The following is a 57671-nucleotide window of genomic DNA, read 5'->3' as shown; positions in this document are numbered from 1 at the left end:
CGGGCCGAAACGGCTCCATCACAAATGCAGCGGCGCGGCTCGGATAACAAAAATCCGCCAATTTTGTTTGGTTTCTGGAGGGTGTTGAGAGTTGGATTTGGCCGTTGATTGGCTGCAAGTCGCTCACGTTCAAGAAGCGAAGGCACAGGGACCAGGCTCCCATTTGTGACATGGTGGAATTCGGCGTCCGAAAGCACTGAGTGCATTCGGCGAGCGGTGCCCTACGGGCCGTTCGATGCCGAACGCCGGCAGGAGTCATGACGGGATCCCGGTTCGATGACGGTCTTTTCCAAAGCCGAGACACCAAGAGAAATGGCTGGGGGCCGAAACGGGAGGGATACATGAGTACCCTTGCAGCACAGGTCCGATACGATGACGAAACAGAGCGTGGAGAGGCCCGATGGCCCGATTTCCGCATTACCTTCTCTGAAACTACTGGATGGCGGATAGCCGTTCTCTCCTGGCAGGCCAGCAGGTGGCTCAAGGAGAGCTTGACCACCAGGCGGTTCGCCAAGGCCGGCGACATGATTCAGACGGACATCACCGGCGTAAACTACCTCCTGCACAAAGCCCGTTGCGACGGTCTGAAAACCGAATATGTCGGCAAGCTTCAGACCGTCGAATTCTGACGCGACGCGGCCCGGGTCGGGCCGCGCAATCCTGCTCCGTACCTTGGTCCGGAGCAGGCTGCCCCATCAGCGGTTGTCTTAATCTTGCCAAAACACGCAAAAATTGTTCATGATTAGACGTTCCTGTGACCGCTTCGCTCAAACGATCCCAACATTGTCACGAGACTTCCTCACCGCCGTCGCAAGGCCGGCGTGAACAACTCGCATTGTTGGAATGTTGCGGATCGAAGATGGCGGCGCACCTAACCACAGTGGAACGAGGGGCTTATGCAGCACGCCCGGATCGTCCCTGTGAGCCTGCCACGGCAACCAGCCGGATGCCTCCTCCGCGGACGGACATCGAAGACGTCCGTGCATCCGGCAGAAGGCCATCACCGGTCGGTCACGCCGGTGATGGCCTTTTCGACCGGGGTTCACAAACACAGCTCAGCGCAGCCAATATCGCTTCAGTCCGAAAACGACCCGGGCGCAGTATCTGCAGATCTCCGAAAGTAAACGTCTCTCTTAACTGCCTTTTAGTTGGCCATATATTGCTAGAATTATGACCTCAAGCTGCCATCGTTGAATGAGACCCTTGAACAATCGACAACCTACTCTTTGAAGTCGCAAGAATTCGGGAAGAGGTATGTCGTAGGTCTGGCCGCCGGGTCGGATTGCTTGAGTGAGTGCGCCAGCTGTTATTCCCGAAATCTACCGGGAGACGGCACGCCTGAACCTTGTTTCCCTGCCTGAGGTCAAGGCGCGTAAAGCGGCTGGCGCACTCCATTCAACCCGCATGCGTCCGATGCGGCGCAGGTTGCTTCAGCAAAAGTCCGGCGCCCGTCACAGTCGGCTTTGGCTCGTTCACCGTGCCGGCCACCCTGCAGCCGCGTCCTTCGTGGTGGTGCGCTACTTCGGTGCGACAAGCCTTTACGCATGCGAGGCAATACCATGAGCATCAAGCGCATTTTCCTTCCGATTCCGGGGAACACGAACCCGGTCGAAGAAATCCAGCTCGCGCTTTCGGCGGCGACCTTCCTTGAAGCCCATATCGAAGCGCTTTTCATTTCAGAACCGCCGCAAGCGCCGACGGTCCCGCAACGGGGTGTGCCTTTTTCCGAATTCTCGGGCGTGAACCAGTTCCAGGACGTTGCTGTCGAACATGGGCCTGCAGAAGCCGGTGAACGAGCCGCACGGGACATGCGCGAGCGGTTTTCCAGGGCCTGCGGCCTGAACCATATCCCCCTCATCAGCGGGGGCACCGCGATAGATACCTTCCCGAGCGCCCGCTGGATGGAAACCGATGGCGACTATTCCTCGATCACCATCAATCGGGCGGCAGCCTTTGATCTGGTTGTCGCGGGAAGCGAAGTGGTTGCCCAGTCCTTGAGAGAAGTCGCCGAAATCGCTCTGCTGCGCACCGGGCGCCCGGTGCTTCTCGCGCCCATGGCAACGGGCAGGGCTCTCAACGAAACGGCGCTGATTGCCTGGAAGAACAGTCCGCAATGCTGGCACGCGGTAAGCGCGGCCATCCCGTTCCTGCAGCGTGCTCACGGCGTGGAGATCGTCAGCGTCGGCCATGAAGACCAGAACATCGGCTTTGCGCACAAGGATCTCATCGATTACCTGAGTTGCCACGGCGTGACCGCGACATCGAGCATGATCGGCGGGAGCGACCGCTCGGTCGGCGAGACGCTCCTGGCGGAAGCCGGCACCCGCAATGCCGGCTTGCTGGTGATGGGAGCCTATTCCCATAGCCGCATACGGGATTTTCTGATCGGCGGCGTGACGAAGCACGTCCTGGCAAACGCCGCGGCGACTGCCGTCCTGATGGCGCATTAGCCGGGGGCCTGCGAGCGCAATGTCGCGTGTGGTTTCCTGCCGGCAACCCGTTCCGCCGTTCTCAAATGGGACATCAGGACGAAAACCTGCCCGACTGCGAGCGGCAGGAAACTCATGGTGCAGGCAAGAAAAAGTCCTTGCGGGCCGGGCGAGGGGAGCCCCAGAACACTGGAGAGCCCGGGATTGCCGACGGCAAATGCGATCAGGCCAAGACACAACACAAGCGCGCCCCAGACGTAGGGGTTGCGCGTGATTTCATTGACGAAAAACTTCATCGAAGGACGTCTCACGTTGAAAACGTTCCAGAGCTGGGCGAGGGCCAGCGTAAGGAAAGCAACCGTTACCGCCTTTCCCGGATCGAGATCGAGCTGAAACAGCGCCAGGGCAAAGGCGGCAAGGGTCGCAAGAGTGATCGCCGCGCCGAGCAGGCCGATAAGCCACCATCTTGGAGCGTCCACCATCGGCTCGTGCGGGTCGCGGGGCGGCTGGCGCATGATTTCATCGTCTCCCTTTCCTAGTCCCAGGGCGAATGCCGGAAAGACGTCGGTCACCAGATTGAGGAACAGGATCTGCAGCGGCAGAAGTGGCACCGGTAGGCCGATGCCGACCGCGATGCCGACGACAAGCACTTCGCTCAGATTGCACGACATCAGATAGACCACGAACTTGCGGATATTCTCGAAGATGACGCGCCCCTGCCGCATGGCCGCGATGATGGTGGCGAAGGCGTCGTCCTTCAGAACGATGTCGGCGGCCTCACGGGCGACCTGTGTGCCGCGCAGCCCCATGGCAATGCCGATGTCGGCCTTTTTCAGCGCCGGAGCGTCGTTGACGCCGTCGCCGGTCATGGCGACCACATGGCCGCTATGCTGGAAGAGGGACACAAGCTTCAGCTTGGTGTCGGGCGCCACGCGCGCGAACACGTCCGTCTCGCGCAGGCGTTTGCGCATCGCCTCGTCGGGGGTTTCGGGATCGAACTCCGCAAGGTCGCGGCCTGCCATCACCTTGAGGTCGTCCGTTCCAAGACCTGCGTCCCGCGCGATCTTTGCTGCCGTATCGGCGTGATCGCCGGTCATCATCACAACACGCACACCGGCGTCCTGGCTTGCCCTGATCGCCGCAGGCACGTCTTCGCGAAGCGGGTCGAGCAGGCACACGAGCCCGACAAGGGTCAATCCGCCATAGGGATCTTCGGCGTCCGAATTCGCGGTCTTCATCGCAAGAGCCAGCAAGCGCTGTCCGGACCTTGCCGCACGCCCGTTGCGCGCATGCCAGCCGTCGGGATCCCTTTCGCTCATCTCCCGGACACCGTCCTTGGAGAACAGCTTGTCCGATGCTTCGATCACAGATTCGGGGGCTCCCTTGACGGCGTAGACGAATTGACCCTCATGCGCATGGACAGTGGCCATCATCTTGCGGGACGGGTCGAATGCATATTGCTTGACCTCTTTAAACTCCTTTCGGAGCGATGAGCGCGTGACACCGGCATTGGTAGCTATTGCAAGAAGCGCGAGCTCCATAGGGTCGCCGATCCGCGTTCCAGCGTCACCGCTTCCCACCTCTGCGGTGTTGCAAAGAACACCAATCCTGAGGGCCCAGTTCAGATCCTCCGTTTCGGCCGGATCGAGCTCCCGGTCATCTGCGCTGAAACGGGCATTTTCCCCCTCGCCCAGGACATCGATATCCCGATCGGCAAGGATGTATCCGACGGCCGTCATGCGGTTTTCCGTCAATGTGCCGGTCTTGTCCGTCAGGATCAGCGTCGTCGCGCCGAGCGTTTCCACGGAGGACAACTGGTTGACGAGGGCGTTGCGCGCTGCCATGCGCCACATACCGCGCGCCAGGCAGAGCGTGGCGACAACCGGCAGGCCTTCGGGGATCGCCGCGACCGCAAGGGCGACGCCGGTCTTGATCATCTCGGGGGTCGAATGCCCCCACATGATGCCGGTGACGCTGGTCAGGGCGGCCAGCGCAAGGGTGAGCCAGACCAGCTTGTGGCCCAGTTTGTCCAGGCGCTTTTCCAAAGGCGAAGCTTCCGACACCGCCTCCTCCGCAAGCGCGCTTATGTGTCCGAGTTCCGTTGCCATTCCCGTGGCCACGACGATGCCTTCTGCCAGACCCTGCGTGACCGCCGTGCCGCTGAACGCCATGTTGGCGCGCTCAGCGAGGCTGGTATCGGCGGCGATTTTCGAGGCGTGCTTGGCCACGGGCGCGGATTCACCCGTCAGCAGGGACTCGTCGCAATAAATGTTCGAGGCGGAGACGAGGCGCATATCCGCGGCAACGATGTCGCCGGCGTCAAGAACGACGATGTCGCCCGGAACAAGACCGCGTGCGTCGACCTCCTTCACTTGGCTCTCCCGCCTGACGCGCGTGCGCACCTTCGTGATGCGGGAGAGGGCTTCCATCGACCGGGCGGCACGAAGTTCGGTGAAAAACCCGATTGCGCCATTGAGGATCAGGACGACAGCAATCGCGACCGCGTCCGCAACGTCGCCCAGGACGAGCGACATGACCGCAGCCGCGCAAAGCAGCCAGACGATGATGCTGGCGAACTGGTGCGCCAGAATTGCGAGAGCGCTCCTGGTTTCATGACCGCGGAGCTGATTTGGGCCGTGAACCTGCCGCCGACGGGAGGCCTCTTTCGACGAGAGGCCGCGCGACGGTCGGGTTTCAAGCTCTCCCGCAATCTCTTCGGCATCCCGGGCATAGGGCGCTTCCAGGCGTCCGGTCGATTCCATTGGTTCCAGGCGTCCCATTCATGCTCGGCGAAGACGGCGGTCGATTGCGGATCGCAAGCGCCCCGTCCACTTTTGGGCGTTTCGACCAGCGCGCCAAGTAGGTGTCATTCCTTACAGGGCCTGCACGTCCACATTCGCCGGTTGCGACCGTCCGGGTTCTGGCGCCTGTAAGTATTTGATACCAGTTGTCCAAAGACCATTCACCCGGCGATACTGTCTCATCCCGGCGGCGCTGTGCCGCCCTTTTCGAAGTAGCGCCGATGCCCATCAAGACCATACTTGCAGTGACAGAATCCAAAACCGCTCTTGAGAACCTCGAGACGGCCATTTCCGTTGCGAGGATCTGCGATGCCCATCTCACCGTCCTCAATGTCAGCGAAGTGCCACAACTGCCCTTCTATGGATATGGAGGGCAGGGCTATATCGAGGTCTGGGCAAAGGAATGCGACCAGCGGCGGGTCGATTTGACGTCCGTGACCGACAGGCTGCAGGCGAGGCTTGCTGCGGAAGACATTTCCTTCGACATCCGCCCCTGTCTGGCCTCCACCGAGCGGGAGGACGACGTGGTCGCGCGCCACGCGATCTACTGCGACCTGGCATTGATGCTGCGGTCCGGGGAGCGGGAACTGACGTCGATCGAACGCAACGCAATCGACGGCGCCCTGTTCGATTCCGGCAGGGCTGTCGTCTACGTTCCCAGAGCCTTCAAGGCGAACGCTTTCGGTGAACGGGTGGCGATTGCCTGGAACGCGCGCCGCGAGGCGGCGCGCGCCGTCTCCGATGCCATACCGTTCCTTGCCAGGGCCGGCGAGGTCGACATCTTTGTCGTTGACCCGGAGGTCGGGAACGAGGATCACGGCGAGGAACCGGGCAGTGACATTGCGCTCGTGCTTTCCCGGCACGGTCTGAAGGTCACCATACATAATATCGCCTCCGCCGGCCGGCCGGTCTCCGAAGCGCTTCTCGATACGGCGCGCGAACTCGATATCGATCTGCTGGTCATGGGGGCCTATGGCCATTCCAGGCTGCGGCAGAACATTCTTGGCGGCACGACACGGGAAATGCTGGAAAACAGCAGTATTCCGCTTCTCCTTTCGCATTGACGCGCATCAAGGCGGCACGCGCCCTTCGGGAGTAGGAATGAACCGGTTCATCCGAGGGCACTTCCATGGCTCACAAGAAAGTCCTTTTCCGTCCTGCAGCACGTGAAAAAGCCTGCATGACGTGCCAGCGGCCTTCCCCTAGCCGAGGCCACGATGATGGAAATACCGGAGCCTCCAGAAGAGAGAATGATTGAACCTGAAATGACGGTCTGATCGCGCCAACGGCGCCTGTCCCAAGCAGAATAAACGGAGTGAGCGGCGGACCGAAAGCGCTTCGATGAAAGCCGCTCCCGGCGGCCGCGGGAATCTCCCGAGGAAAGGGTATGCCATGTTCTACAATACCATTCTGGTTCACCTGGATATCGACCACCCGTCCGTGGAGCGTATCCGGATTGCATCGCAACTGGCCGACGATTTCGAGGCGGATCTGATCGGCTTCTGCGCCTGCGACACCTACATGCCGCCGTCTGTGGCTGTGGAGGGTGGCTTCGAAGCGCAGTTCTTCGCCCAGCAGAGGGACGATATCCAGCGCCATCTCGCAGAGGCTCGGGCGTGCTTCGAAGAGGTTGCCGGAGACAGCGAGCGGGCATCCTGGCGCGGCCTGGTAGGCGATCCCAGCAGGCTTCTGGCAGACCATGCAAGGGCCGCCGACCTGATTGTCACCGGGGTCGGGGAAAGCGGCGTCATGTCGGACGGCTACCGTTCGGTCGATATCGGCAGCCTGGTTCTTTCCGCCGGGCGGCCTGTTCTGCTGCTGGCGCCCGAACAGTCCACTTTTGAAGCAGAGCGGGTTCTCATAGGCTGGAAGAACACCCGCGAGGCCCGCCGAGCGGTCTCCGATGCTCTGCCGGTGTTGAGGCGGGCTTCCGATGTGCTGGTGGCCGCCGTCGAAGAGGACAACCGGGAAGAAATGAAGGACAGCGTTGCCGATGTGGTTCGCTTTCTCATGAAGCACGGCGTCAAGGCGCGTTCAGAAGTTCTGTCGGCGTCGAAACATGTCGGCGAGGTGCTGGTCGAAACCGCGCACGCGATGCAGGCCGGTCTCATCGTCTCGGGCGGTTTCGGTCACAGCCGTATGCGTGAATGGGCATTTGGCGGCGCCACCCGGACCATGATCTCCGATGAGTCGATACACCGACTGCTGTCGAACTGACATATGGTGGAACTGGAAAGAAGGATCGGGTTCCTTTCCACGGCGGAAGCCTATGGCTCCGCGACGCGGCATGTCGAAGTGCGCGAAACACATATGGCCTGAGTGTTCCTCGTGGATAGGAAAGCCTGCTAGCTCAAGAAGCCGGTCAAATACGCAAACGCCTTACCAGTCGATTTTCCCGGGCAAGCCTTGATCCCCGTCAATGATGATAACGCGGAAGCGGTATTTCATGAAGACGCCTTCGGAAACTGGCGGACAAAGGCCCCGTCAAATACCCCATGACACGACCACACGCCCGGTCCGAAGAGCCGGCCCGTACACCGGTCAAGCGACTTCCGGGTCGGATCAGATTGGGTTAGCGGGGATCGCTCCCTCACGGATGACGACCGCCGCCGAGAAACGTGGAGTAATGTCATGGCAAAGACTGTCACCAAACTGCCGGTGAATAAGGCGGACGAAAAAGCTGCTGCGACGACGAAAGAGCATTGGTCGCCGTTCGAAACCCTCCACCGCGAAATCGACCGTCTGTTCGATAACTTCCACCCGTTCGGCGGACGGCGGGCACAGCGTCCTTCCCTGTTCGACATGGAGGCCGATTGGCCGCGTGGAGCATGGACTTTCGCACCTGCGATCGACCTGGTCGAGAAGGGTAAGGGCTATGAGATCACGGCTGAATTGCCCGGCATGGAAGACAAGGACATCGACATCAAGGTGTCCAACGGCGTGATCACCATCAAGGGCGAAAAGAGCGAAGAAAAGGAAGAGCGCGAGAAGGAATACTACGTCTCCGAGCGCCGCTACGGCTCCTTCCAGCGCAGCTTCTCTCTTCCCACGGGCGTTGATGCGGACAAGATCGAGGCAACGTTTGGCAAAGGTGTCCTGACCGTAAGCCTGCCGAAATCCGCAGAAGCCAGGAAACAGGAGAAGAAGATCGGCATCAAGGCCGCATGAGCCAGAGCCTCAAGCCGGGCGAAATCTCCGATTTGATTTCCTTAAAGGCAAACCGTGAAGGCGGTTTGCCTTCACGTCGCATGTCCCGCGAGAGGCTGCCGGCCGCAACGAAAACAGCCCTTTGACGCCCCGCACCCGAATGCGACCACCGGATGGCTGGATCAGCCGCCGAGAGGGGGACCATTTCCGAGCGGACCCCGCGCGGGGAACATTTCGATTTCGAAAACGTTCCGGCCGCAAGTAACCTTGCGTACACGCGTGAACTGAACCCGGGCCGAAATGTTCGAACTGCTCCAGGTATTGACCGTCATGATCGTTGCGCTGCCTGCGGCGCTTGCCGTCGCGCATGCTCTGGAGCTTCCCGGCAAGATGCGGCTGGACGAGGAGACGTATCGCGCCGTGCAGCGTATCTACTATCCCGGTTTTACCTTCGGCGGTGCCGCTGAGCCCTTGAGCATCATCGTGACCGCTCTCCTGCTGTTTCTCACACCGGCGGGCACGGCTGCCTTCTGGCTCGTGCTGATCGCGCTTGTCGGCATGGTTCTGACGGTGGCGATCTACTGGCTGGCGGTCCATCCCGTCAACAAGTACTGGATGGAAGGCCAGGCTGTGTCCGCGTCCGGCTCGGCTTTCTTCGGGACCGGCTCCAAGCAGGTCGGACAGCAACCGGCGTGGACGGACCTGCGGGACAAATGGGAATACGCCCACGCCGCCCGGGCGGCGACGACAGTCATTGCATTGCTCGCACTGGTGATTTCCCTTCTCGTCCAGCCGTGAAGTCCTCGGGACGATCGGGTTTTTATGACCGGGTGGCACGTAGGGGAGCCGAGTAGGTCCGGCACCATTCGGTCGGCCATGGACCCGGTTCGGATGGAGAAAAGTTTACAGGCTGGCCGAACCCTCGCCGGCCCATAGCACTCCGGAAACTGCCCCAACCCCTCTTTGAATTCCTTCGGGCTGCCTCATATAGTGACGCACCCCTGATGATTTGTCGCCGGGTCAAGACGTGCGTCTTGGAACGAAGATGACAGGAATTCGCTCGGACGTGCTAATAGGACATTTATGACGCCGGATGACCTAGGTAGAATGATCGCACGGATCGCGATGAAGGATCGCGCCGCATTCGATCAGCTTTACAATCGCACCAGTGCGAAACTATTCGGCGTCTGCCTTCGTGTCTTGAATGATCGTGCGGAAGCGGAGGAAGCCCTGCAGGAGGTGTTCCTGAAGATCTGGACCAAGGCCGACCGCTTTTCCGTCTCCGACCTGAGCCCGATCTCCTGGCTTGCAGCCGTCGCACGCAATCACGCGATCGACCGGCTGAGAGCGCGCCGCGTGTCCGCAGTTGACCTGGACGATGCGCAGAGCGTCGCCGATCCGGCGCCCGGTCCGGAAACCCTTGCGCTTGCGGGCAGCCAGAAGGCACAGATCGACGGCTGTCTCGATGAACTGGAGAATACGCGGGCGGCCGCAATCCGCGGCGCCTATCTTGATGGTATGAGCTATGCCGAGCTCTCCGAACGGCATGAGGTGCCGCTCAACACGATGCGGACCTGGCTGCGCCGCAGCCTGGTGAAACTGAGGGAATGTCTCGAGCGATGACGCCGGTGGACGAAAACAAACGGGAGCCCGGAGGCGACGATATGGTTGCCGCCGAATACGTTCTCGGCGTGCTTCCGGCGGAAGAACGGCTTGCCGCGGCACGCAGGATCGAAACCGACGCGGATTTCGCCCGGCTTGTCGAGACGTGGGAACAGCGGTTTTCTCCGCTGTCGGAGGAGTTTGCCGAAGTCACGCCGCCCGCTTCGCTCAAGGCGTCACTCGATCAGAGGCTGTTTGGCCGCGGCGAACAACAGGCCCGGCCCGGCCTTTGGGACAGCCTCGCCTTCTGGCGCGGCCTTGCGGCCGCCTCGCTCGCGGCGCTGGTGGTTTATGTCGCCGTCACCACGATGTGGACGCCGCCGGATGCGCCCGCGGACCAGCTCGTGGCGTCGCTGGCCGCACAGGACAGTGACGTCCACTATGTTGCGGTCTACGACCCGGTGCACAGCCGTGTCGGCCTGTCGCACGTGTCCGGGGCGCGGGCATCGGGCCGCGACTTCGAACTCTGGGTGATCGACGGCGGGGCCCCTGTGTCGTTGGGCGTCATTCCGGTGGGTGCGAGCGTGGATGTGTCGGTGCAACGGCCGCATCGCGAGCTGCTGGCGAAAGAAGATGCCGCCCTGGCCGTCAGCCTGGAACCCGAAGGCGGATCGCCCACTGGGCAGCCGACCGGACCGGTGGTGGCACTCGGCAATCTCAACAAGATCTAAAAAAATTCAGCGGCGGCTGAAACTTTCCCGTTCGACCGCTCGTGTCTTCTCTCGTTCCACGTAAACGGAACGCAATTTGAGGAGACACAGAATGTTCAAACGCACACTGACCGTATCGTTCCTTTCCGGCGCCGCCGCGCTCGCCATGCTCGCCGGACCCGCCAGTGCCGATAACCCGATGGTCGGCGGCGCGGCGATGTATGCGGACAAGAACATTGTCGAGAATGCCGTCAATTCGAAGGACCACACCACGCTGGTTGCCGCGGTCAAGGCAGCGGGACTGGTCGAAACGCTCCAGGGAGACGGTCCTTTCACGGTTCTGGCACCGACCAACGCCGCCTTTGAGAAGCTGCCGGAAGGCACGGTGGAAACGCTGCTGAAGCCGGAGAACAAGGACCAGCTCGCCAAGATCCTGACCTGCCACGTCGTGGGTGCCGAAGCCATGTCCAGTGACATCAAGACGATGGTGGACGACGACAACGGCGCACATCCGGTCAAGACCGTCGGCGGCTGCACCTTTACCGCCAAGTATGAGGGCGACGCGATCATGATCGAGGACGAAAACGGCAACACGGCCACAGTGACGATCGCCGATGTCGACCAGTCGAACGGCGTGATCCACGTCATCGACACGGTGCTCCTGCCTAAGATGTGATGACACATACGGATCGCGCGGCATCTGCCGCGCGATCCGTCTTCACGTGTTCCGTGTGCCGCCGCTGATGCGTCGGGTCTATCCGAGAGACCGTGTGATCTTTGCGCGCAGGGCATCCGCGTCGGCGAGGCCGATGCCGCAGCTGTTCACCGACGCGGCGAGGCTCGCGACCAGCGCCTTGTTTCCCGGCGCCTCCCGGCCATCGGGCAGCACGGTGTTGTTTTCAAAGCCCGTGCGCACGTTCCCGCCCAGAAGCGCCGCCGCGGTCAGGCACGCCGTCTCGTAACGCCCGAAGGCGCAGGCGGTCCAGTGGGAGAAACGCGGCTGGCGGGCATCCAGAAACGGCAGCAGGTCGCCCGGCGTTGACGTCTGGGAGGCCGTGTAGCGCCCCAGGACGTAAAGCACCGGAATGTCCTTGTAAGGGAGATCGCCCCGCTCGCGCAGGTCCGCGAGGCGCGCCGCCTCCAACGGATCATAGACAATGATCTGCGGCAGTACCTTTTCCCTTTTCATCCAGTGGAGCAGTTCGAGAAAGGCCGGAAGGTCGTCTTCGGAGGGAACCAGTTCCCGGTAGGCGAGCGAGGCGGCTTCCGGGCGGGTCGCCTTCACCACCCGGATCTGCTCGCCGGGACTGTAGATGCCCAGGGCCTCGCTGGTGATCTGGATCAGCAGCCTGTCGCCGACTTCCTGCCGGACCGCATTGATCACTTCGCGATAGGCATCGGCATCGAGGAGATGGCTGCCGTCGGCCTTGCGCACATGTGCGTGGATCATCGCGGCACCGGCTTCCAGGCAGGCTTGTGCGGTTTTTGCGAGCTCGCCCGGGCTGAGGGGTATGGCCGGATGATCGGCCTTGGTCTTGCGTCCGCCATTGGGCGCGACCGCGATTGCCACGCCGGGCAGGGGCATCACGTCAGTCATTTCTCAAGCCCTGAATATGATCCATTTGTTGTCTCATTACCAATATTGAAACAAATGTTGCAACATCCAAAAATGCCGCTAGGATCCGCAAAATGGAACGGCCGCCGCTTGCAGCACAGATCATCGCGTCCTTCGAGGGATTTTCCGCGGAGGTCGGCAAAGCTGCGCGGTTCGTGATCGACAATCCCCGCGACGTGGCGCTGCTGTCCATGCGCGAGCAGGCCCGCCGTGCGGGCGTTCAACCCTCGACCATGACACGGCTGGCAAAACAGCTCGGCTTCGACGGCTATGATGCCGTCCGGGACGCCTACGCCGAAGAGATGCGCAATCCGGCCGTCGGTTTTGCCAGCAGGGTGCGCGATCAAAGGCGCCTCCAGCATGTCGCCGGCGACCAGGCCCTGGCGGCGGACATCGTCGCTTCCTTGTCACGCCAGATCGAGGCCATGTCCGCGCCGGAGCGCCTGCAGCAGCTGGTGGAAGCGGCGAAGCTGATTGCCAGGGCACGGCGCGTGTTCTGCGTCGGGCTCAGGGCCAGCTACCCGATTGCCTGGCAGCTCCACTACATCCTTTCCCTTCTCGGCGACAAGGCACTCATACTGGACGATCTCGCCAACACGGGAGCGGACAGGATCCGGTTTGCGGGCAAGGAAGACGTGATCTTTGCCGTCACCGTCATGCCCTATACCCGGCTGACGCTCGATATTGCCGACTATGCCGATTCCATGGGCGTGCCGATCGTTGCGCTGACCGACAGCCCCGTCTCCCCGCTCGCCAAGCGCGCGGCCACCACCATCATCGTCACGACGGAAAGCCCGTCCTTCTATCACACGATGACACCGGCCTTCGCCCTTGCGGAAATCCTGGCCGTCCTGGTGGCCGGTCATGGCGGCGAGGAGACGCTGGACGCCCTGAAGCAGGTGGACGCCTACCACGCCAGCCTCGGCACCCACGCCACATCCCGCTCCTATCCAATCGCCGCATCACCCAAAAAAGACCGATGACCCATCTTCTCCACCGCGCCATTCATTCCAGGCTTCCCGTCGCCGTTCGCGGCGAGGGAATTTACATTCACGACAGCGAGGGTAAGGCCTATATCGACGCCTCGGGCGGCGCTGCCGTCTCCTGTCTCGGCCACAGTCACCCGGACGTCCTGAAGGCGCTTCATGAGCAACTGGACGCGATCGCCTATGCCCATACCGGCTTCTTCACGACGGATGTGGCGGAACGGCTTGGCGACCGGCTGATCGAGGATGCGCCTGCGGGCCTCGAAAAAGTCTATCTGGTCAGCGGCGGTTCGGAAGCCGTCGAAGCGGCCCTGAAGATGGCGCGCCAGTATTTCGTTGAAACCGGCGAACACGGGCGCCGCCACGTGATTGCGCGGCGTCAGAGCTATCACGGCAACACGCTGGGGGCCCTGGCGGCCGGCGGCAACGAATGGCGCCGCACGCAATTCAGGCCGCTGCTGATCGAGACCCATCACATTTCGCCCTGCTATGCCTACCGCCATCAACATGAAGGGGAAACGGCAGAGGAGTATGGTGAGCGCGCGGCCCGGGAACTGGAGGAGAAGATCCTGGAACTCGGCGAAGACCTGGTCATGGCCTTCATTGCCGAGCCGGTGGTCGGCGCGACCAGCGGCGCGGTGCCGCCGGCACCCGGCTATTTCCGAAAGATCCGGGAGATCTGCGACCGTTACGGCGTCCTTCTGATCCTTGACGAGGTCATGTGCGGCATGGGCCGCACCGGCACCCTCCATGCGTGCGAACAGGAAGGCATCAGCCCGGATCTCATGACCATCGCCAAGGGACTGGGTGGCGGCTACCAGCCGATCGGCGCCGTGCTGCTGAGCGGCAGGATCTTCGAGGCCTTTGAACAGGGATCCGGCTTTTTCCAGCACGGCCACACCTATATGGGCCATCCCATGGCCGCCGCCGCGGGTCTTGCCGTGCAGGAGGTCATTCGCCGGGACGGTCTCCTGGCGAATGTCGTTGCCATGGGCGAGCACCTCGCCGACGGCCTGGCAAAGCGCTTCGGCCAGAACGCCAATGTCGGGGATATCCGCGGCCGGGGATTGTTCCAGGCCATCGAACTTGTTGAAAACAAGGAAACAAAGGCACCGTTCGATCCTGTGCTCAAGGTCAACGCACATATCAAGCGGGAGGCCATGGACCGTGGCCTCATGGTCTATCCCATGGGGGGCACGATCGACGGGCGTGAGGGAGATCACGTCCTGATAGCTCCTCCCTTCATCTCAACGAAGGGAGATATCGAGGCGATCGTCGACCGTCTCGGCGCTGCAGTCGATGCAGCGATCGGATCAACCGGCAGAACATGAACAAGAGGAGGTTATAACCGGAGACAGCGTGCGGCAACATGATCGCATCTAAGGACTTTCACTGCCAGTCATGGTTGTGTTTAATGGCGACTGGACTGCAACCGTCGCCACTGCAAAGAACAGGGGAAACCACTATGAAGTTCAAGCAAACTGCAATCGCCGGGGCATTGGCACTCGGCCTTACAACGTCCGTTGCGGGCGCCGAGGAATTCATTTCGATCGGAACCGGCGGCGTTACCGGCGTGTACTACCCGACCGGCGGCGCGATCTGCCGTCTGGTCAACAAGGACCGCAAGGAACACGGCATCCGCTGCTCCGCGGAATCCACCGGAGGCTCCGTCTACAATATCAACACCGTACGTGCAGGTGAACTGGAATTCGGCGTTGCCCAGTCCGATTGGCAGCATCACGCCTATCACGGCACCTCCAAGTTCGAAGAGCAGGGGCCTTTCGAAAAGGAACGGGCTGTCTTCTCCGTTCATCCCGAGCCGTTTACGCTTGTCGCCCGCAAGGAAACCGGCATTTCCGGTTTTGAAGATCTCAAGGGCAAAAAGGTCAATGTCGGCAACCCCGGCTCCGGCCAGCGCGCCACGATGGAAGTTGTCATGGACGCTTTTGGCATGACCATGGATGACTTTGCCCTGGCTGCGGAACTGAAGGGCTCCGAAATGGCCCAGGCGCTCTGCGACGGCAAGATCGACGCCATGATCTACACCATCGGTCACCCGGCTGCGGCGATCACGGAAGCGGCGACCACCTGCGACGTTGAACTCGTATCGGTCGCGGGCGAGCCGATCGACAAGCTGGTCGAGGAAAACCCGTACTACCGCATCGCCACCATTCCGGCAGGCACGTACAAGGGCACTGATGAAGACGTGACCACCTTCGGTGTCGGCGCAACCTTCATTACCTCCGCGGACGTCTCCGACGAGGTCGTCTATACGGTGGTCAAGGCCGTGTTCGACAACTTCGACGCCTTCACGAAACTGCATCCTGCCTTCGCCAACCTGAAGGAAGAAGAGATGATCAAGGACGGCCTGTCCGCTCCGCTTCATCCGGGTGCCGAGAAGTACTATACCGAACGCGGCTGGATGTAATCCACGCCGATTTCGCCGGGCGGGGTTCTCCTGCCCGGCATTTTGTTTCTATCATCCAAAAACAATGACAAGCGGCCTTCTCCGGAAAAGGCTGCAGCCGGGCGAATAACCCGGCCACGAGGGGCAACGCACTCTGAATTGCCGGGTGCAGGTGGAGGGACGAAGCATGTCTGCTGAAAACGACACTCGGCGAAACAAGGACGTCGATGTGGATATGATGGTTGCCGAGGTCGAAACCGGCGCGCGATCGGCCGCCGGAACCGCCGGCACGTTCATTCTCGCGCTCGCGTTCGTCTGGTCCGGTTTCCAGCTTTATATCGCCTCCAACATTCCCTACGTTCTGACGGAACTGCTTGGCGTCAACGTGGTCTTCAACAACCAGGAGGCCCGCCAGTTCCATCTGGCCTTTGCACTCGCGCTGGCCAGCCTGGCCTATCCGCTGTTCAAATCGGCTCCCCGCGACCGGGTGCCGTTCTACGACTGGATCCTCGCCATTCTCGGGGTCTCGTCCTGTCTTTACCTGTTTTTCTTCAAGGAAAGCATCGCCAACCGGGCCGGCCTGCCGACGACTTCCGACATCATCATTTCCATCATCGGCATGACAAGTCTCGCCCTTGCGGTCTACCGGTCGCTCGGACTGCCGCTGGTAATCGTGGCCTCGGTCTTTGTGTTCTATGTCTTTTTCGGCCACGTCGACTTCATGCCGGATGCGATCCAGTGGAGGGGGCGTCCCTTGGCAAGGCCATGTGGCATTTCTGGATGCAGTCCGAGGGGGTTTTCGGCGTTGCCCTCGGCGTTTCCGCATCCATGATTTTCCTGTTCGTGCTTTTCGGCTCCCTCCTGGAGAAAGCCGGCGCGGGCAACTATTTCATCAAGCTTGCCTTCGCGCTGCTGGGCCACTTGCGCGGCGGGCCGGCCAAGGCGGCCGTCGTCGCCTCGGCGCTTTCCGGTCTCTACTCAGGTTCGTCCATCGCCAACGTGGTGACAACCGGCACGTTTACGATCCCGCTGATGAAACGCACCGGCTTCAAGGCGGAAAAGGCGGGCGCCGTGGAAGTCGCATCCTCCACCAACGGCCAGCTCACTCCACCCGTCATGGGCGCCGCCGCCTTTCTGATTTCCGAATTCACCGGCATATCCTATCCCGAACTTATCAAGCACGCCTTCCTGCCTGCGGTCATTTCCTACATCGCGCTTGTCTATATCGTTCACCTGGAAGCGCTGAAACTCGGGTTGCAGGGCATGAAACGCCCGACGATTACCGCAACCATCGCTCAACGCCTCTCCGGGGTTCTGTTCGGTTTCCTCGCCATGTGCATCCTTGCCGCAGTGGTTTATTACGGTCTCGGCTGGATCAAGGTGGCTTTTCCGAACCTCACCTTCACGGTTGCCTCCGTCATTTTCCTTGCCGCCTACGTTTTCCTGATCGGCCTGGCGTCGCGGCACCCCGAACTGGAAATGGACGACCCGAACGCCCCGCTTGAGGAATTGCCGCGGGCCTGGGATGTCGCCGTCACCGGCTTCCACTTCATATTGCCCATCGTCGTTCTGATCTGGTGCATTCTCATCGAGCGGCTTTCGCCGACCACCTCCGCCTATTGGGCAACCATCGCCATGCTTGTGATCGTGCTGACCCAGCGGCCCCTTAAGGCACTCTTTCGGGCAAGCGGTGACATGGGCAATGCCTGGAAGCAGGGTGGACACGACTTCGTCCAGGGCATGATCGCCGGAGCCCGCAGCATGATCGGCATCGGTGTCGCGACGGGCGCAGCAGGCGTCATTGTGGGCACGGTGTCGCTGACCGGTCTTCACCAGGTGGTCGGTGAATTCGTGGAATTTCTGTCCGGCGGAAGCATCATGGTCATGCTGTTGCTCGTGGCGGTCATGAGCCTGATCCTGGGCATGGGGCTACCGACGACGGCCAACTATATCGTGGTCTCATCCCTCATGGCACCGGTGATCGTGGCGGTGGGGGCCCAGAACGGGTTAATCGTGCCGCTCGTTGCCGTTCATCTCTTCGTGTTCTACTTCGGCATTCTGGCCGACGACACGCCTCCGGTGGGCCTGGCGGCCTTTGCCGCCGCCGCGATATCGGGAGGCGATCCGATCCGCACCGGGATCCAGGGCTTCGCCTACGATATCCGCACGGCTCTCCTGCCCTTCCTGTTCATCTTCAATACCGAGCTGCTGCTGATTGACGTCGGCCCGGCGAAGGCGGTTTTCATTTTCATTGTCGGGGTGACCGCAATGATGCTCTTTGCCGCCGCGACGCAAGGTTATTTCCTGGCGCGAAGCCGGATCTGGGAGACGGTTGCCTTGCTCCTGGTCGCCTTCACGCTGTTCCGTCCCGGCTTCTGGCTCGATTACGTCCAGCCGCCATTTGTCGACCGGCCGGGAACCGAGCTCATTGAACTGGCAGGTGAGGTCGAGGACGGGGGGACGCTCCGGATGGTCGTTTCAGGGCCTGATTTCGACAACCCCGACAAGATCAGGGATCTGACGCTGGTCGTTGAACTCGGCCCGAAAGCCGAAGGGACCGATCGTCTCTTCAATGTCGGCCTGATGGCGATGGAGGACGGGGACAAAATGATCCTGGAAGAACCCCTTGCCGGAACTCCCTATTTCCCTCAGCTCAAGGGCTATGATTACTACGGCGACGAAAGCGTGGTGGTCTCCAAGATCCAGTTGCCTGCGGAACGGATTGCCAAGGAAGTGTTCTACATTCCCGCACTCCTGCTTCTCGGCCTCGTGGTGCTGATGCAGCGCCGCCGTCAGACAGTGCCCGCATTCTAAACGCATCTCGCTCCAAAGCAGGAGAACACCAATGCCTGGAAGAATCCTCGTATCGCTCGACATCGCCGAACCCGAAGACGCGAAAGGGCTTCTGAAATCAGCCGAAGAGCTGGCGGGCCTTCGAAAGGACGAGCTTCACGTGGTGACCGTGGTACCCACCTATTCCATGCCGATCGTCGGGTCCTATTTCCTGCCCGGCGAGGAAGGAAAGGTCCTTGACCGGGCAAGGCAGGCGCTGAAGAATTTCCTTTCCGAACACGCGGCGGATCCCGAAAGCGTCAAGGGCCATATCGTCCATGGCACCATCTACAGCGAGATCATGAAGGCCGCGGACAATCTGAACTGCGACCTCATCGTGCTCGGGGCCCATCGGCCGGAGCTCAGCGACTACCTGCTCGGCCCGAACGCCGCCCGGGTGGTCCGCCACGCCAGGCAGTCGGTCTATGTGGTGCGGCATCAGTGACGGGCTGACGGCACGCATGCTGCCGAACTGCGCCTGCAACAACTCGATAACCGGAATACGCTCACTTGCGGGCCTGCCCGAATGCAGCCGCTGTCGCCTGACTGCCATTCTTGCTGCCTTTTCGGACGTGCAGGGGTCAAATGGCGAGCTAAAATAACTCAAAATTCGAAGTATATTTTAAGCAATGCATGCGAAAATAACTTGTAACGAATTTAATAGTCTTCGTTTTTTACTGAAATGAACACAATTTGGACTCCATTATCTGGAGAAATTCTATAGTGTATATTGTGCGCTGCCGCAGAGGCGGCGCGCTCCACGGTCACGACCAGCCAACGGTGCCGGACCACACCCCTCCAATGAACAGCGGGACAGTTACATGGCAACAATAGAAGGCAGTGCCTTTCAGGACTTCCTGGAAGGCACCCAATCTCACGACTTCATATTCGGCTTGGAGGGCGACGATGTCCTCTTCGGAAACGGCGGGCGCGATACCCTCTTCGGAGGCGACGGCGATGACGTCCTGTCCGGCGGCAAAGGTCACGACGTGGTATTTGGCGAAGGCGGTGACGACGTGCTCTCAGGCGACAAGGGCCACGATAGCCTTATGGGCGGCGAGGGTAACGACTACCTTGCCGGCGGCGACGGTCATGACATTCTCTTCGGCAGTGACGGCACGGACATCCTGGACGGCGGCGCCGGCCATGACGTTATGTTCGGAGGCAGCGGCAGTGATGTATTCGTGTTCACCGGCGGCGGCGGTCACGATGCGGTCATGGATTTCGAAGCCGGGGACATGTTGCAAATCTCCACAAACATCAACGATACCGGCATATCGTCGCCGGCCGATGTCGCCGCAAGGGCAACCCAGGTGGGCGCCGATACCGTGATCGATCTCGGTCACGGCGACACGGTGACGCTCAACAATGTTGACGTGAATGACCTTCAGGACAATCCGGACGGCTATTTCGTGATCTCCTGAACGGAGGAAGGGCGGGGCATCCAGGCGCCCTGCCCAGGCCCTGCAGGCAACAGCGTCCGGAACTCGACCGACAACCACACATCCGGTTGTCGGTCTTTCTTTTTGGTGGTTCCAATACCTGCGCAGGCAGGTGCCATCTTCTGTCAGCGCGCGTCGCCGGGCACATGGCGCGCAGGCCTGGAAACGAGCGGACGCAAGGTCAATGAGCAGAACCTTACGTCATCGGGGTCGAATAACATAACCCGTGAAACACAAAGTGGCTGCCCTGATCGCCGTATTTGATACAATTGTCAGTAAATATGCTATGCTTTCCAAGTCATGAGTTTATTCATGAACAAAATAAAAAATTGAAATTGCGGTTTCTGAGCTCGAAGTGCTTACGGGTGCAGCGGCCGTATGGTGTGTGTAGGACAAAAAGTGCAACGTTACGATCCAATCCGCCTTTCTGGTTCAGAAGGTCCGCATTGGACTGTTCTCATGTAGCTTTACATGACGACGGTTGATCATTCTCGCGTCGATCGATGACAATTCCGGCTTTTCGGAAATGTCCACGGGCCGCGGGAACTTGTTTGTTGCTCTTTCGGTTTTATTACATCGGTTGGAGAGCAGACAATGCATACTATTGCCAATTTCAAAAGAAAGCTCGACGCTTTCTCCACTATTCCGCCCAATGAATTTGCCGCATTCGCGCGTGTCCTTGGAAGACCCAAAATACTGGAAAAGGGTGAGGAGTTGCGTTTCAGGCAGTCCGGCCGGCAGAAGGCGTTTCTTGTCGCCGAAGGCTGGGCTTTCACGTTCAGTATGCTCGCGAACGGCGCGCGCCAGATCGTCGACATTGCGGTGCCGGGCGATATTGTCGGCTTGCGTGGTCTGATGCTGCGCAGCGCAGACCTGAGGGGCTCCTTGCTCAACGTGTCCGCGGTTCACGAGCTCGATTCAAATACGCTGCTTGACTTGCTCGACGAAACGCCCCGCGTTGCTGCCGGCATTCTCTGGTCGGGTTCGCGAGACGAGGCTCTGCTTGTAGAACGTCTCGCCAGCGTCGGCCGGCGTCCGGGTGCCGAGCGGGTCGCGCATTTTTTCCTCGAACTCAAGGCCCGTCTTCAACTGATCGGCAAATGCTCCGGGAGCATCTACGCTTGCCCGCTCAGTCAAAGCCAGATCGCCGATGCGCTCGGCCTGACACCGGCACATCTCAACCGCGTGCTGCGCTATCTGCGCGAGACCAATCTGTTTCACATCCGTCATGGCGAAGTTGAAATCGTTGACGAGGAGCAGGCAGCGCTCTTTGCGCAGTTCGACGGCCGTTATCTTGATCAGAACTGGTCGCCGCCGTCGTCTGTGCTGCCGCAGCAGCATTCGTCATCGTTTCAAGGACCGTGATCCAAGGCGCGACAACAGCACTTTATACGTCCCGTTGAGCCGGCTTTCCTTTTGCGCAGGCCTGCTCGAGCCTCGGCAGGAACGTCCAGATGTCGCGATTGAGTGTTTTGAGGTCCTGGATCGCCTTGACCATCTGTTTCATGCGCAACTCGTCCATGGGTTTGATCTCACCCCACTTCAACTGCCCCTTCACCTCTTGCAGCTTCATGGATTGCGTCTGGGCGATTTCACCATTTGGCCCAAGTGAATAAAGGCAGTGATTGAACTCGTTGCGTACCCGGCTGGCCTTGTTGAAGCGCCGGATCAGGCTGTCCAGCTCCTTTGCCACCGTGGCGTCCTGGACCTTGACGCGGGCGAGACGCTGGATGACGTCGAGGCGCGCCCGTGTGGTATTCAGCGTGCTGAACACGACGGCTGCCGAAACCTCGTCCGTCTGCAGCAGGATGGCGAGAAGATAGATGAACAGGCTCTCGTTGTTCGACCAACTGAACACCAGGTTGCCGATCAGAGCCAGGACGGTCGTCCGCTGTTCTGCGGTCGTCGACGCGACTGCGTCGATGCTGGCGAAGTCCGGGCTTTGCGGAAGGTGGGGCATGGCGTTCTCGCACTTTTCTGGCTTGGGTATTACCCTTGATGTGATCCGGTTCGAAACCGGCGGAAAGGATTGAGGGACGTCAACATTGGACGAGGCTTCGTCCGGAGAGCGCATGCTGACTTCAGGTGAGCAGTGGTTGACCAGCGCAGACGGCGGGCCAGCTCGAAGATTTTCCAAGATTTGCGCTGTGCCGGTACCAACGCATGACTTTGGTTCCGGGCAAAGGTGTTCTTAAGGGCCCGTCTTGGAGGTAAACAGGAGCCCGGGAACGTCTTTATTCTCCCGGCCTGATACTGAAAATGGTATCCTTCCAGGGTCAATTTGAGCTCTCGGTGACACAAGCGAATGTCATGCTGGAATTCTGGAAAACGTGGCGGGCCCGAAAGGCCGCGGTGACAAGTATTCGTCCACTCGTGGACCGTACGCGCTTCACCAATGGCGACATCGCCGACGATCAGTGGCTCGATGCCTATATGGTCGGCTTCCTGACGATGCTCATCACTCTGATAGCGCAGCGCCGCGTGCAATCGATCGGTTCGGAAGCCCTTGGCATCGTTCAGGCCGCCGCATGGCGGGATATTACCGGACTTCCCGGGGAGCTCATCGGCGAGGAGGCCTGCCTTCTGAGCGCCGACAGTCACGGCGATTTCGAGCAGGGGTGCCGGAATGCGGCCACGCTCTATTCTGTCCTGATGGCACAGGGGCAGGGATCCACTGCCGCCACCGCGACTGTGGAAGAGGATGCGGCCGGTTTGCTTCCCGCCCTGGATGACAGCGATATCCATGCTCTTTGGTCGGACTATTTCGAGCGGCCGATATTCGGCGCGGCACCATGTAATCGATGACCCGCTGGCCGGTGTGCTGCCGGCCAGCGGGTCATCTACTTCCGCGGTTTCCTGCGAACCGGCAGGATCCGGCGCAACACGGACTGAAACCTGTTTTCGGCGGCCGCGTCGTCAAGCTCTTTCGCCTGATCGAGGAACGTCTCGTATTGGTCCGTTCCGTGATCCCCGCTGTCGGGGACGGGCGCGTCGCTCTCCTGCGGCTGCGGTTTGCCGTCCGCCTTTTCCTGTTTCCGGTCGTCCTTGCCGCCTTTCGTCACGATGCCCCCATGGATGAGAAAAAGTCTCGGATCGCCGGCAGGCGACGCTGCGGGGGTGCCTCTTCAAGCTGGCCGGGTTTCCTGCCCGCAGACGGAATGCAGGATTTCGGACCGGCTTTCGTGCCCGACTTGCGCGGCTGCGAAACGAGCATTGCCTTGTGCAGGCGGTGGGCAATCACCTTGGCCGTTTTCGCCGAAATCCCCAGGGCCTGTTCCAGTTCCCTCACCGGCATGAGGGAGTCCGACTGCGCAATCAGATAGATGGACTGCAACCAGACATGCATGGGCAGCCGGCTCGCTTCGAAGATCGTCCCGATCTTGACGGTGAACGGGCGGTGGCAGTGGTAACATTTATAGGTGCCGATCCGCGTCGTTGCGCCATTGAGCTTGCGAATATTGTCGCACGTTCCGCAATGAGGGCAGACAGGCCCCTTGGGCCACATCTGAGCTTCTACGAACTCATACGCTGCAGCTTCATTCCAAAAGTATTTTTCCGATAAAATGGACATAATAAATACTCCTACTCACGTTTCGAGCGTCTCCAACGCCTTTCTTGTTCTGGGACCCGCAAAGAGGGTCGTGTGTCAGAGGGGGCCGCGGCAATCGTAGATTACCGGGATTGGATGCTGGCATTTTACATGCACTAGTGACATCGCGTTATAGTCGTTGTTGTCTGTATGCTGATTTATATCAATGAAGATAGAACATATTATTGGCATTTCCCCGGACGGTCCAAAGTACAGGCCAGCGCATTTGCCTCCGTTCGATTTGCCGGCACGCGGAACGGCCATTCGTTTCGACAACACCGGACAGCGGCTCGTGCGTGACCTTCCTGGCATCTTCATGGCTCCCGGAAGGCCCGCGTCATGGAATCGCGGACCGGTTCGGTCAGATACTCAAAGAACGTCCGTTCAGCTGTCGTGATGTAGACCTCGGCCGGCATGCCGGGTGTCGGCGTGAAGTCGCGTACGAGGTCGCGGGCCGAGCGGTCCAGACGGACACGGGCGACATAGGCATCCGGCGCTCCGGATTGTTGCTGACCGGACTTGTCATTCGGCAGGGCATCGGCGGAAATATAAATTACGGTTCCATCGACCATGGGCGTGACGCGCTGACTCAGCGCGGTCAGCCGCACGGTCGCGCGCTGACCCTTCTGCACGCTGTCGATATCCTGCGGGCGAACCGGAACCTCGATGAGCATTTCTTCCTGGACCGGAACGATCTCCAGAACGCTTTTGCCTGCCTCGATCACGCCTCCCGAGGTGTGGTAGCGCAGTTTCACCACGATGCCCGCAACGGGAGCGGTTATATTGACGCGCCCGACAATGGCCCGGGCTGTGCGCACCCGCTCGCGCACGTCGTCCAGTTCGGCGTGGACCTCATGCAGCTGGTCCACCGCCTGCTTGGTCGCCGTATTGCGCGCCACTTCGATCTGCTCCCGGATACGGGCGATCCGCTCGCGGGCATCACCGATCTCACCGGTCAGGCGGCCGATTTCGCCTTGCAGGCTGGCCTTTGAACGGCGCAGGGCAAGAAGCTCGGGCTTGCGGATCAGACCGCTGTCCAGGAGGGCCGATTTGTCGACCAGCTCCTCATCGATCAAGGCAAGCTGATCCCTGACCGACTGGAGCTGTATCCTGCTGCCGCCAATCCGCTCCTTGAGCGCGTTTATACCGTCTTCAAGGGTTGCGATCTCACTGATCAGCGTGTTCCTGCGCGCCTGAAACGTCAGGCTCTGGGCGTCGATGATCGACGCGATTTCCGGATCGTTCCCGCGTCGCTGAACCAGGTCTTCCGGCATGTTGATTTCCGGCTGCCAGTTCATTTCCGCCTGGAACCGGGCTTCCATCGCCTCCAGGCGGGCCTGTCGCAGTTCGAAGCGCCGCAATTCGGCGCGCGGCGCGACGTCATCCAACACGACGAGGGATTGGCCCGGGACCACATGGTCCCCCTCGCGCACCTTGATCTCCTTGATGACGCCGCCTTCGAAATGCTGGACGGTCTTGTTTTCGCCGGTGGCCACGAACACGCCCGAGCCGACGATGGCACCGGTGATCGGGGCGGCGTTGGCCCAGATGCCGAACCCGAAGACGCAGCACACGAGCAGGCCGTAACCGAAGAGCCTCGCCTTGCGGTTCGCCCTGGCAATCCGGCGGTCCCATTCATCGCTTAGTGCCAGATAGGACATGATCTCAATGCTCCTGCAATAGAACCCGAAACAGCTTCATTTCGGTCCAACCGTGCCTTTATTGCGGCGGAAGGCTCGCGCCTCCGCCTTCCACTGCGCCACCGTTCCGCAGCACCTGCATCATCTCGTCGCGCGGTCCGAGCGCCTGGACCGTGCCGTCCTTCAACAGCATGATCCTGTCGACATTCCTGAGCAGGCTCGGACGCTGCGTGATTGCGATAACTGTGATTTCCTTGGCCTTGGCCCGCGTCAGCGCACGGGCAAGCGCGCGCTCGCCCGGCACGTCGAGATTCGAATTCGGCTCGTCCAGCACGACCATGCGCGGGTCGCCGAAAAAGGCCCTGGCAAGACCGATCCTCTGCTTCTGGCCGCCGGAGAGCGGAGCTCCGTCGACGCCGATCATGGTTTCATAGCCCGTTGCGAACTGGGAAATCATTTCGTGAACATCGGCGGTATCGGCGGCATCGTAGATCTGCTCATCCGTGGCGTCCTCGCGCATGCGGGCGATGTTGGCCTTGATCGTCGCAGGGAACAGCTGCACGTCCTGCGGCAGGTAGCCGACGCTCTCGCCGAACTGGCGCGGGTCCCAGTTGCGAAGATCCATATGATCGAGGCGGACATTGCCCGCAGTCGGCACGATCGAGCCGACCAGCATCCGGCCCAGGGTCGATTTGCCCGAACCGGAAGCACCGACGATGGCCAGCGACTCGCCCGGCTCCAGATGGAAGGAGACGCCGTTCAGGATCACTTTCTTCGTCGGCGGCGGGACATAGAGCACGCGCTCCACCGTCACCCGTCCTTGTGCACGGGGCAGGCGCAGGCGTTCCAGGTTGAGGGGCGAATTCAGCAGCAGCGTCTTTATGCGGGCAAAGGAAGAGCGGGCCTGGATGAAACCCCGCCAGCCCTCGATGGCGCCTTCGATCGGAGCCAGAGCACGGCTGCCGACAATCGATGCCGCGATAAGCATGCCGCCCGTCAACTCGCTGTTCAGCGCAAGCCATGCTCCCCAGCCGAGCATGCCGATCTGCGTGCACAGGCGGATGAACTTGGACAGGGACGACATCAGCACGTTGCGGTCCTGGGCAATCACCTGGGCTTTCAGCGACTCCAATGTCTCGCGTCCCCAGATCTGGACCCCTTCGGGAATCATGCCCATGGCGTTGATCACCTGCGCATTGCGCGACATGGCGTCGGCCTGGAGGTTCGCCCGCGTGCCATAGGCGTTGGCCTGGCCGAAAGGAACTGCCGTCAGCTTCTGGTTTACAAGTGCAATCACCAGCAGGAGACCGCCCGTGCAGGTAACTATGAAGCCCAATTGCGGATGAATGAGGTAAACCGCCAGCAGATAGATCGGAATGATTGGAATGTCGAAAATGGTCAGCAAAACCGGCCCGGTGATGAAATTGCGCAGGTGCTGCAGGTCGCCGAGAGTCTGATATTCGCGGTTTGAGCCGTTCTGGGAAGCCCTTGCGGCTGCGCTGAGGACAGAGGGACCGAGCCGCGTCTCCGTTTCGACGGCAATGCGCATCAGAAGGACGCGCCGAACCATGTCCAGCAGAACATGGATGAGCAGGAAACCGACGACCAGCGCCGACAGCATGATCAGCGTGTCGGTGCTCCGGCTGGTCAAGACCCGGTCCGAAATCTGGAACAGGTAGATGGGAATGCTCAGCACCAGCGCGTTGACGAAAAAGGAAAAGATCGCGACCGTTACGAGGCCGCGGCGGCACCCGGCGAGGCCCTTGGTCAGGACATCGCGAAAGTTCTGATCGTAGTAGCGCTTGCCGAGGTTGGGATTGGCGGCCGGCCTGCCGCCACCCGGTCCGCTACCGCCGCCGCCACCGCGGCCACCCGACCCGCCACCGGTGCCCGATCCCTGTCCGCCCCCGGCATCCGCCTGGCGAAGGGATCGTGAGGGCTGATCCGAACTCTTGTCCGAACGCGAGGGGGGATCTGCGGTAAGGGCTGATCCTTGACGGGCCGGGCCGGGTCGACACGGGCATCCGGCGCTGCCTTTGCTTCCAGATTGACGATCCGGTTCTGTTCGGCCGGATCCTCGGCATCGGCCGCACTTTCGCCGTCCACGACGCGAAGTTTCGGAGCGCTTGCATTCCTTGCCGAGGCCGGGCTGGAGACCCACAGCAGAGACTGCTCCGCCTCGACCACCTCGATCATCGACCGGATTGCCTCATTGGTCTCGACAAATTCGGCGATCGCCGGGTTCTCGGCCTGCCCGTCGCGGCGAGTTGTAGCGTCTTGCGCCGGTTCGGCGTCGTTCTGCCCGGCTTGAGCGTCCGGCGCTCCGGTCTCTCCGGATGGAGCGATATCGGGCTGCAGTGCGGCCGTGGCAATGGCGACATTGCCGTTCCCGGCCGGGCGCGCCATCGCTTCGTCATGCTCACGCATGCGGCCGACACGTGTTTGAATAATTGTGTCCCCTCCAGCGGGAAGGGGGCCCACGGTTCCGGTTTCGGCCCGACTGTTGTCAACGGTATTCGGGCCGGCATTCTGCTCGCCAAACCTCATCGAAACTCTCCCCACCCGTCGTTTTCGCCTTGTTTCACCGGCAGACGGGTACACGCTCAAAAAGTCTTCAAAAAATTATGCATTCAGGCCATTAAGTGGCCGAGTTCGTCGCCGCCTGAGGACATCGGCATCACCCCGGCATCCACCTGGCCCTCCTCCTCTTCGCCGGCGTAGGCGAAGGCGACGACTTCGCTGGCCAGCTCACTGGAATCTCCGTAAATCACCTCATCGTCTTCGGCGCTGATGATGTTGGTCTGGACCAGTGTCCAGTCCTCATAGGCCTCACCGCCGACATACTGATCGCCATAGGCCCCGACATCGATGATGGTGGCGAAGTTTGTTGCGGTGTTTCCGCCCGTCGAAACGAACTGGTCCGTGCCGTTGCCTGCGATCTGCATCGCCGCATCGGCGTCCGCGACGAGATTGAGCTGACGGATGTAGTTGATGTCGTAATAGTCACCGGTCACGAACAGCACATTCATTTCCGTCGAGCCCGATCCGGAATAGGACCACCATTCCTCGGGCGGGATATCATCCCGCGTCTCCAGGCTCCGGATGAAGGCTTCGAAGTCGGACGATACGCCGGCATACCCGTCCAGGCCGTAATAGGAGATGGCGGCTTCGTTCGAGAGCTGGTTCTGACCGCCATAGATCGTCTGGGCGCCGCCCTCGCCGGGAGCGGTCATGGTCATCCAGTCATTGTCGAGCAGGATGTTCGTCTGATGGATGAAATTGCCGGCGTGGTAGTTCCCCAGGACAACGATCAGGTCATAGCTGTTGCCGAAATCTTCCACCTGTACGGTGTTTGATTGCCCATTGGCGTCGACCATCACCCGATAGTAGGCACCGGTCGTTGTCTGGCACACGATGTCGTTCGAATAGAGGGTGTTTTCCTGATACAGGGTTTTGACGTCGTAGTAGTTCCCGTAGGAAATATCGATATTCCAGTGGAACCCGGTGAGGCCACGATAGTCGACAACCCCGTCGAGCAGCGCTTCTTGCGAGAGCTCCGCCGTATTCGTGGCCTCGTTCTGGTTGAGGGCAACAAAGGCCTCCGGCCCGTTTCCTCCAATTCTGACGTGATCGCTGTCGGAATAGACATTGGTCTGGACAACGGCATTGGTCCGGTACGAGTTGCCCAGGACAACGAACGTTCCGCAGGCTTCGTCGAAATCCACGATGACGGCGCCGTTATAGGCTGTGTTGCTGCCGAGCTCGGCCGCCTGCGAACCGGGATCGCCCGGTTGCCAGTCGTCTGGCTGGCCGGGGAGGGGCGGGGAGCGCCGTCGCGGCGCGCGTCGTCTTCCTGACCCACAGGCTCTTCGGTCTCCGGATCCGCTTCGGGCCCGCCTGTTTGCAGGATCCCGTCCACGTAAACGCCGAACTCCAGATGTGCCGGCGCCTCTCCGGAGGCAGCACTGTCTGTCTGCATCTCAACCACGCTTGACGCGACGTCCGGGATGCTTCCACTCATCGAGGGGAATAGCTCCTCGGCTCCCGCGCTTGCGGCAAGGCCGCGCAAGGAACTGATTTCAGCGGCGATGTCGATTCCGGCAACCTCTTCGGTTGTGAGACCGAATCTCACGCCAAAACGGTCGTTGTCGCTGAGAAAATTGATCTGATCGACGTCGACATTGGTCTCGTCGCCGCCTTCCTGGCGCCTGAGGCTGGTGTCCCGGCCGGCGCCGGTCATGTCGATCTGGAAATCCGCGTTCGGCACCCGGTGAAAACGGGAAATCGAGCCAAGGGCGAAATCGGCCGGCTGGACGTCGCCGGCCACGTTCCGCAACTCATTGGCCGCTGACAGGTGCACGGCCTGATCGAAGACCGGCCAGTGCACGTCGCCTCTGCCCGAACCGAGTTCGTCCAGGTCATCGATATCCTGGTCTTCAACCGGGCTACCGGGTTCATATTCCGACGCAGCCTGGGCGGCGTTCATGTCCTCGTATAGCTCCCGCGCACGGGCAACTTCGTCCGTGAGGTGCAGGTAGCCGGCAAAGTGCCAGATCAGTTCGGTAACGCCTGAATGCAACATCGTGGCTTCCTTCCCCGTTCCTGGGGTTGGTTGCGGCGGGAAGCGGCCAGGTCTTGCCACGAAACGGGCGCAACCCTGTACTTCCTCGATACGCGCACAACAACGACCGGCCCGCGCAAAGTGATTGCGCGAGCCGGCGGTATTGATCCGGTTATACGGAGTCGCTGTCGTCGTAGACCGACTGGTTGCCGCCCACGATTTCGCTGTTGTTGTACTGGACGTTGGCACCCATCACGATGTTCTGCGTGAAGGCTTCCTGGTTGATGATGCCGTCCGCGGTTGCAGAACCGACACCTTCGTTCGTGCCGTCATCGCCAATGCTCGCGGTTGCGTGGTTGGCACTGGATGCGCCGCCGGTAGCGGATGCGGCCTGAACGAAACCGCCGCCCAGATCATCATTGCCAAGGCCGATATCACCGACCAGGCCATAGCCGGCCTGGCCGCCGTCGAACGACACATTGGCAAAGCCCTGGTAGTCGTTGTCGGCCATGTTGTTGATCTGGTCGAGGTTGAAGTTGTTGCCGTTGGTCGCCGTCTGGACGACCGCATCAACCTGCGCCACCGAATCCTCGATGCATTCGATGCCCATGTCTTCGACGTCGATGAAATCGCTGTCGCTGGGCAGGGAATCGAGATCAAGGTCGACGCTCACGTCGATATCGGTGTCCACTTTGGTATTGACTTCGGTATCGACTTTGCTTTCGACTGTATTTTCGACGTCGTTATCGACATCATTGTCGAGTTCATTATCGACCGTGTTCTCGTTGGCGTTGATATTGGCGTTGCCGTTCAGGTTGCCGTTGGCATTGCCGTTGCCATTCAGATTTCCGTTGGCATTGCCGTTGCCATTGGCATTGCCGTTCCAGGATGAAGAGTGCAGATCCTGGACGGCAGCCTGAGTGGCGGACTGACCGGCATACTGGCTCTGTCCCTGGTGCTGTCCCTGGCCCTGGCCCTGGTGTTCAGACTGGCCTTGGCCCTGGCCCTGGCCCTGCCCCTGCAACTGTGCCTGAAGTTCAGCTTGGCCCTGGAGCTGGCCCTGGGCTTCGAGTTGGCCTTGAGCCTGGTTTTGACGACCGCGTGACATGGTAGTACTCCTTGGTTTGGACGCACCTTTCCTGTCGCCAAACCACCAATCTTCTGCGTCGGTGGAACTGACGTTGCAAACAAGGCGCTGTTTCGGTTTCAATTGACCGGGTTGTTGACCAGGCCGTCTCCTCGAGTGCATGAGGCGCCGGTAGTCAGGTCCCGGTTGTCAATGCCGCGACGAAATTGCGACCGGCATCTTCCTGCTTCGTGCCGGAGGCACATGGCCATCCGGTGATATCGGCCGCTACCGCGGTGAGACAGAAAAATAACTCTGCGGCACTTGGCGGTTGCGGCCGTTCAGAAAGACAGAAATACAGCCTTCAAGCATCTTGCTTGCCGATAGAATTTCCGATTTTCCGAACAGGCCAGGACGTTGTTGCCGATTGCGATAATTGCTGCGGGCAAACCGTCGCGGCAACTTCGTCCTGATCCGTATTGATAGTGTGAATATTCCGTAAATTGGTCAATGACGATAAATATTCTTCTTTAGATAAATCAATTCAACGGAACTTGGCGTACCGGGACGAAATCTCGATCGCCGCGCCGAATACCTCCCTGATTCTGCAACCGCCACCTCTCCTTGCCGGTTGTGCGGAGGTAGCCGTAAGCTTCAGATTTCACTATATGAATTTTGTTCGCGCTGTCGGCGAGGGCGCGCGGCTTATCCGGCTTCAGAAGGGGACAACTGCGCGTGGAGCCAGTCCACGAACGCGCGTGCCGAGGAGGTCGTGTCGTTGTGGCGCAGAAAATAACCTTCCTTGCCTTCAATCGTCACGTCGTGCGCCTGCAGGAGGTCGCCGTTTGCAAGCTCGCGCCCCACGAGGATCGAACTGGCCAGGGCAATTCCCAGGCCCTGTTTCGCCATGCGCAGTGCAAGACCATAGGAATCCGCAAAGAGCGACGGCCTCAGTCCGCTGATGCCGGCTGACCGGCCCCAGGCCGCCCACCCGCCGGTCGTGCCGATGGTTTCGATCAGCGGCAACTCTCCGATGCCGCCTGCAAGGTCCGGAGATTTCAATGCCACCAGCCGGTTCGGGAGCAGTTGCCGGGCACCCGGACCGGCCTGTTTTGCCGAACCGAACCGGATCTGCACGTCCGCATGGGTGACCGCGAACTCGTCCGACCAGACCGCGCTGATGAAGCGGATCGCAAGGTCCGGGTGGTCCGCCTGAAAGGCCGGCAATGCCGGAACGATCACCCAGTCGATCATGCTGATGGAGGCTGCAATGGTCAGTTGTTCGTCATGTTCGCCGATTTCGAAACGGCCGGTCGCCCTGGCAAGGGTCTCGAGCGCGGCCTCGACCTGGGGCAGAAGGTTCCGCCCCGCGTCGGTCAGGGCCAGACCGCGTGCCTGGCGGATGAAAAGCGTGGTGCCGAGACGAGTTTCCAGCGCGCGGATCTGCTGGCTGACGGCCGATTGCGTCATGCCGATTTCCTCGCCCGCAGCGGTAAAGCTGAGGCGCCGGGCCGCAGCCTCGAAGGCGCGGAACCAGTTGAGTGGCGGCAGGGATTTCGACATGCGCAAGCGACCCATTAGTAGAACTTATAGCTGAGGCATAAGAACATTCGTTTGTCGAAAATGTCCACCCGCCGCATACCGGAATGCAAGGTCGGTTCAGGGAGGGAGGAAAACATGCAGCCGGACATCCGGAAAATCGTGACATTCGACGAAGAGACCCTGATCGAGGGCTTTCGCCCTGCGGCGACGCCATGGCGCATGTTCGCGGTGGCCGCCGTGGTCAGGAACCCGTGGGCCGGACGGTTCGTGGAGGACCTGAAACCCGAGATCTACGCCTATGGCCCGGTCCTCGGCGAAATGCTGACGGCGCGGATGATTGCCCTGGCCGGCGGCGGCGACCGGATCGAGGCCTATGGCAAGGCGGCGGTCGTCGGTCTCGACGGCGAGGTCGAGCATGCCTCCGGCCTGATCCACACCCTGCGCTTCGGTAACCACTACCGGGAAGCCGTGGCGGCAAAATCCTATCTCTCCTTCACCAACACCAGGGGCCCGGCCAATGCGCCGATCATGGTGCCCCTGATGGACAAGAACGATGCCGGGCGCCGCTCCCATTATCTGACCATCCAGTTCGCCATTCCCGATGCGCCGCGAGCCGATGAAATCGTGGTCGTCCTGGGCGGCGCCACGACGGGACGGCCGCACCACCGGATCGGCGACCGCTATCAGGATCTGAAGGAGTTGGGTCATGACGTGGACAACCCGGCCGCGGTCTGAAGAGGCGGGAGTTGCCTTCGTCGAGGCAGGCGAGGGGCCGCTTCTGCTGTTTTTGCACGGGGTGGGCCTGAGGGCCGAGGCCTGGGGTGCGCAGATCGATGCTTTCAGCGACCGCTTCGAGGTCCGTGCCCCGGATCTGCCCGGCCACGGCGGCAGCGTCCTGCCCGGGCGGGCGGAGCGCCTGTCCGCCTATACCGACGCCCTGGCGGCTTGTGCCACGCGGCCCTGCGTTGTGATCGGCCATTCGATGGGGGCGATGATCGCGCTCGATCTGGCCATACGCTTTCCCGACAGGGTGCGCGGTGTCGTTGCCCTCAACGCCATCCATCGGCGCACCGAGGCGGCGAGACAAGCGGTCATGCAGCGTGCGGACAGCCTCGATGGCAGGTCAACCGCCGATCCGGAGGCGACCCTCACCCGATGGTTCGGCACGGACCCCTTGCCCGCACGGGCGGCCTGCCGCAGATGGCTGACCGGGGTTGATCCCGCCGGATACCGCGCGGCCTATCGCGTCTTTGCTCAGGAGGACGGGCCGAGCGATACCGACCTCGGCCGCCTCGCCAGTCCCGCACTATTCATGACCGGCTCGCGGGAGCCGAATTCCACGCCCAAGATGTCGGAGCAAATGGCCGCTCTCGCGCCGAAGGGCGCCGCGCAGATCGTCGAAGGGGCCGCCCACATGATGCCCATGACCCATGCACAGGAGGTGAACGCCGTGATTGCCGCTTTCGCCGCAAGGTGCCTGACATGAATGCCGTCGATCCCCGCGCCCTGCGCAAAGCTTTCGGCCGCTACATGACCGGCGTGACCGTGGTCACCACAGTCGACCGGCAGGGCCGGTCGCTCGGCTTCACCGCGAATTCCTTCACATCCGTCTCGCTCGACCCGCCTCTTCTCCTGGTCTGCCCGGGGAAATTTCTGTCGAGCTATGAAGCCTTCGCGCAGTGCCGCCATTTCGCCGTCAGCGTGTTGGCCGAGGGCCAGGAGAATGTCGCCAGCACCTTTGCCGGCTACAAGGGCGATCGCTTCGCCAAAACTCCTTATGAGACGGATTGCCATGGCGTCCCTTTCATATCCGGTGCGATCGCCCGGTTTTCCTGCGAAACCCATGAAATCGTTGCAGCGGGTGACCATGCCATTCTGATCGGCCGGGTCGCCGGGTTCCACGAAGGAGACGGGCGGGGCCTCGGCTATGCGGAGGGCCGGTTCTTCAGCCTCGGGCTCGAACGGCGCGCCCATGATCCCGAAGCCCGCGTCAACCGCGCCGGAGCGATCGTCCAGCATCGTGATGCGGTGCTTCTGGAGCGCACGGCGGACGGCTACCGGCCGCCGGAGGTCACCGTTCCCGATCACGCTTCGCTGCGCAGCACGCTCGCCGTGGAACTGGTCAACCGTGGGGCAAGCGCCGAGTTGGGGCCGGTCTATTCGGTTTTCGACAGCAAGGAGCGGGCGGTTCATTTCGCCTATCTCCTCGCGACCGCCTCTACTGTTGCACCGTCCTCGGATCTCGAGGCCGTTCCGATAGACCGGCTTCAAGAGGTGCCATTCGCCTCCCGTGCGATCGGCTCGATGATGGCGCGCTTTGCTACCGAACGCCGCACCCGCAGCTTCACGCTTTATCTCGGCGACTGTGAGCGCGGCAGCATTCACCAGCAGCAGGAAAGGGTCTGACCGATGGAGTTTTCGCTCTTTGCTCATATGGAACGGCTGTCGCCGGATCAGCCGCACGATGTCCTCTATGAGGATTTTCTCGGCCTGTGCCGGATGGCCGACGAGGGCGGCATGCGGGCGATCTGGACAGGTGAGCATCACGGCATGGAATTCACCATCGCGCCCAATCCGTTCCTGTCGCTGGTCGATATCGCCCATCACACAAGGTCCGTGCGCCTCGGCACCGGCACCGTCATCGCCCCATTCTGGCATCCGATCAAGCTTGCCGGAGAAGCCGCCGCTGCCGATCTGATGACCGGGGGACGGCTGGAACTGGGCATCGCGCGCGGCGCCTACAGCTACGAATACGAACGGCTCAGTCCCGGGCTCGACGCCTGGACGGCCGGTCAGCGCATGCGGGAGACCGCGCCGATCCTGCGCAAGCTATGGGCCGGAGACTATGCCCACGAGGGCGCTTTCTACCAGTTCCCGGCCACGACAGCCTCGCCAAAACCGGTACAGCCCGGCGGGCCGCCGATCTGGATCGCCGCCCGCGATCCCAACAGCCACGAATTCGGCGTGCAGAACGGCTTCAACATCCAGGTGACGCCGCTCTGGCAGGGGATGGACGAAATCGTCACGCTCATGGCCCGCTTCAACGCGGCTTGCGAGGCGCATGCGGGTCCGCGTCCGAAGATCATGCTGCTGCATCACACCTATGTCGCGGCGGACAGCGAGGATGCGGCGCGTGCGGCCGGGGAACTGTCGCGCTTCTACTGCTATTTCGGCGCGTGGTTCCAGAACAAGCGGCCGGTTCGCCAGGGGCTGATCGAAGCGCTGAGCGAAGAGGAGATTGCGGCCAATACGATGATGGCACCTGAAAATCTTGCCCGCGACCTCACCATCGGCACCCCGCAGGAAGTCATTGACCGGATCAGGCGTTACGAGGACCTTGGCTATGACGAATTCTCGTTCTGGATCGACAGCGGCATGAGCACCGAGCGCAAACGCGCGTCGCTCGCACGCTTCATCGACCAGGTCATGCCGGCATTCGACTGAGGAGGATCAGATGCAACATTTCAGGCTCTTCATCGACGGTGAATGGACCGACGGCGCGGCGGGTCAGGCCATGGCCTCGCAGAACCCGGCCACGGGGGAGGACTGGGCGAGCTTTGCCTGCGCGGCTCCCGAAGATATCGAGCGCGCCGTGGCGGCCGCCCATCGGGCCTTGTCCGATCCGGCCTGGCGCGATCTCAGCCAGAGCGCGCGTGGCAAGCTGCTCTACCGGCTGGCGGACCTGATCGAGGAACACGCGGCGGAACTGGGCCGGATCGAAACCACCGACAGCGGCAAGCTCCTGGCCGAAACGTCCACCCAGACAAAATATGTGGCCGACTATTACCGCTATTATGCCGGGCTCGCCGACAAGATCGAGGGCGCGGTGCTGCCCATCGACAAGCCCGACATGCATGTCTTCACGCGGCGCTTCCCGATCGGCGTCGTGGCAGCGGTGGTTCCCTGGAACGCACAGATGTTCCTGAGCGCCACCAAGCTCGGGCCGGCGCTGGCTGCCGGCTGCACCGTAGTGCTGAAGGCCTCGGAAATCGCGCCCGTTCCCATGCTCGAGTTCGCGAGGCTGATCGAAGCGGCGGGCTTTCCTCCGGGGGTGGTTTCAATCCTCACCGGAGACGCGGAAAACTGCGCGATTCCATTGACCCGTCATCCCGATATCGACCGCATCGCCTTTACCGGCGGACCGGAAGCCGCTCGCCATGTGGTGCGCAACTCGGCGGAGAATTTCGCGGTCACGACGCTGGAGCTCGGCGGCAAGTCTCCGATCATCGTTTTCGAGGACGCCGATCTGGAAGGGGCGTCAAACGGCCTGATCGCCGGGAATTTCGGCGCCTCGGGACAGAGTTGCGTCGCCGGCTCGCGCGGCCTGGTGCAGCGCTCCGTCTTCGAGGCGCTGGTGGAGAAGATCGCCGCCAAGGCCGAAGCCATTGTCGTCGGCGATCCGCTGGACACCAGCACCTCCATGGGACCGCTCTGCACCCGTGCGCAGCTCGACCGGATCGAGGCGACACTCGTGCACGCGCAGGAACAGGGTGCCAGGATCCGCTTCGGCGGCAAGGCTCTGGACCGCGCGGGTCACTATATGGCGCCAACCCTGGTCGAATGCAGGTCGGCCGACACCGCAACACTCAAGGTCGAAATGTTCGGTCCCGTCATGTCGCTCCTGCCGTTCGACACGGAGGAGGAAGCGATTGCACTCGCCAACGACAGCGAATTCGGCCTCGGCTCGGGCATCTTCACGGAGAACCTGTCCCGCGCCCACCGGGTCTCCTCGCGGCTGCGGGCCGGAATCTGCTGGATCAACACCTACCGGGCGATCTCGCCTATCGCGCCTTTCGGGGGCTTCAACCAGTCCGGATACGGGCGGGAGGCGGGCATGGAGGCGGTTCTCGATTATATGCGGACGCAAACCACATGGGTGAACACTTCGGCCGCCCCGATGGCAAATCCCTTTTTGATGCGCTGAACCTGGATGCGCTGCTCAAGCCGACCCGCGGCGGATGATTTCGAAGCCGAGATCGGTGACCGCGGGCGTCTCGCCGCCTTCAAACCGGGCGAGAATGGCGTCCGCGGCAGCCATTCCAAGGGAGGCCCGGTCGACGCGGACGGTGGTCAGGCTCGGGGCGACATGCTGGGCGAAGTCCTGGTCTCCGAAGCCGACAACGGCTATCTGGTCGGGCACGCGAAGCCCGCGTGCCGCGGCTTCGATCAAAACGCCATGCGCCAGAAGATCGGAGCTGCAGAAGATCACGCCGCGTTCGAACCCCTTCTCCTCAAGCAGCAGGCGCAAGCCCTCCCGGCCGCGCGCAAGGCTTGCCGGACCCTCGAAATTGACCTCGTCAACAGGTGAGCCCGCTGCCTTCAGGAACTCCGCTGCGAAGGCATCCTTGCGCCGCAGGGCCCGTTCGTCACCGGCCGAGACCGTGCCCGCAGTCCGGTAGCCGGCGCCGATTGCAAACTCGGCAACCCCGCGACCAGCACCGATATGGGAGAAGCCGACGCACAGGTCGATCGGCGTGTCTGTGATGTCCCACAGTTCGACCACCGGAAGTCCGGTGCCGAGCAGCATCTTGCGCGCCTGTGCGGTGTGATGGATGCCCGTCAGCATGATCGCATCGGGACGCCGTGAAAGGTGGGTCGAGATCAGCCTCTCTTCCTCATGCGGGTCAAAACCGGTCTCGGAGAGGAGGATCTGATAGCCATGGCCGCGCATCCGGTCGCTGAAGGCCTTCACCATGGCCGAGTAGACGATATTGGTGATGGACGGCACCAGCGCCGAGATCAGCTTGCTTTTGCGCGAGGCGAGCGCGCCGGCCAATGCGTTGGGCACAAAGCCCGTCACGGCGATGGCTTCCTGGATACGCTTCAAGGTGGCGGGCGAGACTTTGGAGGGGTCGCTGAGCGCGCGCGAAACCGTCACCTGCGAGACGCCGGCCATCCGGCCGACCGTCTCCATCGTTGCTGTTCGCCCCGCTTGACCACCTGACGTGCGCCGGGCTTTCCTGGTCGTCTGCCGCTCATTCATTCATGGATATCGTCTTGTGATTCCCGCAGAATTACAAGCACGCCCGTTCTCCCGTCGGTGCTCACGCGTCCGGGGGCACATGGCGGCGGGACAGGGCGATCGATCCGGCGATGGACGCTGCAATCAGGATCCACATCACCACCGCGATCCAGCTCTTGGTGAAGAAGATCGAGAGGCTGCCGAAGGACTCGAGGCTCTTGACGAAATAGATCTCCGCCGACGGGCCGAGAATGAAGCCGATGATGAAAGGCGCGATCTCCAGACGCAGCTTCACCGCCAGCCAGCCGAAGAGGCCGAAGATCAGCAGCGTCCAGACGTCGAACATGATGCCGTAGTTGATCGTGTAGGCGCCGATCACGCACATCATCAGGATGACCGGAAAAAGGATATGCTTCGGCACGGTGACGATCCGCGCGAGATAGCGGATTGCGAAATACATCATGGCGAACATCGCCAGGTTGGCGATCAGCATGGCGACGATCATCGCCTCCCAGGTGACCGGGTTGTTGCCGATGAACAGCGGGCCGACCTGGATGCCCTGCAGCGTGAATGCGCCGATCAGCAGTGCGGTCGTCGAATCCCCGGGTATCCCCAGGGACAGAAGCGGGACGAGCGCGCCGCCCGTCAGCCCGTTGTTTCCCGCCTCCGAAGCCATGATCCCGGCAGGCTCGCCCTTTCCGAACCGTTCCGGATTGCGCGAAAAGGTTCTGGCGTTGGAATAGGAGAGGATGGACGCGGCCGAGCCGCCGACACCCGGCAGAATGCCGACAAACGTGCCGATTCCCGCCGAACGGAGCAGGTTGACGATCTGGCCGCGGAAAACGGCGAAGGAGAAGGTCGAGCGTCTGCCGGTCTTGATGTTCTCGGCGCTCTGACCTTTCGGCACGCCTGCCTCGGCCTCATCGAGAATTGCCGCAAGACCGAACAGCCCGATCAGCACGGGCAGTAGCGAGAAGCCGCTTTCGAGCCAGTATTCCAGCCCCGGCGGGATCAGCCGGATTTCGCCGTTGCCGCCATCGGAGATGTCGTAGGTCCCGATCAGGCTGATGAAGATGCCCAGGAACCCGGAAAAGATGCCGATCAGCATGTTGTTGCTGAGCGCTCCCATCACCGTGAGGGCGAACAGGATGATCAGGAATTTCTCCACGTAGGAGAAGCGGATGGCGAATTCCGCAAGGGCCGGCGCGAAAAGATAGAGGATCGCAAGGCTCACCAGCCCGCCCACGAGCGAGGCGACGATCCCGATGCGCAAGGCCTTTTCCCCTTCGCCCTGTCGTGTCATCGGGTAACCGTCGAAGGTGGTGGTGATCGATGACGGGGTCCCGGGGATGCCCAGGAGGATTGCCGGAACGAGCCCGCCCGAAATGCCGCCGACATAGAGGCCGAGCAGCAGGGCAAGGCCGTTTTCCAGGCCGAGCGAATAGGTCAGGGGCAGACAGACGGCAACCGCCATCGTCGCGGTCATGCCGGGAATGGCGCCGAAGACGATGCCTACGAAGGTTCCTCCGACGATCAGAGACAGGAACAGCGGTGTGATGATCTCGGCAAGTTCCATGGGGCTTTGTCCGCTCAAGGCAGGGTAAGGAAGAAGAGGTCCGTGAACAGCCACCACACGAGCACCGGCGCGACGAGGGCGGTCACCAGGACCGGCGCCACTTTGCGCAGCGACCGCTCGTGGAGGAAGAGAAGGCCGGTCAGCAAGAGGTAGGGAATGGAGCAGATTAGAAAGCCAAGGCCCGTATTGGGCCAGAAATCGCCTACCGGAACCATCAGCGAGAAATAGAGCACCGTCAGGGCGATCGTCCCGAAGAACCGGACCTTGTCCATCCGAGCAAACACCGAGCGCCAGTAACCCGGCGCCGCCGCAATCTCACGCCGCCTGGTTATGACGATCGCCAGGCCCAGGACCGCCAGGATGATGGCAATCAGGGTCGGAAAGATCAGGTGTGAAGTCTCGAAATCCACCGTGATTTGGTTGAGGTTATCCATCGCCGTTCCGCTTACGCCAGCGTCCTGTGGCTGAAATCCTGAAAAAGCGAGGGTCCGAGGCTGCCGCCCAGACCCTCGCTATTCGGTTTATTCGGTGGAGATTTCCTTGATGACCTGCTCATAGGTCGTCCGCTTTTTCTCCAGATGTGCGCGGGCTTCCTCCGAGGGCAGGAAATTCGGGATGAAGAAGGAGGCCTTCTGACGTTTCTGGATCTCTCCTTCAGCATAGATCTCGGTGAGCGCCGTATCGATCTGCTCGACGATCCCCTGGTCCATCTCCTTGTTGTAAAGGAAGAAGAACTCCTTATCGAAGGTGAAGTCCTGCTCGCCATCAAGCGTCACGCTCGTCTGGGGACTGGCATATTTCAGCATTTCATCCCGCGTCGTGTCGCCCATGCCTTCGGGGGGAGCCTGCTCGAGCGTGACCGGCCGCGCGGTGATCCAGACGAAGCGCATCGCCTTCTGATCGTCCTCGGGAAGCTGCGTGAACTGCTCATTGGCCTGGATCGATCCGTTGATCACGTCGGCAAGGTCGTCGAAGAGCGCCTGGTTCTTGTCGGACTGGCTGCCGGTATTGACCGGTACGATGTTCTCCTGCGATCCGGGAGAGCGGACACGGGCGGCATTCTTCATGGCGGAGAAGCCTATTTCGGAAACCCCACCGGGCTGGATCGCCACGCGTACGCGCTCGCCATTGGCGGCGGCCGTGAGAATGTCGTCCATGGACTGGTAGGGGAATCCTTCGGCACGAGATAGGCGTTGCCCGGGTTGATGGCGACGGTGGGGCCGAGCTTGTACTCGGCGAAGATGTCCTGATAACCGCGCACGCCATAAAGGTTGCCGAGATAGGACTGGTCGTGGAAGATCATCAGCGTCGTTCCGCGGCTGTCGCGACCGAGCGCCTTGAAGGCCTCGGTTGCGCCCACGGCGTCCACCTTGACATTGATGCCCAGCTTGTTCGACAGCGCCTCGGCCACGATCGCCGAGTTCTGATAGGTGTCGCCGCCGGTCGACGTCGACCCGATGACCAGGCGCACGTTGCGTGGAAGCTCCTGGGCCTCGGCGGTAACGGCCTGTGCCAGCAAGAGTGATGCGCCGGCAGCGCAAACCAGCGTTCTGCGAGTAAGTTTCATGTGTTCCTCCCGTTCGGCTTTTTCAGGGCGCACGTCCTCGCCCCCGTGCGGCATTCGTGCCTTTCAGCAACAAAATGAATGCGCATACATTATGCTTGCATGACGACAGAGGGTCGTGTCAACCCAAGAAACACGCTGAGATGTCAGAATTCACTCTTGCAAGGAACCGGATTGACAGTAAGTTATGAATGCGCATACACAAATGAACATAAAGACGTGCAGAGGGAGAAAGCCATGGCTGGAGCGAGAAAAAACCCGGACTCGCTGCGAAGCGCGCGCTGGTTCGCGCCGGACGACCTGCGCAGCTTCGGGCATCGCTCCCGCATGATGCAGATGGGCTATGCGCCGGAGGACTGGGCGGGCAAGCCGGTCATCGGCATTCTCAACACGTGGTCGGACATGAACCCCTGTCATCTCCATTTCCGGGACCGCGTCGAGGACGTAAAGCGCGGTGTGTTGCAGGCGGGCGGGCTGGGCATCGAAATTCCGACGATCTCCGTCGATGAAAGCTTCACCAAGCCGACCTCCATGCTCTACCGCAACATGATGGCCATGGAGACGGAGGAGACGATCCGCTCGCATCCTTTCGACGGGGTGGTGCTGATGGGCGGCTGCGACAAGTCCACGCCGGGCCTGACCATGGGCGCCATCAGCGCCGGGGTTCCCTTCATCTACCTGCCGGCCGGCCCCATGCTGCGCGGCAATTATGCCGGGCGCATTCTGGGCTCCGGCTCCGATGCCTGGAAGTACTGGGACGAGCGGCGCGCGGGCCTGATCAGCGACGAGGAATGGCTCGGCGTGGAGGGCGGCATCGCCCGCTCCTACGGTCACTGCATGACCATGGGCACGGCCTCCACCATGACGGCCATAGCCGAGGCCCTGGGCCTGTGCCTGCCCGGAGCGTCATCTATTCCCGCACCGGACGCGAACCACAAGCGGATGAGCGCGGACTGCGGCCGCCGCATCGTCGACATGGTCTGGGAGGACCTGGGCCCGGATCAGATCGTGACGCCGGCCTCGGTGGCGAACGCGGTGGTGGTCGCAATGGCGACCGGCTGCTCGACCAATGCCGTCGTGCATATCCTGGCAATGGCCCGGCGCGCCGGCGTGAACCTTACGCTGGACGACCTGGATGCGGCGGGACGCACGACGCCGGTCATCGCCAATATCCGCCCGTCGGGCGACGAATATCTGATGGAAGACTTCTACTATGCCGGCGGCTTGCGTGCCTTGATGAGCCGGCTTGGCGACAAGCTGGACCGCACGGCGGTGACCTGCTCGGGCAAGACGCTCGGGGAGACGCTGGAGGGAGCCGAAGTCTATAACGACGACGTCATCCGCCCGCTCTCCAATCCCGTCTATCACGAAGGCTCGCTGGCGGTGCTGCGCGGCAATCTGTGTCCGGACGGCGCGGTGATCAAGCCGGCGGCCTGCGATCCGCGGTTTCATGTCCATGAAGGCCCGGCGCTGGTCTTCGACAGCTATCCCGAGATGAAGGCGGCGATCGACGACGAGAATCTCCAGGTGACGCCAGATCACGTGCTGGTGCTGCGCAATGCCGGACCGCAGGGCGGCCCGGGCTTTCCCGAATGGGGCATGCTGCCGATCCCCAAGGCGCTGTTGAAGCAGGGCCATCGCGACATGCTGCGGATTTCCGATGCGCGCATGTCGGGCACATCCTACGGGGCCTGCATTCTCCACGTTGCGCCGGAATCCTTCATCGGCGGACCGCTTGCATTGCTCAGGACGGGCGATATCGTTCGTCTCGACGTGCCGAAGCGCCGGCTCGACATGCTGGTCGACGACGCGGAACTGGCCGCGCGGCGCGCCGCCTGGGTCCGCCCGGAACCGCGTTTTGCGCGCGGCTTCGGCTACATGTTCCAGCGCCATGTCGGCCAGGCCAACGACGGCTGCGACTTCGACTACCTCACCACCGGCTTCGGCGAGCCGGCAGGCGAACCCGATATCTATTAGTCAATTCAGAAGGATCCCGGCATGGCCCCGAGCATCGAAACCGCCCTTACCGGCATTTCCGGCATTCTGGTCACTCCCTACGATGCGGACGGGGAGGTGGCGCCGGAGCGCCTGTTGCCGGTCATCGACCGCGTGCTGAAGGCTGGTGTCCATATGCCCGTCGTCAATGGCAATACTGGTGAGTTCTACGCACTCACCACCGATGAAGCCTGTACCATGGTGCGCGAGGTAGTCGCGCTTGTGGACGGCCGCGCGCCCGTTCTGGCCGGTATCGGACGCGGTGTCCGCGACGCCTGCCGGCTGGCCAGTGCTTCGGCGGAAGCGGGTGCTGCCGGCCTGATGATCCATCAGCCGCCCGATCCCTTCGTCGCGCCGCGCGGCATCGTCGACTATCTGAAAGCGATCAGCGACGCTTCGGGCGGACTGCCGCTCGTCCTCTACCTGCGCAACGACGCGATCGGCACGGCCGCAATCGAGGCGCTTTGTGCATTGCCGGCCGTCAAGGGCGTGAAATGGGCGACGCCGAACCCGCAAAAGCTTGCCGAGGCCATCGCCGCCTGCAGTCCTTCCATCACCTGGGTCGGCGGCCTCGCCGAGGTCTGGGCGCCTGCCTTCTATGCCGTGGGCGCCAGGGGTTTCACATCCGGGCTGATCAATGTCTGGCCGGAACGCTCCATGGCCATCCATGCAGCTCTCGAAGCAGGGGATTTTGCCGAGGCACGCGCACTGATCGCCGGCATGAAGGCCTTCGAGGACATCCGCGCCGAGGAGCTGAACGGAACGAACGTCACCGGCGTCAAGGCGGCGCTTCAGGCGCTCGGGCAGGATTGCGGCCCCACGCGTCCGCCCTCGGCCTGGCCACTCACCGAGAACCAGCAGGCGAGACTGCAGGCATTCCTGGGCGCAAACGGTTTGCTCTGAACCGACAAGAGAAACGGACTGCGCGCGAACAGGGACTTGCTACTGGGGGCAATACCCCTTCCTGAGCTTTTGCGCAGTCAGACGCGCCCGGTGTTCATGGGCCGTGTCGAGGTCCGCACAATAGACCAGGCGCGATTGCCCCCAGGTGCCGAGGCGGCCCCAGGTCCGGTGCAGGACCAAGCCGCCAAACAGCGTCGGTTCGATGGCGAGCCGATAGAACCGGGCCATGTTGCGGGCCCGGTCGACACGCGTCAGAAGAATGATTTCATCCCGATTTTCCATGGAGTTATTGTGCGGTTTCGCATCACCGCGGTCCAATGATTGGTTTGAATCGAAACCCCGCCCTGCGATTCAAGAACGTGATGGTTCGGTGCGGTGATTTTCCTGTATGAGAGTTCTTCCGGCATGCACGTTCGTCCAACGCGGGGGCCGGCAGCGAAACTGCAGTAAACTCAGGAGACTGGGGTGAAGATTGCGATACTGGACGACTATTTCGACACGCTGAGAACCTTGCCGTGCTTTGCAAAGCTGGCCGGGCATGACGTGACGGTCTTCAACGACCACGTTCAGGACACGGAGGCGCTCGCCGGCCGGCTGAATAACTTCGACGTGGTGGTCCTCTTCCGGGAACGCACGAAGGTAACGGCCGAGCTTCTCGACAGGTTGCCGAACCTGAAGCTGATCAGTCAGCGCAGCGGCTATCCTCATGTCGATGTCGAAGCGTGCACGCGCAACGGCATTCTGCTGTGTTCCAACATGCAGTCAGACACGCCGTCCTATGCGGCGGCGGAGCATACATTCGCGCTCATCCTGGCCAGCGCTCGGCAGATCCCCGCACAGATGGCGTCGCTCCGGGCCGGGAACTGGCAGATGGGCGTCGGCAAGACCCTGCGCGGCCGGACGCTCGGGATCTATGGCTATGGCCGCATCGGCCGGACGGTGGCCGGATATGCGAAGGCCTTCGGCATGACTGTCGTCTACTGGGCATCGGAAGGCTCCCGCGAACGGGCGATACGGGACGGGGAGACGGTCGCTCCGAGCCGCACGGCGTTTTTCTCCGAAAGTGACGTGGTGAGCCTTCACCTGCGCCTGGTTCCGGCGACACGCGGCATCGTGACGGCGGGGGATCTGGCCGTCATGAAGCCCGGCGCGACGCTCGTCAACACGTCCCGTGCCGGCCTGATCGAGGAGGGGGCACTGCTCGGAGCCCTCAACGCCGGCCGGCCGGGATATGCGGCGATCGACGTCTTCGACAAGGAGCCGGTTACCGACCCCGCCGACCCGCTGGTGCACCATCCGAACGTCGTCGCGACGCCCCATATAGGCTTCGTGACCGAGGACGAGTTCGAACTGCAGTTCTCCGATATTTTCGACCAGGTCGTGGCGTTCGCGGCCGGCGAGCCGATCAACATGATCAATCCCGAGGTCTGGAAGGGCTGACCGCCCCTTCGCTACCGGCTGGGCGAGACGTCAGGGCCGCTTCAGGGCCGACATGTCGACATCGACCCGTTCCGACAGGTTCTCCAGACTGTCATGGAGCAGCTGCAGGAGATAGGCCGGGTTGTGCACGAAGCCACCCGGGTCCTTGGCCGCGACCTGATAATTGTAGGCCGCCTTCAGCAGTCTCGGCGTCCAGTTCTGGTATCGATTGGGGAATACCGCCTCTTCCGGGCTGATTTGCCCGTCGGCATCGGTATCGACGAAGAAGTAGGGGAAGCTGCCGGATGCATAGCCGATCGGCGTGCCGGCGACCTCGGCCGCGTAGGCCTGGATGGCCTTGTAAAGCCGCGCGTGCAGCCCCGCGATTTCGGAATGGATTCCTTCCGCCGTGTCGCCATCACCATCGAAATCCGCATGGCGGGTGCGGATATCACGGATGGTCTCAACGCCTCTGTGACAGGTCATGCAACCATCCGTTTCGACCCGGGTCGTGTGCGGCTCGTGACAGCTGACGCAGCTGTTTGCACTCGGCACGTGCTGGAAGCGTCCGGCATAGTCGCGGTTCGGATACTGATAGCCGCCGCGCACCTGGGAGCCGTGCATCACGGCAGCCGCGACGCCATAGTGAATGTTGAGGAAGCTCAGGTCGGCGGAGACCGCATCCTCGCCGAGCGACCGTGTCGCCGCCACCACGGCGTCGCCCGATTGGCGGCCCTGATGACACACGGTGCACACGGCAGACCCGTCCAGACCGTCAACGCTGACACCGGAGGGGAAGCGGACACTCTCCAGCGCATGGGCCGCCGCATTATGGCAGGAGGCACAGCCGATGGGCGCGTTGATGGCGGCGGGGCGATCGACCTTGTCCGGCGCGCTTCCGTCAGCGCCGAGAAAATCAATGAAGCCCGGCTGTGAATGGCAGGCCGCACATTCGACCGGCACCTCGCCGTCCTTGTTCCAGTAGGTGAAGGAGCGGGAGTGATAATCGCCGTGCGGCGAGGCCATCCAGGCCTCGACCAGGTCGGCCAGAGGGTCGGCCTCCTGGGCTCGAACAGTGCTGGTGAGTGTCACGGCACCCAACATGACCGCAAAAATGGTGACCTTGATGCTGTCCAGTCGCATGGCTGTGCCTCTCCCGTGCCGGTGCCACCCGAACTTTGCCCGCGCCAGGATGTTCGGGCCATGACGCTGATCAATGTAGAATGCACAACCACAGGATATATCGCATCTGGACAAGAGGTCGAGGAAGCGGATGGGCGAGAACGTTACCGACACGCGGCGAAAACAGGAAAGAAGGACCGGCAGCACCCCGGTGCGTCTGCCCGGGCATGTCCTTGCGCTCGCCTATCTGGTTTTCTGCCTGATACCGGTGGCCCTGACGCTGGAGCGGATGACGGCCCCGCTCGGCGTTTGGGAAAAAGCCGGCGCGGTGCTCGGCTTGGCAGGGCTGGCGGCAATGGCAGTGCAGTTCGTCACTTCGGGCCGGTTCCAGATCATCTCGGGGCACCTCGGCATCGACAAGATCATGGCGTTCCACAAGGTGGCGGCCCGCTGGGTGCTGCTGGCGCTCGTGCTGCACCCCTTGCTCTATGTCGTGCCAACCTGGCTCGATGACCCGTCTCTCGGCTTGGAGCGGTTGCTCGCCTATCTGACCGTCCCACATTACCGAAGCGGCGTCGTGGCTCTGGCCGCGCTCATCCCGCTGGTGCTGACGGCCGCTCTGCGCGACCGGCTGCCCTGGCGATACGAATTCTGGCGTGGCAGTCACCTGGTGCTCGCGGCGGTCGCCGTCGGGGCTGGCCTCCACCATGCGGTCACGGCCGGCCGGTTCAGCGCGGCGGGACCCGTCAACGGATTCTGGTGGATTGCGGGTCTGGCGGTCGTCACGGTCATCGCGGTGCTCTACGGCTGGCGCTGGTTGCTGCTGCACAAGAGGCCGTGGCGGCTCGCCTCGGTGACGAAGCTGGCGGACCGCATGTGGGAACTCGACATTCAGCCCGCGTCCGGAAATCCGGCCTGGACCTACGAGGCCGGGCAATTCGTCTGGATGTGTACGGGCAACCGCCGCTTTCCGCTGTTCGATCATCCCTTTTCCATCGCCGACAGCCCGCTGCGTCCCGGCCTCAGCCTGATCGTCAAGGAAGCGGGCGATTTCACCGGCAGGATCGGCGAACTGCCTCCCGGTACGGCAATCGGGATCGACGGGCCCTATGGCGACTTCGTTCTCGGCTCGCACAGGGCCCGCAACGTCCTGCTGCTGGCAGGCGGCGTCGGCATCGCCCCGATCATGGGGCTGTTGCGCGATATGGTGGCACGGCGCGACTCCCGTCCCGTCCGGCTGGCTTATGCCGCCGGTCAGGCGGAAAATTTCGCCTGCCTGCGGGAAATCGAGGCTGCGAAAGCCGTGCTTGACCTGCAGACCATGATGTTGAGCGAACAGGATGCGGACGGCTGGCACGGTCTTGTCGGACGGCTCGATCGCGACCGGCTGGCGGCGCTGCTGACGGATCTCGACCCCAAGGAGACGGTCGCTCTCATGTGCGGGCCGGGTCCGATGGTGACGTCGGTCTCCGATCTGCTCCTCGATCTCGGCCTGCCGATGGAAAATGTCGTCTATGAGCGTTTCGATTATGGCGGCGGCATGGCCTCGCGCCAGGACCGCCGGCGATCGCTCCAGTTCGCCGCGATCGGTCTCGCCATGGCCGCCTCGCTGGCACTCTTCGTGGTCTTGAGTGGCTGATCTGCAACGCCTGGGTGACAGATTTCAGGAGGCCGATTGTCTTAATCGAAAAAATCGATACAAATAGGGCTTTCAGATCCTTTGCCAGGAACAGCGAATGAGCCCGAATTTTCTTCTCGTGGACCCCGACAAGGACAAGTCCATCGTCAAGGCGATTGCCTCTCAGCCCCGCATCCACCTTTTGCGGGAACTGGTCCGCACGCCCGGCATGAACATCAATGCCCTGGCGGCCGCATCGGGAATGCCGCAGTCTTCGGTCTCCGCCCATATCCAGGTTCTGGAGGACGCCGGCCTGGTGCGAACCGAAGTGCACAGGGCCAGAAAGGGCAGCCAGAAGGTCTCCTTTGCCGTATATGACGAGGTCATTCTGGCGTTTCTTTCGGCCGAGGAAAAGATCCAGCCGAACCAGATCGAGGTGTCCATGCCGCTCGGTCTTTACACCAACAGCCTGGTCACCGGGCCCTGCGGCATCTGCTCGACGGATGGCATCATCGGCCTTCTGGACGTGCCGGAGACCTTCATGGATCCGGAACGGATGAAGACCGCTTTGTTGTGGTTTACCAGTGGCTTCGTCGAATATCAGTTCCCCAACAACGCCAAGCTTACCGGCGCCGGGGTGGAAAGCCTGGACGTGGTGTTCGAGGTCAGTTCCGAGGTTCCCGGCACGCGGAGCAACTGGCCGTCCGACATCGTGCTTTCCATCAATGGCAAGGAAATCGGCGTCTGGACGTCGCCCGGCGATTTCGGCGACAAACGCGGGACCTACACGCCCGACTGGTGGAAGCTCTCCGGCTCGCAATACGGCATGCTGAAAACCTGGAGCGTCGGTCCGCAAGGCACCTTTGTCGACGGCCACAAGATCTCGACCGTGACCGCCGGGGATCTGGAGCTGAACGACCACCGTTCGGTTCGCCTGAAAATCGAGGTCAAGGCGGAAGGTCGCCATCCCGGGGGCATCAACATCTTCGGGCGGGGATTCGGCAACTACGATCAGGACATCGTCCTGCGTTTGCACACGAAGTCCTGACCTTGATACGAAACATTCGAAGTTAGCGGTAACGCATTCAGATCGTTCGTCTTTTTGCCAATATATTAAGGCCGGTGCAACATTGGCTGATCCCGAGGCCGGCGCCACCCTAAGCGGGCAAATTTGCGTCGCAGCATCTTAAGCGCTTGACAAAATCCCCTCAGATCGCATTCTTATCGGAAATTCAGATTTATATCTGATTTTTCGATCTTATGAATTTGGGAGTATACGTATGAAAGCGCGTGTGTCCGTGCACCGGGATTTCCGGATCAGCACCATCGACGAACGTCTCTATTCCGCGTTCATCGAACACATGGGCCGGGCGATCTATTCCGGTATCTACGAGCCCGGGCATCCGGAAGCGGACGCAAACGGTTTCCGCAAGGACGTGCTGAAATTCGTGCAGGACCTGAAGATCCCCGCCATCCGCTATCCCGGCGGCAACTTCGTCTCCGCCTACAATTGGGAAGACGGCATCGGGCCGAAGGACAAGCGCCCCGTCCGGCTTGACCTCGCATGGCGCTCCAAGGAGACCAACCAGGTCGGCATCGACGACTTCGCCATCTGGGCCGAACAGGCGGGCATCGAGATGATGCTGGCCGTCAATCTCGGCTCCCGCGGTCTGGAAGAGGCCCGCAATTTCCTCGAATACGTGAATTTTCCCGGCGGCTCCGCCTGGTCGGACCTGCGCCGCGAACACGGCCGCCAGGAGCCTTACGGCGTCAAGATGTGGTGTTTGGGCAACGAGATGGACGGCCCCTGGCAGATCGGCCACAAGGTGGCCACCGAATACGGCCGTCTCGCCAATGAAACCGCCAAGGCCTTCAAGGGATTCGATCCGACCATCGAAGCCGTGGTCTGCGGCAGCTCGAACGACCGTATGCCGACCTATCCGGAATGGGAGCGCGAAGTTCTCGAGGAATGCTACGAGAATGTCGACTACATCTCCCTGCACAAGTATTTCGGCAACAAGAGCAAGGACACGTTGAATTACTTCGGCAAGATCGAGGAAACCGGCCGCTACATTCAGACCATCGGCGGCGTCATCGATTATGTGAAGTCGAAAAAGCGCGCGAAGAACGACGTTCATATCTGTTTCGACGAATGGAACGTCTGGTATCACATCCGCGAGGAAGACGGCCGCCGCATCAAGGAATGGGACTGGCCCGAGGCGCCGGCGCTTCTGGAGGAAAACTACAATTTCGAAGACGCGCTTTTCGTTGCCGGTCTGCTCAACGAGTTCATACGCCGGTCCGACCGGGTGCGCATTGCCTGTATCGCCCAGCTCGTCAACGTGATCGCGCCGATCCGGGCGGAAAAGGGCGGACCGGCCTGGCGGCAGACCATCTACTATCCCTATCAGTTCGCCTCGCTCTACGGCCGCGGTGACGCCCTCAATGTCGCCGTGGATGCCCCGACATACGACTGCTCTGTCGCGGACGACGTCTCCTATCTCGACGTGTCGGCCGTGCATGACAGGGAAGCCGGAACCCTGACGCTTTTCGTTCTGAACCGGCACCTGACGGAAAAAGCGGACCTGGACGTGGAGCTCACCGGCTTCGGAACTCCGGCGCTCTTCGAGCATATTTCCATGGAAGGTTATGAGCTGACCGATACCAACGGCCCGGACAAGCCCGACCATATCGTCCCGGGCAAGGGCACGGGCGCCGGCGTGGAAGACGACCGGCTGAGGGGGGCACTTGCACCGCTCTCCTACCATGTTCTGCGCTTGAACGTCGCTTGAGGGGAAGGCAAGCCATGGGCGTACAGCTCCGTAATGTGCGAAAGGTCTTCGGAGAGGTCGGGGTTATCCACGACGTCAGCATGGATATTCCAACCGGGGACTTTGCGGTCTTCGTCGGCCCTTCGGGCTGCGGCAAGTCCACGTTGTTGCGCATGATTGCAGGCCTGGAGGACACGACGGCCGGCGCCATTTCCATTGAAGGCACGGATGTGACGAATCGGGAGCCGGCAAAGCGCGGCGTTGCCATGGTCTTCCAGTCCTACGCGCTGTATCCGCATCTATCCGTGTTCGAAAACATGGCCTTTTCCATGCGCCTGCGGCGCGCGCCCAAGGGCGAGGTGCGCGAGAAGGTTCTCGAGGCGGCGCGTATCCTGCAGCTGGAGGATCATCTGGAGAAAAAGCCGTCGCAGCTCTCCGGCGGCCAACGCCAGCGCGTGGCGATCGGCCGGGCGATCGTGCGCCAGCCGAAGGTGTTTCTGTTCGATGAACCGCTGTCCAACCTTGACGCGGAACTGCGTGTCCAGATGCGCCTGGAGCTTGCCCGGCTGCACAAGCAGATCGGCGCGACGATGATCTACGTCACCCACGACCAGGTCGAGGCGATGACGCTTGCCGATCGCATTTTCGTGCTGAAAGAGGGCATCGTGCAGCAGGCCGGCAAGCCGCTGGATCTCTATGACGACCCGGACAACAGGTTCGTCGCCGGTTTCATCGGCTCGCCCGCCATGAATTTCCTCGCCGGAAAGATCGTGGAGCGGGAAGGCGAGAGCCTGCGCATCGCGATCGATGGAACCGATGCATTGGTCCTGGCGAAGGTTTCCGGCGACATCGCGCCGGGAACCGCGGTGACCGTCGGCCTGCGCCCCGAGCATCTCGATAGCGCGGAGACGGGGATTCCGGTCACCGTCGAAATGGCGGAGGACCTCGGCGGCGTTTCCTATCTGCACACTCATTTGCCGGACGGCCGCGAAGTCGTCGTGGAATGGCGCGGCAGCCGGCATGCCGGCGGCGGCGAAGCCATCAGGCTGACCTGCGCACCGGAGCAAGTTCTGGTCTTCGACAAAAAGGACCAGCGCGTACGGTAGACGCATTGTCTGCCTTGAAGACTTGGACCGGCCAGGAGGGGACTTTCCGCCGGTCCGCCAACAGGGAGGATGCAATGAAATACCTTAAGACACTTCTGGCAGCCGGGGCCATGAGCCTTGCCAGTCTGCCGGCACTTGCCCAGCAGGACATCACCTGGTGGGATTTCCTCAGCGGCGGCGACGGCGTTCGCATGAAGGCGCTGATCGCCCGCTTCAACGAAGAACACCCGGACATCAAGATCAACGGCACCACGCTGGAATGGGGCGTTCCCTTCTATACGAAGGTGCGGACCTCCGTTGCCGTCGGCCAGGGGCCGGACGTCATGACCTATCACCTGTCGCGCATGCCGCTCGGACTGGAAGAAGACGTGCTCGACGTGATCACCGAAGAGGATCTTGCCACTGCCGGCCTCAGCAAGGACGATTTCTTCCCTGCGGCGATCGCCGCGGCGAGCGATGCGGACGGCAATCTGCATGCCGTCCCCTTCGACATTCACGCAATCATTCTCTACTACAACAAGAGCTTTTTCGAAGGCTCACGCTTCCTGGACGAAGAGGGCAACCTGACCGGGATCGAAAGCCTCGAAGACTTTGAGGAAGCCCTTGCACTGGCCAAGGAAAACGGCGCGGAGGCTCCGGTCTCCTATGCGACCGGCGACGACGGCGGCACTTACCGTGTCTTCTTCACGCTTCTGAAGCAGCAGGGCGGCGAGTTGATCACCGATGGCGAAGTGCTGGCCGGCGACAATCTGGAAAAGGCCGCCAAGGCCATCGAGATCATGACCAGGTGGCACGAGCAGGGATGGCAGCCGGAACAGGCTGAATATGAGGCCTCCGTTGCCCTCTTCACGTCCGGCAAGGCCGCCTTCCAGATGAACGGCGTTTGGGAAGTCCCGACCATGACGGACATGGAAGAAAAGGGAACGCTCGGCTTCGAATGGGGCGCCGTTCAGATCCCGACGCTCATGGGCACCACCGCAACCTGGGCCGACTCTCACGCCTTCGCCATCCCCAAGGGCGCCGACATGAGCGAAGAAAAGCGCGCCGCCGTCATGACCGCCATCGGCTGGATGGAAAAGAACGCGATCTCCTGGGCTGATGCCGGCCACATCCCGGCCTACAAGCCGGTTGCCACAAGCGACGAGTTCAAGCAGATGGAGCCGAACGCGACCTATTCGTCTCTTGCCGAGACCGCGGCCTATGATCCACGCTCGCCGATCGCCGGGGTGGCGTCTCCGGCCTATGATGCGGCCATAAACATCATTTCTCCGGCCATGCACGGCTATCTGGAACCAACACAGGCGGCAGAACAGATCAAGAGCGAACTGCAGTCGAAACTGCAATAAGCCGCGACATCGGCCCCATCGATTCCGTGCCGCGCAGTGCGTTCTGCGCGGCACGGGGAACGGCAAGACGGAAAAGGACGTAGACAACCGTGGCCATGATCACCAATCGGCGCAAGGAAGTGGCGGTCGCCATGACGCTGATTGCGCCTTTCGTTCTGACCTTCGCTCTGGTCTTTCTCTATCCGACCATCCGGATGGTCGAGCTGAGCTTTACCAACGCGCCGCTGATCGGCCCCGGAGAGTGGGTGGGTTTGGCCAACTTCAAGCGTCTCCTGACCGACAACCTCTTCTATACGTCTTTGAAGAACAACGGCTATTTCGTTCTGCTCACCGTCGTGCCGACGACGGTGCTGGCGCTTGCCATCGCGATGATGATCACCCGGCTGACGGGTAGGCTACAGGCGCTGATCCTGGCGCTGTTCTTCCTGCCCTATATCCTGCCGGTTTCGGTGGTCACGCAGATCTGGTCCTGGATGCTCGACTTCCAGTTCGGTGTGCTGCAGCCGGTTTTCACCTTCTTCACCGGAAAGCCCGTGCCCGTCTTCAAGAACCCCTATTGGGTGATGCCGACTGTGGCGGCCGTCACCATCTGGTGGACCAACGGCTTCAACGTCCTGCTCTTCATCGCCGGATTGCGCAACATCTCCAGCGATTTCTACGAGGCGGCCGCCCTGGACGGCGCGACCCGCTGGCAGCAGTTCCGGAAGGTTACCTGGCCGCTGCTTTGGCCGGTCACGGCCTTGGTGCTGACGCTGCAACTCATTCTTCAGCTGAAGATCTTCGACCAGATCTACCTGCTGTCCTCGGGCGGACCGTTCAATTCGTCCTATGTCCTTCTGCTCATGGTCTACCGCGAGGCCTTCCAGCTGAACCACGGCGGCTACGCCTCCGCCGTCGCACTCATCCTGTTCGTGGTGATCATGGTGGTCTCCGTCCTCCAGTTTCAGCTCCTGCGGGCGGGAGGCAGGAGATGAAACGATCGCGCAGACTGGAAAACTGGGTGCTGGCGATCGGCAGTCTCTTTGCCGCCGCGCTGTGGATCTTCCCGCTCTACTGGGCGTTCATCACCTCGATCCGGACGGAGGAGCGGGTGGTGAGCCAGGAAGCCGGCGTCGTGCCGGACGAATTCAACCTGTTCTCCTATTACGACGTCCTCTTCAACACCCAGCTGCTCAACTGGTACTGGAATTCGATCGGCACCTCGGTGATCATCACGGTTGTGGTCATCGTCTCTGGCATGATGTGCGCCTATGCCATTTCCCAGATGCGCTTTCCCGGGCGGCGCCTGCTCTACGGCGTGGTTCTGGCGAGCTTCATGGTGCCCTCCCAGGCGCTGGTGGTCACCCAGTTCATCCTGATGAACGACATGGGGCTGATTAACACATGGGCCGGCATCATCCTGCCACAGCTCATCGTTCCGGTGGTGATCATCGTCTACAAGCAGTTCTTCGACGCCGTGCCGAAGGAGATGCGCGAGGCGGTGGTCCTAGACGGCGGCGGCGATTACACGCTCCTCTTCAGGATCTACCTGCCGCTGAACTGGGGCATCACCTCCGCCCTGGCCATCATCACCTTCATCATGGCCTGGAACCAGTTCCTCTGGCCGTTCCTGGTGATCACCACCGAAAACCGGATGACGATCCCGGTGGGGATCACCCAGGTCAACGACGCGTTCGGCGTCTATTATGCACGGCTGATGTCCGTCGCCCTGCTCGGCGCCATGCCGGTGGCCATCGCCTATCTGGTGTTCCAGAAGAAAGTCACCGAAGCGGTGATGATCTCCTCAGGCGTAAAGGGCTGAAGCCGGAGAGGTATCGATTTCCGCCCGGAACCGGGCGGATCTCGCGTTCCACCTTTGCGCTGACACCCTGGATTCCGCCTGACCCGCATTTCGCGAGTTTACTGCGCCGCAGGCGGCGCGCGCGGGGTCATTTCGCCGGCATTTTTCGCCTCCGTGCGGCTCGACCATATGCCCAAAACGCTATTTGCCGCCCGGGGCCGCATCTGCCGCGCTGAAACGAAATGCGCACATAAGGCGTTTGATATATGCGAACCTTTTCAAAGGTGATTTCAACCGGGTCGAACCGAAGAAACCATCGGCGGGGGTCGCATTTTGCGCGTTCATGTGTTTGAACATCGCACTGACCGGACCTAGTTGATAAGAGGACCCGAAAACAAAATGGCCACTGCATGAATCAGACCGACACCCTATCGACACGCATTCGCAGGATGAGGCAGAAAATCGGCGGCTTGGTCGATAACCCCGGTCAGATCGTTCGCAAACTCGATGATGCTGCGGTTCTTGCAGCCTATGCCCGTTGGGCGCCCGTCTATGACATGTTCTTCCGTATCCCGCTTTACTGGGGACGGCGCGCGGCAGTCCGGCACGTGAACGAACTGGACGGACACGTTCTGGAGGCCGGTGTCGGCACCGGCATGTCGCTGCCACTCTACAAGGATCGCCTGAAGATAACCGGCATCGACATTTCCGAGGAAATGCTGAAGAAGGCCCGGAAGAAGGTCAGCCATCGGCCCAATATCGACGACCTTCAGGTAATGGATGCCGGCAGGCTCTCCTATCCCGACAATCATTTCGACGTGGTCGTCGCCATGTATGTCATCACCGTCGTCCCGGACCCGGACAAGGTGGTCCAGGAGCTTGAGCGCGTCACGAAACCCGGTGGGACCGTCATCCTCGTCAATCATTTCTCCACGGATACGGGCCCGTGGTCGGTCTTCGAGCAGGGACTGAAGAAATTCGGCCACCGGCTCGGCTGGAATCCCGAATTTCCAAGATCCCGGATCCTCGGACGAACCAGGCTGCAGCTTGAAATCGAGGAAAGTGTCCCGCCCCTCAGGTTATTTACGCTGCTCAAGTTTCGAAAGAGGTCTTCATAACCCCAGGCTGGGGACCCAGCCCGGTGCCCGCGCGGCGCACTGCAGATGTCGTGGCTGTACTTTTCTGCGGAACTGCCGTAACGAAATGGCACTTGTCTTCGTTGGCTTTTGACATGATTATATGGGTGTGTACTTGAAAGCGACTTTGAGCCGGGACAGGTTTCACATGCGTTCGCGACAAGCCCCGAACGGGCACCAATCGTGTCTGTGGCTTGTCAGGGCCTGCAGAGTCCGTCTGCTGCTTGCCCTGATGCTCTGCATCGTCACTGCCGCCACAGCCCATGCATCGACCGATCCCTTTGCGGAACGGCGAATGGCGCTGATCGTCGGCATTGCCGACTATCAGAATGCGCCAGACCTCTACAACACCACCAATGACGGCAAGCTCATTTCGGAGACGCTGAAGAAGCTGGACTTCGAAGTTTCGGAGCATTTCGATATCGGTCTTGACGAGTTCAAGGACCTTTTGAAGCGGTTCGAGTTCGAATCGGAAACGGCCGATGTGGCTCTGGTCTATTTCGCCGGGCATGGCATTGAGGTCGGCGGCACCAACTTCCTGGTGCCGGCCGACGCCGACGCCGCCAGCCGCCAGCGGGTTGCCGACACCTCGGTTTCTCTGGACGACATCCTGGCCGCGGTCGACAAGGCCCGCCAGTTGCGGATCGTCATTCTCGATTCCTGCCGGAACGATCCGTTTGCAAGCGCCGACGGCAAGGATACTCTCACCCTCGAAAATGCATCTGTCAGGAGCAGTCTGGCGCCTCCCTCGCCGGAGCGGGGAACATTGGTGGCTTATGCGGCCGAGGCCGGAGCGATCGCGCTTGACGGGGCAGGGGACAACAGTCCCTTCGCCACAGCGCTCGCCCAGACCCTCAAGACCAAGGATCTCGAAATCGGCCTGGCGTTCCGCCGCGTACGCGACACGGTGCTCAAGGCGACGGGCAATGCCCAGGAGCCGCACACCTACGGCTCCCTGTCGGGACAGCCCTATTTCCTCGCCGGGCAGAGCCAGGAGATCAACG

The 57671-nt window shown here is 61.5% G+C and carries 52 protein-coding genes and 1 pseudogene; 35 read left to right on the top strand and 18 right to left on the bottom strand.

What is annotated here, in order from left to right; all coding sequences use genetic code 11:
• The first annotated feature begins 341 nt into the window (after positions 1-341).
• Together ON753_RS02635 and ON753_RS02630 are read left to right on the top strand one after the other, a co-directional pair.
• Complete coding sequence (locus ON753_RS02635) at positions 342-629, top strand: hypothetical protein (RefSeq protein ID WP_265961006.1); 288 nt, start codon at positions 342-344, stop codon at positions 627-629.
• Positions 630-1559: 930 nt separating this feature from the next.
• Complete coding sequence (locus ON753_RS02630; protein WP_265961005.1) at positions 1560-2450, top strand: universal stress protein; 891 nt, start codon at positions 1560-1562, stop codon at positions 2448-2450.
• On the opposite strand, the gene ON753_RS02625 is transcribed toward ON753_RS02630, so the two are convergent.
• Positions 2447-5191 (bottom strand): cation-translocating P-type ATPase, encoded by a 2745-nt coding sequence (locus ON753_RS02625; protein WP_265961004.1) that lies wholly within the window; start codon positions 5189-5191, stop codon positions 2447-2449. The genes ON753_RS02630 and ON753_RS02625 overlap by 4 nt on opposite strands.
• Positions 5192-5475: 284 nt before the next feature.
• On the opposite strand from ON753_RS02625, the gene ON753_RS02620 reads away from it, so the two are divergent.
• The 7 genes from ON753_RS02620 to ON753_RS02590 all read left to right on the top strand — a co-directional run bounded on the left by ON753_RS02620 (position 5476) and on the right by ON753_RS02590 (position 11365).
• A complete protein-coding gene (locus ON753_RS02620) occupies positions 5476-6294 on the top strand; it encodes a universal stress protein (protein WP_265961002.1) in 819 nt (272 codons plus the stop codon).
• Positions 6295-6622: 328 nt separating this feature from the next.
• The gene (locus ON753_RS02615; protein ID WP_265961001.1) at positions 6623-7447 is read left to right on the top strand and encodes a universal stress protein; all 825 of its coding nucleotides are present in this window, start codon (positions 6623-6625) and stop codon (positions 7445-7447) included.
• Between the two features lie 414 nt (positions 7448-7861).
• On the top strand, positions 7862-8398 hold the full coding sequence (locus tag ON753_RS02610) for an Hsp20/alpha crystallin family protein (protein ID WP_265961000.1): 537 nt from the start codon (positions 7862-7864) through the stop codon (positions 8396-8398).
• Positions 8399-8677: 279 nt separating this feature from the next.
• Positions 8678-9175, top strand: a complete 498-nt coding sequence (locus ON753_RS02605; protein WP_265960999.1) for a DUF1772 domain-containing protein — start codon at positions 8678-8680, stop codon at positions 9173-9175.
• A 285-nt stretch (positions 9176-9460) separates the two neighbouring features.
• Positions 9461-10000 (top strand): sigma-70 family RNA polymerase sigma factor, encoded by a 540-nt coding sequence (locus tag ON753_RS02600; RefSeq protein WP_265960997.1) that lies wholly within the window; start codon positions 9461-9463, stop codon positions 9998-10000.
• Positions 9985-10710 (top strand): anti-sigma factor, encoded by a 726-nt coding sequence (locus ON753_RS02595; RefSeq protein WP_265960996.1) that lies wholly within the window; start codon positions 9985-9987, stop codon positions 10708-10710. The genes ON753_RS02600 and ON753_RS02595 overlap by 16 nt, the downstream gene beginning before the upstream one ends.
• 91 nt (positions 10711-10801) lie before the next feature.
• Entirely contained in the window at positions 10802-11365 is a 564-nt protein-coding gene (locus ON753_RS02590) for a fasciclin domain-containing protein (RefSeq protein WP_265960995.1), read from the top strand.
• 78 nt (positions 11366-11443) lie between these two features.
• Here the strand turns inward: ON753_RS02590 and ON753_RS02585 are convergent, their stop codons facing one another.
• Positions 11444-12286: a beta-keto acid cleavage family enzyme gene (locus ON753_RS02585; RefSeq protein ID WP_265960994.1), complete on the bottom strand. Its 843-nt coding sequence runs from the start codon at positions 12284-12286 to the stop codon at positions 11444-11446.
• Between the two features lie 92 nt (positions 12287-12378).
• Between ON753_RS02585 and ON753_RS02580 the strand changes: the two genes are divergently transcribed.
• The 8 genes from ON753_RS02580 to ON753_RS02550 all read left to right on the top strand — a co-directional run bounded on the left by ON753_RS02580 (position 12379) and on the right by ON753_RS02550 (position 21336).
• Positions 12379-13287 (top strand): MurR/RpiR family transcriptional regulator, encoded by a 909-nt coding sequence (locus ON753_RS02580; protein ID WP_265960993.1) that lies wholly within the window; start codon positions 12379-12381, stop codon positions 13285-13287.
• Positions 13284-14621: an aspartate aminotransferase family protein gene (locus ON753_RS02575; RefSeq protein ID WP_265960992.1), complete on the top strand. Its 1338-nt coding sequence runs from the start codon at positions 13284-13286 to the stop codon at positions 14619-14621. The genes ON753_RS02580 and ON753_RS02575 overlap by 4 nt, the downstream gene beginning before the upstream one ends.
• Before the next feature lie 134 nt (positions 14622-14755).
• Positions 14756-15718, top strand: coding sequence for a TAXI family TRAP transporter solute-binding subunit (locus ON753_RS02570; protein ID WP_265960991.1), 963 nt, complete (start codon positions 14756-14758; stop codon positions 15716-15718).
• Positions 15719-15884: 166 nt separating this feature from the next.
• Positions 15885-16529, top strand: a complete 645-nt coding sequence (locus tag ON753_RS26660; protein WP_323054667.1) for a hypothetical protein — start codon at positions 15885-15887, stop codon at positions 16527-16529.
• A complete protein-coding gene (locus tag ON753_RS02565) occupies positions 16436-18511 on the top strand; it encodes a TRAP transporter permease (RefSeq protein ID WP_323054666.1) in 2076 nt (691 codons plus the stop codon). The genes ON753_RS26660 and ON753_RS02565 overlap by 94 nt, the downstream gene beginning before the upstream one ends.
• Positions 18512-18542: 31 nt before the next feature.
• Positions 18543-18974, top strand: a complete 432-nt coding sequence (locus tag ON753_RS02560) for a universal stress protein (RefSeq protein WP_265960990.1) — start codon at positions 18543-18545, stop codon at positions 18972-18974.
• A 376-nt stretch (positions 18975-19350) separates the two neighbouring features.
• The gene (locus tag ON753_RS02555; protein ID WP_265960989.1) at positions 19351-19953 is read left to right on the top strand and encodes a calcium-binding protein; all 603 of its coding nucleotides are present in this window, start codon (positions 19351-19353) and stop codon (positions 19951-19953) included.
• Positions 19954-20565: 612 nt separating this feature from the next.
• A complete protein-coding gene (locus ON753_RS02550; protein ID WP_265960988.1) occupies positions 20566-21336 on the top strand; it encodes a Crp/Fnr family transcriptional regulator in 771 nt (256 codons plus the stop codon).
• A gap of 22 nt (positions 21337-21358) precedes the next feature.
• Here the strand turns inward: ON753_RS02550 and ON753_RS02545 are convergent, their stop codons facing one another.
• Complete coding sequence (locus ON753_RS02545; protein WP_265960987.1) at positions 21359-21931, bottom strand: hypothetical protein; 573 nt, start codon at positions 21929-21931, stop codon at positions 21359-21361.
• Between the two features lie 392 nt (positions 21932-22323).
• Here ON753_RS02545 and ON753_RS02540 point away from each other — a divergent pair, with 392 nt between their 5' ends.
• Positions 22324-22776 carry a hypothetical protein gene (locus ON753_RS02540; RefSeq protein ID WP_265960986.1) on the top strand — a complete coding sequence of 151 codons (453 nt, stop codon included), beginning with the start codon at positions 22324-22326 and terminating at the stop codon, positions 22774-22776.
• A 35-nt stretch (positions 22777-22811) separates the two neighbouring features.
• Here the strand turns inward: ON753_RS02540 and ON753_RS02535 are convergent, their stop codons facing one another.
• The 8 genes and pseudogenes from ON753_RS02535 to ON753_RS02500 all read right to left on the bottom strand — a co-directional run bounded on the left by ON753_RS02535 (position 22812) and on the right by ON753_RS02500 (position 32390).
• Positions 22812-23033 (bottom strand): hypothetical protein, encoded by a 222-nt coding sequence (locus ON753_RS02535; RefSeq protein WP_265960985.1) that lies wholly within the window; start codon positions 23031-23033, stop codon positions 22812-22814.
• Entirely contained in the window at positions 23030-23542 is a 513-nt protein-coding gene (locus tag ON753_RS02530) for a transposase (RefSeq protein ID WP_265960984.1), read from the bottom strand. Before ON753_RS02530 ends, ON753_RS02535 begins: the two co-directional genes overlap by 4 nt.
• Before the next feature lie 332 nt (positions 23543-23874).
• A complete protein-coding gene (locus ON753_RS02525; protein WP_265960983.1) occupies positions 23875-25221 on the bottom strand; it encodes an HlyD family type I secretion periplasmic adaptor subunit in 1347 nt (448 codons plus the stop codon).
• Positions 25222-25279: 58 nt separating this feature from the next.
• A pseudogene (locus ON753_RS02520) lies at positions 25280-27007 on the bottom strand (type I secretion system permease/ATPase); the annotation flags it as partial.
• Positions 26968-27627, bottom strand: coding sequence for a hypothetical protein (locus ON753_RS02515; RefSeq protein WP_265961354.1), 660 nt, complete (start codon positions 27625-27627; stop codon positions 26968-26970). The pseudogene ON753_RS02520 and the gene ON753_RS02515, both read right to left, overlap by 40 nt.
• Before the next feature lie 203 nt (positions 27628-27830).
• Positions 27831-28925: a hypothetical protein gene (locus ON753_RS02510; protein WP_265960981.1), complete on the bottom strand. Its 1095-nt coding sequence runs from the start codon at positions 28923-28925 to the stop codon at positions 27831-27833.
• Positions 28926-29933: 1008 nt separating this feature from the next.
• Positions 29934-30971, bottom strand: coding sequence for a hypothetical protein (locus ON753_RS02505; protein ID WP_265960980.1), 1038 nt, complete (start codon positions 30969-30971; stop codon positions 29934-29936).
• A gap of 561 nt (positions 30972-31532) precedes the next feature.
• Positions 31533-32390, bottom strand: a complete 858-nt coding sequence (locus tag ON753_RS02500) for a LysR family transcriptional regulator (protein WP_265960979.1) — start codon at positions 32388-32390, stop codon at positions 31533-31535.
• A gap of 114 nt (positions 32391-32504) precedes the next feature.
• Between ON753_RS02500 and ON753_RS02495 the strand changes: the two genes are divergently transcribed.
• From ON753_RS02495 to ON753_RS02475, 5 genes are read left to right on the top strand one after another with little or no spacing between them, the layout of a single operon-like run.
• Positions 32505-33104, top strand: coding sequence for an amino acid synthesis family protein (locus ON753_RS02495; RefSeq protein WP_265960978.1), 600 nt, complete (start codon positions 32505-32507; stop codon positions 33102-33104).
• Positions 33076-33855 (top strand): alpha/beta fold hydrolase, encoded by a 780-nt coding sequence (locus tag ON753_RS02490; protein ID WP_265960977.1) that lies wholly within the window; start codon positions 33076-33078, stop codon positions 33853-33855. The genes ON753_RS02495 and ON753_RS02490 overlap by 29 nt, the downstream gene beginning before the upstream one ends.
• Positions 33852-34775: a flavin reductase family protein gene (locus tag ON753_RS02485; protein WP_265960976.1), complete on the top strand. Its 924-nt coding sequence runs from the start codon at positions 33852-33854 to the stop codon at positions 34773-34775. Before ON753_RS02490 ends, ON753_RS02485 begins: the two co-directional genes overlap by 4 nt.
• Positions 34776-34778: 3 nt before the next feature.
• Positions 34779-35813, top strand: coding sequence for an LLM class flavin-dependent oxidoreductase (locus ON753_RS02480; RefSeq protein WP_265960975.1), 1035 nt, complete (start codon positions 34779-34781; stop codon positions 35811-35813).
• 10 nt (positions 35814-35823) lie between these two features.
• Complete coding sequence (locus tag ON753_RS02475) at positions 35824-37293, top strand: aldehyde dehydrogenase (protein WP_265960974.1); 1470 nt, start codon at positions 35824-35826, stop codon at positions 37291-37293.
• 15 nt (positions 37294-37308) lie between these two features.
• On the opposite strand, the gene ON753_RS02470 is transcribed toward ON753_RS02475, so the two are convergent.
• The 5 genes from ON753_RS02470 to ON753_RS02450 form a co-directional block, all read right to left on the bottom strand.
• Complete coding sequence (locus tag ON753_RS02470) at positions 37309-38283, bottom strand: LacI family DNA-binding transcriptional regulator (RefSeq protein ID WP_265960973.1); 975 nt, start codon at positions 38281-38283, stop codon at positions 37309-37311.
• A 130-nt stretch (positions 38284-38413) separates the two neighbouring features.
• On the bottom strand, positions 38414-39907 hold the full coding sequence (locus ON753_RS02465) for a tripartite tricarboxylate transporter permease (protein WP_265960972.1): 1494 nt from the start codon (positions 39905-39907) through the stop codon (positions 38414-38416).
• Between the two features lie 14 nt (positions 39908-39921).
• A complete protein-coding gene (locus tag ON753_RS02460) occupies positions 39922-40341 on the bottom strand; it encodes a tripartite tricarboxylate transporter TctB family protein (protein WP_265960971.1) in 420 nt (139 codons plus the stop codon).
• A gap of 87 nt (positions 40342-40428) precedes the next feature.
• Positions 40429-41064: a hypothetical protein gene (locus tag ON753_RS02455; RefSeq protein WP_265960970.1), complete on the bottom strand. Its 636-nt coding sequence runs from the start codon at positions 41062-41064 to the stop codon at positions 40429-40431.
• Complete coding sequence (locus ON753_RS02450) at positions 40986-41474, bottom strand: hypothetical protein (RefSeq protein ID WP_265960969.1); 489 nt, start codon at positions 41472-41474, stop codon at positions 40986-40988. The genes ON753_RS02455 and ON753_RS02450 overlap by 79 nt, the downstream gene beginning before the upstream one ends.
• A gap of 234 nt (positions 41475-41708) precedes the next feature.
• Between ON753_RS02450 and araD the strand changes: the two genes are divergently transcribed.
• Both araD and ON753_RS02440 read left to right on the top strand, forming a co-directional pair.
• The gene (gene araD / locus ON753_RS02445; protein ID WP_265960968.1) at positions 41709-43448 is read left to right on the top strand and encodes an L-arabinonate dehydratase; all 1740 of its coding nucleotides are present in this window, start codon (positions 41709-41711) and stop codon (positions 43446-43448) included.
• 21 nt (positions 43449-43469) lie between these two features.
• A complete protein-coding gene (locus tag ON753_RS02440) occupies positions 43470-44369 on the top strand; it encodes a dihydrodipicolinate synthase family protein (protein WP_265960967.1) in 900 nt (299 codons plus the stop codon).
• Positions 44370-44408: 39 nt separating this feature from the next.
• On the opposite strand, the gene ON753_RS02435 is transcribed toward ON753_RS02440, so the two are convergent.
• Positions 44409-44651: a WGR domain-containing protein gene (locus ON753_RS02435; protein WP_265960966.1), complete on the bottom strand. Its 243-nt coding sequence runs from the start codon at positions 44649-44651 to the stop codon at positions 44409-44411.
• A gap of 183 nt (positions 44652-44834) precedes the next feature.
• Here ON753_RS02435 and ON753_RS02430 point away from each other — a divergent pair, with 183 nt between their 5' ends.
• Positions 44835-45809: a D-2-hydroxyacid dehydrogenase family protein gene (locus ON753_RS02430; RefSeq protein ID WP_265960965.1), complete on the top strand. Its 975-nt coding sequence runs from the start codon at positions 44835-44837 to the stop codon at positions 45807-45809.
• Between the two features lie 30 nt (positions 45810-45839).
• On the opposite strand, the gene ON753_RS02425 is transcribed toward ON753_RS02430, so the two are convergent.
• Positions 45840-46931: a polyheme membrane-associated cytochrome C gene (locus tag ON753_RS02425; RefSeq protein ID WP_265960964.1), complete on the bottom strand. Its 1092-nt coding sequence runs from the start codon at positions 46929-46931 to the stop codon at positions 45840-45842.
• A 130-nt stretch (positions 46932-47061) separates the two neighbouring features.
• Between ON753_RS02425 and ON753_RS02420 the strand changes: the two genes are divergently transcribed.
• From ON753_RS02420 to ON753_RS02380, 9 genes are all read left to right on the top strand, one after another.
• Complete coding sequence (locus ON753_RS02420; protein ID WP_265960963.1) at positions 47062-48549, top strand: ferredoxin reductase family protein; 1488 nt, start codon at positions 47062-47064, stop codon at positions 48547-48549.
• Between the two features lie 97 nt (positions 48550-48646).
• Positions 48647-49576 (top strand): ArsR/SmtB family transcription factor, encoded by a 930-nt coding sequence (locus ON753_RS02415; RefSeq protein ID WP_265960962.1) that lies wholly within the window; start codon positions 48647-48649, stop codon positions 49574-49576.
• A gap of 232 nt (positions 49577-49808) precedes the next feature.
• Entirely contained in the window at positions 49809-51320 is a 1512-nt protein-coding gene (gene arfA / locus ON753_RS02410; protein WP_265960961.1) for an arabinosylfuranosidase ArfA, read from the top strand.
• A 14-nt stretch (positions 51321-51334) separates the two neighbouring features.
• Complete coding sequence (locus ON753_RS02405; protein ID WP_265960959.1) at positions 51335-52405, top strand: ABC transporter ATP-binding protein; 1071 nt, start codon at positions 51335-51337, stop codon at positions 52403-52405.
• A 74-nt stretch (positions 52406-52479) separates the two neighbouring features.
• On the top strand, positions 52480-53751 hold the full coding sequence (locus ON753_RS02400) for an extracellular solute-binding protein (RefSeq protein WP_265960958.1): 1272 nt from the start codon (positions 52480-52482) through the stop codon (positions 53749-53751).
• A gap of 95 nt (positions 53752-53846) precedes the next feature.
• Positions 53847-54725 carry a carbohydrate ABC transporter permease gene (locus tag ON753_RS02395; protein ID WP_265961336.1) on the top strand — a complete coding sequence of 293 codons (879 nt, stop codon included), beginning with the start codon at positions 53847-53849 and terminating at the stop codon, positions 54723-54725.
• Positions 54722-55552: a carbohydrate ABC transporter permease gene (locus tag ON753_RS02390; protein WP_265960957.1), complete on the top strand. Its 831-nt coding sequence runs from the start codon at positions 54722-54724 to the stop codon at positions 55550-55552. The genes ON753_RS02395 and ON753_RS02390 overlap by 4 nt, the downstream gene beginning before the upstream one ends.
• A gap of 449 nt (positions 55553-56001) precedes the next feature.
• A complete protein-coding gene (locus ON753_RS02385; protein WP_265960956.1) occupies positions 56002-56649 on the top strand; it encodes a class I SAM-dependent methyltransferase in 648 nt (215 codons plus the stop codon).
• 313 nt (positions 56650-56962) lie between these two features.
• Positions 56963-57671, top strand: a 709-nt coding sequence (locus ON753_RS02380; RefSeq protein WP_265960955.1) for a caspase family protein, incomplete at its 3' end; no start/stop codon positions are given.

The sequence above is a fragment of the Roseibium salinum genome (assembly GCF_026240905.1).
In the GTDB taxonomy this organism is placed as follows: Bacteria; Pseudomonadota; Alphaproteobacteria; order Rhizobiales; family Stappiaceae; genus Roseibium; species Roseibium salinum.
This window is presented reverse-complemented; position numbering and strand designations above follow the sequence as displayed.

Coding starts and splice junctions, on each gene's coding strand:
- araD (WP_265960968.1), top strand. CDS start 41,709: ATGGCTGGAGCGAGAAAAAACCCGGACTCGCTGCGAAGCGCGCGCTGG.
- ON753_RS02475 (WP_265960974.1), top strand. CDS start 35,824: ATGCAACATTTCAGGCTCTTCATCGACGGTGAATGGACCGACGGCGCG.
- ON753_RS02390 (WP_265960957.1), top strand. CDS start 54,722: ATGAAACGATCGCGCAGACTGGAAAACTGGGTGCTGGCGATCGGCAGT.
- ON753_RS02610 (WP_265961000.1), top strand. CDS start 7,862: ATGGCAAAGACTGTCACCAAACTGCCGGTGAATAAGGCGGACGAAAAA.
- ON753_RS02615 (WP_265961001.1), top strand. CDS start 6,623: ATGTTCTACAATACCATTCTGGTTCACCTGGATATCGACCACCCGTCC.
- ON753_RS02485 (WP_265960976.1), top strand. CDS start 33,852: ATGAATGCCGTCGATCCCCGCGCCCTGCGCAAAGCTTTCGGCCGCTAC.
- ON753_RS02455 (WP_265960970.1), bottom strand. CDS start 41,064: ATGGACGACATTCTCACGGCCGCCGCCAATGGCGAGCGCGTACGCGTG.
- ON753_RS02525 (WP_265960983.1), bottom strand. CDS start 25,221: ATGTCCTATCTGGCACTAAGCGATGAATGGGACCGCCGGATTGCCAGG.
- ON753_RS02590 (WP_265960995.1), top strand. CDS start 10,802: ATGTTCAAACGCACACTGACCGTATCGTTCCTTTCCGGCGCCGCCGCG.
- ON753_RS26660 (WP_323054667.1), top strand. CDS start 15,885: ATGTCTGCTGAAAACGACACTCGGCGAAACAAGGACGTCGATGTGGAT.
- ON753_RS02550 (WP_265960988.1), top strand. CDS start 20,566: ATGCATACTATTGCCAATTTCAAAAGAAAGCTCGACGCTTTCTCCACT.
- ON753_RS02560 (WP_265960990.1), top strand. CDS start 18,543: ATGCCTGGAAGAATCCTCGTATCGCTCGACATCGCCGAACCCGAAGAC.
- ON753_RS02605 (WP_265960999.1), top strand. CDS start 8,678: ATGTTCGAACTGCTCCAGGTATTGACCGTCATGATCGTTGCGCTGCCT.
- ON753_RS02545 (WP_265960987.1), bottom strand. CDS start 21,931: ATGCCCCACCTTCCGCAAAGCCCGGACTTCGCCAGCATCGACGCAGTC.
- ON753_RS02495 (WP_265960978.1), top strand. CDS start 32,505: ATGCAGCCGGACATCCGGAAAATCGTGACATTCGACGAAGAGACCCTG.
- ON753_RS02490 (WP_265960977.1), top strand. CDS start 33,076: ATGACGTGGACAACCCGGCCGCGGTCTGAAGAGGCGGGAGTTGCCTTC.
- ON753_RS02635 (WP_265961006.1), top strand. CDS start 342: ATGAGTACCCTTGCAGCACAGGTCCGATACGATGACGAAACAGAGCGT.
- ON753_RS02435 (WP_265960966.1), bottom strand. CDS start 44,651: ATGGAAAATCGGGATGAAATCATTCTTCTGACGCGTGTCGACCGGGCC.
- ON753_RS02470 (WP_265960973.1), bottom strand. CDS start 38,283: ATGGAGACGGTCGGCCGGATGGCCGGCGTCTCGCAGGTGACGGTTTCG.
- ON753_RS02440 (WP_265960967.1), top strand. CDS start 43,470: ATGGCCCCGAGCATCGAAACCGCCCTTACCGGCATTTCCGGCATTCTG.
- ON753_RS02425 (WP_265960964.1), bottom strand. CDS start 46,931: ATGCGACTGGACAGCATCAAGGTCACCATTTTTGCGGTCATGTTGGGT.
- ON753_RS02530 (WP_265960984.1), bottom strand. CDS start 23,542: ATGTCCATTTTATCGGAAAAATACTTTTGGAATGAAGCTGCAGCGTAT.
- ON753_RS02575 (WP_265960992.1), top strand. CDS start 13,284: ATGACCCATCTTCTCCACCGCGCCATTCATTCCAGGCTTCCCGTCGCC.
- ON753_RS02400 (WP_265960958.1), top strand. CDS start 52,480: ATGAAATACCTTAAGACACTTCTGGCAGCCGGGGCCATGAGCCTTGCC.
- ON753_RS02395 (WP_265961336.1), top strand. CDS start 53,847: ATGATCACCAATCGGCGCAAGGAAGTGGCGGTCGCCATGACGCTGATT.
- ON753_RS02500 (WP_265960979.1), bottom strand. CDS start 32,390: ATGTCGAAATCCCTGCCGCCACTCAACTGGTTCCGCGCCTTCGAGGCT.
- ON753_RS02480 (WP_265960975.1), top strand. CDS start 34,779: ATGGAGTTTTCGCTCTTTGCTCATATGGAACGGCTGTCGCCGGATCAG.
- arfA (WP_265960961.1), top strand. CDS start 49,809: ATGAAAGCGCGTGTGTCCGTGCACCGGGATTTCCGGATCAGCACCATC.
- ON753_RS02420 (WP_265960963.1), top strand. CDS start 47,062: ATGGGCGAGAACGTTACCGACACGCGGCGAAAACAGGAAAGAAGGACC.
- ON753_RS02625 (WP_265961004.1), bottom strand. CDS start 5,191: ATGGAATCGACCGGACGCCTGGAAGCGCCCTATGCCCGGGATGCCGAA.
- ON753_RS02460 (WP_265960971.1), bottom strand. CDS start 40,341: ATGGATAACCTCAACCAAATCACGGTGGATTTCGAGACTTCACACCTG.
- ON753_RS02630 (WP_265961005.1), top strand. CDS start 1,560: ATGAGCATCAAGCGCATTTTCCTTCCGATTCCGGGGAACACGAACCCG.
- ON753_RS02555 (WP_265960989.1), top strand. CDS start 19,351: ATGGCAACAATAGAAGGCAGTGCCTTTCAGGACTTCCTGGAAGGCACC.
- ON753_RS02450 (WP_265960969.1), bottom strand. CDS start 41,474: ATGAAACTTACTCGCAGAACGCTGGTTTGCGCTGCCGGCGCATCACTC.
- ON753_RS02580 (WP_265960993.1), top strand. CDS start 12,379: ATGGAACGGCCGCCGCTTGCAGCACAGATCATCGCGTCCTTCGAGGGA.
- ON753_RS02585 (WP_265960994.1), bottom strand. CDS start 12,286: ATGACTGACGTGATGCCCCTGCCCGGCGTGGCAATCGCGGTCGCGCCC.
- ON753_RS02465 (WP_265960972.1), bottom strand. CDS start 39,907: ATGGAACTTGCCGAGATCATCACACCGCTGTTCCTGTCTCTGATCGTC.
- ON753_RS02515 (WP_265961354.1), bottom strand. CDS start 27,627: ATGCGTGAGCATGACGAAGCGATGGCGCGCCCGGCCGGGAACGGCAAT.
- ON753_RS02415 (WP_265960962.1), top strand. CDS start 48,647: ATGAGCCCGAATTTTCTTCTCGTGGACCCCGACAAGGACAAGTCCATC.
- ON753_RS02595 (WP_265960996.1), top strand. CDS start 9,985: ATGTCTCGAGCGATGACGCCGGTGGACGAAAACAAACGGGAGCCCGGA.
- ON753_RS02570 (WP_265960991.1), top strand. CDS start 14,756: ATGAAGTTCAAGCAAACTGCAATCGCCGGGGCATTGGCACTCGGCCTT.
- ON753_RS02600 (WP_265960997.1), top strand. CDS start 9,461: ATGACGCCGGATGACCTAGGTAGAATGATCGCACGGATCGCGATGAAG.
- ON753_RS02405 (WP_265960959.1), top strand. CDS start 51,335: ATGGGCGTACAGCTCCGTAATGTGCGAAAGGTCTTCGGAGAGGTCGGG.